The organism is Trueperella bernardiae, assembly GCF_030246965.1.
GTDB lineage: Bacteria > Actinomycetota > Actinomycetes > Actinomycetales > Actinomycetaceae > Trueperella > Trueperella bernardiae.
Map to the genome: position 1 here is coordinate 1,313,584 of NZ_CP127099.1, position 57,671 is coordinate 1,371,254.

At 63.9% G+C, this 57,671-nt stretch carries 46 protein-coding genes, 5 tRNA genes and 2 rRNA genes (2 of these 53 only partly in view); 22 read left to right on the forward strand and 31 right to left on the reverse strand.

The features are described 5' to 3' along the window. From QPC17_RS06135 to QPC17_RS06170, 8 genes are all read left to right on the forward strand, one after another. On the forward strand, positions 1–1,606 hold the 3' portion of the coding sequence (locus QPC17_RS06135) for a phage tail spike protein (protein WP_285347109.1). 1,226 nt of this gene lie to the left of the window's left edge; 1,606 of the gene's 2,832 nt are visible here — the last part of the coding sequence; its start codon lies beyond the left edge, outside the window; the stop codon is at positions 1,604–1,606. Positions 1,607–1,622: 16 nt separating this feature from the next. Further along, a complete protein-coding gene (locus QPC17_RS06140) occupies positions 1,623–2,045 on the forward strand; it encodes a DUF1617 family protein (RefSeq protein ID WP_285347110.1) in 423 nt (140 codons plus the stop codon). Next, positions 2,042–2,260, forward strand: coding sequence for an acetyl-CoA carboxylase (locus QPC17_RS06145; protein WP_278620434.1), 219 nt, complete (start codon positions 2,042–2,044; stop codon positions 2,258–2,260). Before QPC17_RS06140 ends, QPC17_RS06145 begins: the two co-directional genes overlap by 4 nt. An 81-nt stretch (positions 2,261–2,341) precedes the next feature. Continuing rightward, complete coding sequence (locus QPC17_RS06150; RefSeq protein ID WP_285347111.1) at positions 2,342–2,800, forward strand: phage holin family protein; 459 nt, start codon at positions 2,342–2,344, stop codon at positions 2,798–2,800. After that, complete coding sequence (locus QPC17_RS06155; RefSeq protein WP_285347112.1) at positions 2,800–3,612, forward strand: N-acetylmuramoyl-L-alanine amidase; 813 nt, start codon at positions 2,800–2,802, stop codon at positions 3,610–3,612. The genes QPC17_RS06150 and QPC17_RS06155 overlap by 1 nt, the downstream gene beginning before the upstream one ends. Before the next feature lie 511 nt (positions 3,613–4,123). After that, the gene (locus QPC17_RS06160; protein ID WP_285347113.1) at positions 4,124–4,333 is read left to right on the forward strand and encodes a BlaI family transcriptional regulator; all 210 of its coding nucleotides are present in this window, start codon (positions 4,124–4,126) and stop codon (positions 4,331–4,333) included. Between the two features lie 46 nt (positions 4,334–4,379). Beyond that, positions 4,380–5,630 (forward strand): recombinase family protein, encoded by a 1,251-nt coding sequence (locus QPC17_RS06165; protein ID WP_285347114.1) that lies wholly within the window; start codon positions 4,380–4,382, stop codon positions 5,628–5,630. Further along, positions 5,627–7,198, forward strand: a complete 1,572-nt coding sequence (locus QPC17_RS06170) for a recombinase family protein (protein ID WP_285347115.1) — start codon at positions 5,627–5,629, stop codon at positions 7,196–7,198. Before QPC17_RS06165 ends, QPC17_RS06170 begins: the two co-directional genes overlap by 4 nt. A 216-nt stretch (positions 7,199–7,414) precedes the next feature. On the opposite strand, the gene QPC17_RS06175 is transcribed toward QPC17_RS06170, so the two are convergent. Further along, positions 7,415–7,488: transfer RNA gene (locus QPC17_RS06175), tRNA-Gly, on the reverse strand. A 138-nt stretch (positions 7,489–7,626) separates the two neighbouring features. Here QPC17_RS06175 and QPC17_RS06180 point away from each other — a divergent pair. Next, positions 7,627–7,700 (forward strand) — tRNA-Pro (locus tag QPC17_RS06180). A 281-nt stretch (positions 7,701–7,981) separates the two neighbouring features. On the opposite strand, the gene QPC17_RS06185 is transcribed toward QPC17_RS06180, so the two are convergent. The 4 genes from QPC17_RS06185 to rpmF form a co-directional block, all read right to left on the reverse strand. After that, on the reverse strand, positions 7,982–8,584 hold the full coding sequence (locus QPC17_RS06185) for a hypothetical protein (RefSeq protein WP_285347116.1): 603 nt from the start codon (positions 8,582–8,584) through the stop codon (positions 7,982–7,984). A 60-nt stretch (positions 8,585–8,644) separates the two neighbouring features. Further along, a complete protein-coding gene (locus QPC17_RS06190; RefSeq protein ID WP_062614224.1) occupies positions 8,645–9,274 on the reverse strand; it encodes a hypothetical protein in 630 nt (209 codons plus the stop codon). A gap of 8 nt (positions 9,275–9,282) precedes the next feature. After that, a complete protein-coding gene (locus tag QPC17_RS06195) occupies positions 9,283–11,403 on the reverse strand; it encodes a MaoC/PaaZ C-terminal domain-containing protein (protein WP_285347117.1) in 2,121 nt (706 codons plus the stop codon). A gap of 299 nt (positions 11,404–11,702) precedes the next feature. After that, positions 11,703–11,864, reverse strand: a complete 162-nt coding sequence (rpmF, locus tag QPC17_RS06200) for a 50S ribosomal protein L32 (RefSeq protein ID WP_062614222.1) — start codon at positions 11,862–11,864, stop codon at positions 11,703–11,705. A 157-nt stretch (positions 11,865–12,021) separates the two neighbouring features. On the opposite strand from rpmF, the gene QPC17_RS06205 reads away from it, so the two are divergent. The 3 genes from QPC17_RS06205 (at position 12,022) to epsC (ending at position 14,458) form a co-directional block, all read left to right on the forward strand. Next, entirely contained in the window at positions 12,022–12,663 is a 642-nt protein-coding gene (locus tag QPC17_RS06205) for an IMPACT family protein (RefSeq protein WP_068539220.1), read from the forward strand. A gap of 265 nt (positions 12,664–12,928) precedes the next feature. Next, positions 12,929–13,858 carry a cysteine synthase A gene (gene cysK, locus QPC17_RS06210; RefSeq protein WP_062614220.1) on the forward strand — a complete coding sequence of 310 codons (930 nt, stop codon included), beginning with the start codon at positions 12,929–12,931 and terminating at the stop codon, positions 13,856–13,858. 27 nt (positions 13,859–13,885) lie between these two features. Next, positions 13,886–14,458: a serine O-acetyltransferase EpsC gene (gene epsC / locus QPC17_RS06215; RefSeq protein ID WP_070447981.1), complete on the forward strand. Its 573-nt coding sequence runs from the start codon at positions 13,886–13,888 to the stop codon at positions 14,456–14,458. 148 nt (positions 14,459–14,606) lie between these two features. Here epsC and QPC17_RS06220 read toward each other — a convergent pair whose 3' ends face one another. Next, positions 14,607–15,059 carry a ribose-5-phosphate isomerase gene (locus QPC17_RS06220; protein WP_062614218.1) on the reverse strand — a complete coding sequence of 151 codons (453 nt, stop codon included), beginning with the start codon at positions 15,057–15,059 and terminating at the stop codon, positions 14,607–14,609. Positions 15,060–15,149: 90 nt separating this feature from the next. Between QPC17_RS06220 and QPC17_RS06225 the strand changes: the two genes are divergently transcribed. Continuing rightward, positions 15,150–17,147, forward strand: a complete 1,998-nt coding sequence (locus tag QPC17_RS06225; RefSeq protein ID WP_062614217.1) for a M13 family metallopeptidase — start codon at positions 15,150–15,152, stop codon at positions 17,145–17,147. Between the two features lie 117 nt (positions 17,148–17,264). On the opposite strand, the gene QPC17_RS06230 is transcribed toward QPC17_RS06225, so the two are convergent. Then, positions 17,265–17,864 (reverse strand): mycothiol-dependent nitroreductase Rv2466c family protein, encoded by a 600-nt coding sequence (locus tag QPC17_RS06230; protein WP_062614216.1) that lies wholly within the window; start codon positions 17,862–17,864, stop codon positions 17,265–17,267. 129 nt (positions 17,865–17,993) lie between these two features. On the opposite strand from QPC17_RS06230, the gene pepN reads away from it, so the two are divergent. Further along, positions 17,994–20,543: an aminopeptidase N gene (gene pepN, locus QPC17_RS06235; RefSeq protein WP_285347118.1), complete on the forward strand. Its 2,550-nt coding sequence runs from the start codon at positions 17,994–17,996 to the stop codon at positions 20,541–20,543. A gap of 203 nt (positions 20,544–20,746) precedes the next feature. After that, positions 20,747–21,268, forward strand: coding sequence for a DNA-3-methyladenine glycosylase I (locus QPC17_RS06240; protein ID WP_062614214.1), 522 nt, complete (start codon positions 20,747–20,749; stop codon positions 21,266–21,268). Between the two features lie 14 nt (positions 21,269–21,282). Here the strand turns inward: QPC17_RS06240 and QPC17_RS06245 are convergent, their stop codons facing one another. Beyond that, positions 21,283–21,528, reverse strand: a complete 246-nt coding sequence (locus QPC17_RS06245; protein WP_062614213.1) for a PTS sugar transporter subunit IIB — start codon at positions 21,526–21,528, stop codon at positions 21,283–21,285. Continuing rightward, complete coding sequence (gene malQ / locus QPC17_RS06250) at positions 21,528–23,663, reverse strand: 4-alpha-glucanotransferase (RefSeq protein WP_062614212.1); 2,136 nt, start codon at positions 23,661–23,663, stop codon at positions 21,528–21,530. Before malQ ends, QPC17_RS06245 begins: the two co-directional genes overlap by 1 nt. 136 nt (positions 23,664–23,799) lie before the next feature. Between malQ and QPC17_RS06255 the strand changes: the two genes are divergently transcribed. Then, entirely contained in the window at positions 23,800–24,696 is an 897-nt protein-coding gene (locus QPC17_RS06255) for an acyl-CoA thioesterase (protein ID WP_062614211.1), read from the forward strand. Between the two features lie 149 nt (positions 24,697–24,845). On the opposite strand, the gene ettA is transcribed toward QPC17_RS06255, so the two are convergent. The 4 genes from ettA to QPC17_RS06275 form a co-directional block, all read right to left on the reverse strand. Continuing rightward, on the reverse strand, positions 24,846–26,528 hold the full coding sequence (ettA, locus tag QPC17_RS06260) for an energy-dependent translational throttle protein EttA (RefSeq protein ID WP_062614210.1): 1,683 nt from the start codon (positions 26,526–26,528) through the stop codon (positions 24,846–24,848). Positions 26,529–26,635: 107 nt separating this feature from the next. Beyond that, entirely contained in the window at positions 26,636–27,223 is a 588-nt protein-coding gene (locus QPC17_RS06265; protein ID WP_285347119.1) for a single-stranded DNA-binding protein, read from the reverse strand. A 141-nt stretch (positions 27,224–27,364) separates the two neighbouring features. Further along, positions 27,365–28,819, reverse strand: coding sequence for a GTPase (locus tag QPC17_RS06270; protein WP_083297677.1), 1,455 nt, complete (start codon positions 28,817–28,819; stop codon positions 27,365–27,367). Positions 28,820–28,826: 7 nt separating this feature from the next. Then, positions 28,827–30,371, reverse strand: a complete 1,545-nt coding sequence (locus QPC17_RS06275; protein WP_143602134.1) for a dynamin family protein — start codon at positions 30,369–30,371, stop codon at positions 28,827–28,829. 91 nt (positions 30,372–30,462) lie between these two features. Here QPC17_RS06275 and QPC17_RS06280 point away from each other — a divergent pair. Both QPC17_RS06280 and orn read left to right on the forward strand, forming a co-directional pair. Then, positions 30,463–30,535 (forward strand) — tRNA-Arg (locus QPC17_RS06280). A 23-nt stretch (positions 30,536–30,558) separates the two neighbouring features. After that, positions 30,559–31,188, forward strand: coding sequence for an oligoribonuclease (orn, locus tag QPC17_RS06285; protein WP_068539203.1), 630 nt, complete (start codon positions 30,559–30,561; stop codon positions 31,186–31,188). A gap of 296 nt (positions 31,189–31,484) precedes the next feature. Here the strand turns inward: orn and QPC17_RS06290 are convergent. Together QPC17_RS06290 and QPC17_RS06295 are read right to left on the reverse strand one after the other, a co-directional pair. Next, positions 31,485–31,559, reverse strand: a tRNA-His gene (locus tag QPC17_RS06290). A gap of 86 nt (positions 31,560–31,645) precedes the next feature. Further along, positions 31,646–32,575, reverse strand: a complete 930-nt coding sequence (locus QPC17_RS06295) for an ATP-grasp domain-containing protein (RefSeq protein WP_062614205.1) — start codon at positions 32,573–32,575, stop codon at positions 31,646–31,648. A 252-nt stretch (positions 32,576–32,827) separates the two neighbouring features. Between QPC17_RS06295 and QPC17_RS06300 the strand changes: the two genes are divergently transcribed. The 4 genes from QPC17_RS06300 to QPC17_RS06315 all read left to right on the forward strand — a co-directional run bounded on the left by QPC17_RS06300 (position 32,828) and on the right by QPC17_RS06315 (position 36,607). After that, positions 32,828–32,903, forward strand: a tRNA-Lys gene (locus QPC17_RS06300). 71 nt (positions 32,904–32,974) lie between these two features. After that, positions 32,975–33,220 (forward strand): hypothetical protein, encoded by a 246-nt coding sequence (locus tag QPC17_RS06305; RefSeq protein WP_143602133.1) that lies wholly within the window; start codon positions 32,975–32,977, stop codon positions 33,218–33,220. After that, positions 33,217–35,889 (forward strand): DEAD/DEAH box helicase, encoded by a 2,673-nt coding sequence (locus tag QPC17_RS06310; protein ID WP_070447986.1) that lies wholly within the window; start codon positions 33,217–33,219, stop codon positions 35,887–35,889. The genes QPC17_RS06305 and QPC17_RS06310 overlap by 4 nt, the downstream gene beginning before the upstream one ends. 7 nt (positions 35,890–35,896) lie before the next feature. Continuing rightward, positions 35,897–36,607 carry a YggS family pyridoxal phosphate-dependent enzyme gene (locus QPC17_RS06315; RefSeq protein ID WP_168160559.1) on the forward strand — a complete coding sequence of 237 codons (711 nt, stop codon included), beginning with the start codon at positions 35,897–35,899 and terminating at the stop codon, positions 36,605–36,607. A gap of 184 nt (positions 36,608–36,791) precedes the next feature. On the opposite strand, the gene pflA is transcribed toward QPC17_RS06315, so the two are convergent. The 16 genes from pflA to QPC17_RS06395 form a co-directional block, all read right to left on the reverse strand. Beyond that, positions 36,792–37,697 (reverse strand): pyruvate formate-lyase-activating protein, encoded by a 906-nt coding sequence (gene pflA / locus QPC17_RS06320; protein ID WP_062614203.1) that lies wholly within the window; start codon positions 37,695–37,697, stop codon positions 36,792–36,794. Between the two features lie 84 nt (positions 37,698–37,781). After that, positions 37,782–38,030, reverse strand: a complete 249-nt coding sequence (gene grcA2, locus QPC17_RS06325; RefSeq protein ID WP_083200644.1) for an autonomous glycyl radical cofactor GrcA2 — start codon at positions 38,028–38,030, stop codon at positions 37,782–37,784. Positions 38,031–38,056: 26 nt separating this feature from the next. Then, a complete protein-coding gene (gene pflB / locus QPC17_RS06330; protein WP_285347120.1) occupies positions 38,057–40,138 on the reverse strand; it encodes a formate C-acetyltransferase in 2,082 nt (693 codons plus the stop codon). 177 nt (positions 40,139–40,315) lie between these two features. Then, positions 40,316–41,908, reverse strand: a complete 1,593-nt coding sequence (gene cimA / locus QPC17_RS06335; protein ID WP_285347121.1) for a citramalate synthase — start codon at positions 41,906–41,908, stop codon at positions 40,316–40,318. A 3-nt stretch (positions 41,909–41,911) separates the two neighbouring features. Then, a complete protein-coding gene (locus QPC17_RS06340) occupies positions 41,912–43,054 on the reverse strand; it encodes a branched-chain amino acid aminotransferase (RefSeq protein ID WP_062614199.1) in 1,143 nt (380 codons plus the stop codon). A 24-nt stretch (positions 43,055–43,078) separates the two neighbouring features. After that, positions 43,079–44,128: a 3-isopropylmalate dehydrogenase gene (locus tag QPC17_RS06345; RefSeq protein WP_068539187.1), complete on the reverse strand. Its 1,050-nt coding sequence runs from the start codon at positions 44,126–44,128 to the stop codon at positions 43,079–43,081. Positions 44,129–44,560: 432 nt separating this feature from the next. Further along, positions 44,561–45,979, reverse strand: coding sequence for an aspartate ammonia-lyase (aspA, locus tag QPC17_RS06350; RefSeq protein ID WP_070446202.1), 1,419 nt, complete (start codon positions 45,977–45,979; stop codon positions 44,561–44,563). Positions 45,980–46,121: 142 nt separating this feature from the next. Next, complete coding sequence (gene ilvC, locus QPC17_RS06355; RefSeq protein ID WP_062614196.1) at positions 46,122–47,147, reverse strand: ketol-acid reductoisomerase; 1,026 nt, start codon at positions 47,145–47,147, stop codon at positions 46,122–46,124. A 15-nt stretch (positions 47,148–47,162) separates the two neighbouring features. Then, positions 47,163–47,696 carry an acetolactate synthase small subunit gene (gene ilvN, locus QPC17_RS06360; protein ID WP_201783182.1) on the reverse strand — a complete coding sequence of 178 codons (534 nt, stop codon included), beginning with the start codon at positions 47,694–47,696 and terminating at the stop codon, positions 47,163–47,165. Next, positions 47,696–49,495, reverse strand: a complete 1,800-nt coding sequence (locus QPC17_RS06365) for an acetolactate synthase large subunit (protein WP_070446204.1) — start codon at positions 49,493–49,495, stop codon at positions 47,696–47,698. The genes ilvN and QPC17_RS06365 overlap by 1 nt, the downstream gene beginning before the upstream one ends. Positions 49,496–49,903: 408 nt before the next feature. Beyond that, on the reverse strand, positions 49,904–51,508 hold the full coding sequence (locus QPC17_RS06370) for an aspartate:alanine exchanger family transporter (protein WP_062614193.1): 1,605 nt from the start codon (positions 51,506–51,508) through the stop codon (positions 49,904–49,906). Between the two features lie 100 nt (positions 51,509–51,608). After that, entirely contained in the window at positions 51,609–52,913 is a 1,305-nt protein-coding gene (locus QPC17_RS06375; protein ID WP_062614192.1) for a threonine/serine exporter family protein, read from the reverse strand. A gap of 129 nt (positions 52,914–53,042) precedes the next feature. Then, the gene (gene ilvD / locus QPC17_RS06380; protein WP_070448389.1) at positions 53,043–54,827 is read right to left on the reverse strand and encodes a dihydroxy-acid dehydratase; all 1,785 of its coding nucleotides are present in this window, start codon (positions 54,825–54,827) and stop codon (positions 53,043–53,045) included. Between the two features lie 62 nt (positions 54,828–54,889). Further along, positions 54,890–55,690: a class I SAM-dependent methyltransferase gene (locus QPC17_RS06385; RefSeq protein WP_285321710.1), complete on the reverse strand. Its 801-nt coding sequence runs from the start codon at positions 55,688–55,690 to the stop codon at positions 54,890–54,892. 196 nt (positions 55,691–55,886) lie between these two features. Next, a 5S ribosomal RNA gene (rrf, locus tag QPC17_RS06390) occupies positions 55,887–56,003 on the reverse strand. A gap of 104 nt (positions 56,004–56,107) precedes the next feature. Beyond that, positions 56,108–57,671: ribosomal RNA gene (locus QPC17_RS06395) — 23S ribosomal RNA — on the reverse strand (it continues 1,515 nt past the right edge of the window).

The window sequence follows — 57,671 nt, forward strand, 5'->3', positions numbered from 1 at the left end:
TAAAAGCAACGGCGAAACCACCGAAATCTGGATCTACCGTCTCACCGACACCGGGCAGCCCGGCTGGGTCGCTCTCGCTACTGATCTGAACCATGCACAGGTGCAGGCCGAACTCGACGCCGCCCGTGCAGAGGTCGACCAAGCCCTCGCCGCTGCACACGACGCACAAACCGCCGTCAATGCTGTCGTCACTCAGATGGCTTCGGCGCAGGTGGAGATCGACCAGGCCAAGGCTGCTGCCGCTGGTGCTACCCAGTTGGCGCAGGATGCCCACGACGTTGCGGTGACCTCGGATGGGCGGCTCACGGTTGCCGTTGTTGACCCGAGCGTAGCGGACGCGGCTGGCAGGCCAGAAGGTGCGCTGTGGCAAGTGCGTGTAGAAGGCGTGATCGCCCGCCAATATCTCCTCACCAACAACCAATGGGAACCAACACCGGTTGGGGCTGCGATGATCGGGTCGAAAGCGATCAGCCAAGCACACATCGCAGATGTCGCCATCGGCACCGCACAAATCGCTGATGCCGCGATCACCGACGCGAAAATCGCCAACCTGTCAGCGAGCAAGATCACCAGCGGCTACCTGGCAGCGGGGCGCATTCAGGCTGGATCCATCACTTCGGACAAGCTGACGATCGCCAATGGGTTTATTACGAATGCGATGATCTCGAATGCGGCGATCACGGATGCGAAGGTTGGCAGTCTATCCGCGAACAAGATTACGACCGGTACTTTATCGGCTGCACGGATTGCTGCCGGTTCGATTACCTCGGACAAGTTGACCATCGCTAACGGTTTTATCCAGTCCGCGATGATCAAAGATGCTGCGGTCACATCGGCCAAGATTGCTTCGCTGGATGCGGGGAAGATCACCACCGGGACGTTGTCGGCGGCTCGGATTGGGGCGCGCTCAATTACGGCGGACAAGCTCGCCACCAACGCCATCCAAGTAGGCTTAGCTGGCTGGACGCAATCTATCCGAATCACGCCCACGCAGATCGCCTGGTATGACGGGACCACCCTGGAAGGCAAGATCACGAGCGCTGGGATGCAGTTTTGGTACGGCACCCGCTATATCGGTGAGTTCGCGCGGCGGGCTCATAAAGATAAGCCGAATGTGCAAGGCATCGTGAACCAGCTTGCTTACAAAGGCGACTACGTGGCCTGGACCTACCAGAAGGCAGACGGCGGCACCTACTACACGTGTTTGACGTTGGATCCGAAGGGATTGTTTTACGGGCAGGCAGGTATCCACCTCGGCTCCGATCTGCGAACAGGTGGCTACAAGTTCTACACGACGGGCTCACGATATGTGACCTTGCAGGATTGCACGCTGACGGGCATGGGAACCTATTCGGGCTGGGTGGGGCAAAGCGGGCTGTCGAAGATCGTGTTTCACACCTACGACCTGATGGTGGTCACCAATGGGTCGTATTACAACATGACCCGCCTATTCGACCGCACCAAGGATTTGATGTCGCGAATGAACGCGATCCTGAGCTTACTCAATCAAGGCTGGATCACATCCATCTCCGGAACCGGGTCGAACATCACGTGGCGGTACTTCTCCAACACTGGCCTGTCGGCCATGTCCACCAACCTCGCATAAGTAAAAGGAAACACTGATGAAGATCATGATTACCAACCACCATTTGCAACCCATCGCAGACCTACTCACCAATATGCCGTTGAAGGCGGCGCAGTCCCGTGCCCGCTCGAAACTTCTGACGTTGGTGAGGGAGGCGATTGCACGATTCGGGGAAGATGAATACGACCTCGTCGCCCAATTCGCAACACTTGACGATCAGGGTCGCCCAGTGTTCGCCGACGATGGAACGTTTGTCCTCGCCGACCCCGACAAGGCCAGTGAATTCCTCGAAGCCCGTCAAGCCCTGCTCGCGTCGATCGCTGAAGTGTCGGGGCCAACCTACGACGGCCACGACAAGGACGTGAAAGCATTTCTTGATGGCTATGAGGGTGAGCTTTCTGGCGAATCGGCCGAGGCCTATGACGTCCTTTACGACGCGATCACCAAGGACAACCAATGAGCATTGAAAACGAGAAAACAGAGCTGACCCAACGCTCCGCTCATGAATCGTCTTCCGGTGATGAGGTGCAACTTCCCATCGTCCCAGTCGAGTCCGATGCCACGCCCTCACCACCAGCAGAGGCTATCGAAGCCCAAGAACTCCCAGCACCACAGGTAGCTTCGTTCGACTTGAGCCTGCCAATTCTTGAGGTCTTGACTGACCCGACCATGTAGCCCAGTGCTACACCAATTTTTGATGCCTTCACCCCAGATGGGTGTGGGCAATTTTTTATGCCCACGAAAGGAATCATTCTCATGTCTCTACACGCCATCTGGCACGCCATCCAAACCGGGATCGCTGGTATTGGTGCGTGGCTCGCCGCTTATCTTGGAGGGCTCGACGGTTTGGTTTACGCGTTGATTGTCTTCGCAATAGCCGACTACATCACCGGGGTGCTCGCCGCCATCAACGAACGCCGCCTCAGCTCCTCGGTTGGTTTCCGAGGAATCAGCCGCAAAATCCTCATCTTCACCCTCGTCGGCCTCGCCCACCTGATCGACGTCCATATTCTCGGAGCGCCCGGCGTGCTGCGTGCGGCGGTCATTTTCTTCTACCTGTCCAACGAAGGCATCTCGCTGGTGGAGAACGCCACCCGCTTGGGTCTGCCTGTGCCTGCCCAGATGCGTGGAGCTTTGGATGCGATCGCGAACCGCGCCGAAACCAGGCCCTCACTGACCGAAACGACCACTGAAAACACAAAGGAGATTCACTGATGAAGAATTGGCTCGCGCTTGAGGCTGACATCGACCTCATCATGAACAAGCACTACACACCCGGCAGGAACGGTAGACGGATCGATAAGGTCATCATTCACCACAACGCCGGAAACCTTACCATCAAGGGATGTTACGACGTCTGGCAAACCCGCCCAGCTTCCGCCCACTACCAAGTCCAATCCGACGGACGCATAGGTCAGTTGGTGTGGGATCGCGACACCGCCTGGCACGCAGGAAACTGGGTAGCCAACACCACCAGTATTGGCATCGAACACGCCGACATGACCAGTGATCCATGGACTGTATCCGAGGCGTGCCTTGATAACGGAGCACACCTCGTGGCCGCAATCTGTAAATTCTACGGTCTCGGCCGACCGGTCTGGGGGAAGAACGTGTTCGGTCACAAGAACTTCTCCTCGACCGAATGCCCAGCCTCGCTGGCAGGCAGTCAGCATGCCGCCTATATGGCTCGCGCACAGTCTTGGTATGACCAGATGACCGGCAACACCCCAGCACCAGCACCAGCCACACCGGACATCGACGCTCTCGCCGATGCCGTGATCCGTGGCGACTACGGCAACGGTGAAGAACGTAAGCGTCGCCTCGGAGCCAACTACGCGGCTGTCCAGCAGCGAGTGAACGAGAAGCTCTCTGGCAACACGCCGACGAAGCCAGCAGGGCCCAACATCGATGCGCTGGCTGACGCCGTGATCCGTGGCGAGTACGGCAATGGTGAGGAGCGTAAGCGCCGCTTGGGCAACCTCTACGCCGCTGTTCAGGCGCGCGTGAATGCCAAGCTCGGCTACTAAACATCCGCGCCACTGTGCAACTTAGCCCCGCTGCTACCCGTCATGGGTGGTGGCGGGGCTTTTCGTCATTTTACGGGCGGATTTAACACATACGGGTTTGTCGGCAGTGGGGTGAAGGGAGTGACCCCACTGTGAAGAACATTGAAGAAGAACGTATCCGTAACCTGCGCACGGCGGGCTGGGGGTATAAAGCGATTGCCGAGTTTTGCGCCTTGACCCGTGACCAGGTCCGTTCATACTGCACCAGCCGAAATCTCGAGGCCGGTTCAGTGGTGGCTCAGCGGGTGTGCCGCTGGTGTGCCAGCCCTATTCGGGGAGGTGCTCGGGCTCGGTTTTGCTCGCCCGCCTGCAGGCATAAAGCTTGGCGGGAACGGCAGAAAACCGAGCCAGTGCGCGAGCAGACCTGTGCGCACTGCGGGCACCGCTTCGTGATCGTGGACAAGCCAGGTCAAAAGTATTGCTGTCACGCCTGTTATGTGCGTGCTCGCTTTGGCACCCGAGGTGGGCGCTCATGAACACGCTCGCCGCTCCTGTTGATCAACTGGCCCAACCTGACGTGTTCGCCCGAGAACTCGCCTTCATTACTGACGCTCACACGTTGAGCATGCTGGCAGGTCGAGGAGTGCTAACCCCCGCAGAGTATCGGCGTGTCTATCGGTTGTTGTTCCAGGCGTGGAGCCCGATCTATCAGTCACAGATTGTGGGCGAAACGACTGGATAAACACCTGGTTTAGAGCGTGTATAGACCTAACACGAAAGGAGAAAACGTGGCACAAGTTAGTGTGGTGACACCAGTTCGGCCGCCGACCCCGAAACTGGTCAACGTAGCAGCATACGCTAGGGTCTCGACCAACGGTGCGGAGCAATTAGCGTCATTGTCGGCGCAGGTTTCGTATTATTCGCGCCTGATCCAATCCACGCCCGGATGGGCCTATGCGGGTGTATTCACTGACGAAGGGGTTACTGGCACTTCGATGAAATCCCGGCAAGGCCTGGCAGACCTGATGAACGCTGCCAGAGCAGGAAAGATCGATCTTGTGTTGTGTAAATCGATCTCGCGCCTGGCCCGCAACACTGTCGACCTTCTCGCTACGGTTCGTGAGCTGAAAGACCTTGGTGTGGCTGTGCGCTTCGAACGCGAACGCATCGACACTCTCAGCGCTGACGGAGAACTCCTGCTGACCTTGTTGGCGTCGTTTGCTCAAGAAGAATCCCGTTCCCTGTCCCAGAACGTCAAATGGGCAATACGTAACCGGTACAAGAACGGTGGAACAAACTCCTTCGTCGTCTACGGCTATAGCTGGGCAGACGGCGAGTTCACCATCATTGACGATGAAGCTGAGATTGTGCGCCTCCTGTTCTCCAACTTCCTCGAGGGTATTAGCCCTGAAAAGACAGCCGCGATCCTCAATGGTCAAGGGGTGCGTTCGCGCGGTGGGGGACGGTTCTACGGGTCAGTGTTTCGTCGCATGCTCGAAAATGAGCGCTACAAGGGCTGCCAGATGCTGCAGAAAATGTACCGCCCTGCGATCCAAGCACCCAACCGTGCTCTCAATGACGGGGAGCTGCCGCGATACTGGGTTGAGCAAGCCCTCCCACCCATCATCGATAAGTCTGTGTTTGACGCGGTGCAAGCAGAAATCGCCTATCGGCGTGAGATTGGTCCTGCTGCGACCCCATCGAAGAACACGGGCGTGTTCACTGGACGGATCTGCTGTGGCGCGTGTGGGAAGAACTATCAACGCAAAACCCGCACCTACAAGTCTGGAACCTCGTATAAGTTTTGGCGGTGCTGGAGTGCCTGCACCGGGAACGGCAACCCCTGTAGGGGGCACAACCTACGCGAAACACTCCTCGAACACGCCTGCGCAGACATGCTCGGCACCCAAAGTTTCGACCCCGTCCAGGTTGGCGAGCAGATCGTGATGATTGAAGCCTTTCCGCACCAGCTCACATTCCACCTCGCGGATGGAACTATGACGCCGGTGGGCTTAACCAGTGAGGGGAGGTTGGCATGAGTCGCACCGTCACAGCGATACCCGCAACAAAGAAGCTTCGATCTGCCACAGCCTCATCTGGCGCACCGGCACGCAGACGGGTCGCTGCCTACGCTCGCGTCTCTACCGAGATGGAAGAACAAACCTCCTCGTATGAGGCGCAGATCGACTACTACACCACCTACATTCATTCCCGTAATGATTGGCAGTTCGCGGGAATGTATTCCGATGAGGGCATCTCTGGCACTTCTATGAAGCGCCGTGAGGGATTCCAAACCATGATCGATGACGCCCTGGCAGGCAAAATCGATCTCATCCTCACCAAATCCGTGTCCCGGTTTGCACGCAACACCGTCGACTCGCTCACTACCGTGCGCAAGCTCAAGGATGCAGGCGTTGAGGTTTATTTTGAGAAGGAGAATATTTACACCTTTGACGCCAAAGGCGAGCTATTGATCACGATCATGAGTTCACTGGCGCAAGAAGAATCCCGCTCCATCTCTGAGAACGTCACCTGGGGACACAGGAAACGTTTTGCCGATGGGAAGATTATGGTTCCCTACGCATCACTACTCGGATATAAGAAAGGCGAGGAGGGCAGTCTCGTCATCGACGAAACCCAGGCACCGACCGTCAGGCTGATCTACCAGCTCTTCCTTGACGGGATGGCTATCAGCGAGATCAAAACCGAACTCGCTGCCCGCAAGATTCTCACCCCGCGCGGGAAAGAAGTATGGTCAACGTCGACAGTGCGCTCCATTCTATCCAACGAAAAATACAAAGGCGACGCTCTTCTCCAAAAGACGTTCACCACCGATTTCCTTACTAAAAAGATGAAGGTCAACGAAGGCGAAGTACCCCAATACTACGTAACAGGCAATCACGAGCCGATTATTGCTCCGCATATCTGGGATCAGGTGCAATACGAACTCACCACCAGACATGGCAACATATCATCAGCGAAAGTCGGGTTGTTCTCCACCCGGCTCAAATGCTTTCAGTGTGGTGCGTGGTATGGGCGTAAAACGTGGGCATCGAACACGAAATACAAATGCACAGTCTGGCAATGCAACCACAAATACGCAGGGCAGCACCCTTGCAGCAGCGCGACAGTGAAAGACGAGCAGATCAAGGATTCTTTCGTGCAAGCGCTCAACCAACTGATCGCCCGCCACCGGTACGAAAGCCACCTACCGCAGGTGCTTGGCGACATGTTCGATACGAGCCGTTTGGAAGAACAAGCCGCCGCCTGCCAGGCGAAAATCGTGGAGCTGACCGAGCAGATCGAAGCGCTGATTGCGGAAAACCAGCGGTGTGCGCTCGACCAAGACGCCTACCAAGCCCACTACACAGAGCTCGATACTGCCTACCGTAAGACGCTCGCACGCAAAGCGAGCCTAGAGGCAGATATCGCAGCGAACACCGCCAAGCACGCCGCCATCACCACAACCCTGAATGATCTGACAGGGGAACCGGTGAGCGAGTTTCACCCCGCACAATGGAGCGCACTCATCGACCACGCCATCGTAGGCGAAGATACGATCCGGTTCGTATTCCGAGTTGGTGAGGTAGTGAGGGTTCAGCTTTAGATTTGAGATGAAGATTCTGGCCCGTTCGTGCATGAGCGCGGACGGGCTTTTCTCATGCCCAGAAATCATGGCAACAGGGGAAGCGATAGTGCTCAGGAAGCATTTCCGCAGGTCAGGGCAAACGCGCTACACACTCGCTAACGCAAGCGATTTTCTTGACCCCCTTGGGGCGTACGCGCTAACGCAAACGCCTACTTATCATTTTCGACGTCCAAGTGGAGCGAGTGACGGGAATCGAACCCGCGTCATCTGCTTGGAAGGCAGAGGCTTTACCATTAAGCTACACTCGCGTATCACCATAAGTGACCCGTTGATCTTAGCAAGCCCGCCAAGTTTCTCAAAAGCTTCACCCCGTGAGATGATGCTCATCGGGGCTGATTCGTCTAACACGGCCAGCTCCTTTAAGATTGACGAAGGCCATTCGGCTACGGGCTATAGCGCAGGTTGGTAGCGCGTCCGCTTTGGGAGCGGAAGGTCGTGGGTTCAAATCCCGCTAGCCCGACTACCAGAAAACCGTGGCACATCAACGAAAAGTGAGCGTCGGCGTTGTGAACGATCCAGGCGCTGCCCATTCGGTTGTCCCTCATTGGTCATTCATTGGCCATTCATTTGTCGCGTAATATAAAGTCTCCCCGCCAAAAACGCGAGCAAACGACTGCGCCCAATTTCCACCCACTCCTCCACCCATTCGCCCCGCGCCAGCACAAATGTCCGGGACGTTTTCGGCCTCATCTGCGTATATGTGTAGATGAGGCCGAAAACGTCCCGCAAATCTTTAGTGGCCTACGAGATCTCTACCGACGCCGCGATACCCAGCGCCTGCTGTAGCGCCGCGTCGTCGGCGCCGCGAATGCTCACCTCGTACAGGGTGCCGTTGAGCGTGGCCAGGTACACGCGGGCAACGTACCCCTCGCCTACCACCTGGAACGCGGGGACCAGCTCCACTCCCAGGTAGTCCTGCCCTAGGTAGACCACCTGTTCGGTGTCCAGCCCGAGCCGCTCTGCCAGTAGGCCCGCGTAGGCCTCCATGCTAGGCGCCAGGTCCGCGGGCCCGATCTCGCCCACGACCACCCGCTCGCTACCATCCTCACTGGCCAGTGCCACGGGGAACGCCCGCGAGCTTTCCACCACCGGCGTCCAATTGGTCGGCGCCACGAGCGAGAACTTTCCCTCCGCGAAGCGGTAGATGATGTTCTCCCCCTCCCGCTGCGTGCTCAGGTCCGAGGGCTCGTCCGTTGTCTCGGTGGGTTCGGGCGCGCTCCCCGGCGTCGTCGGGCTTGCATCCACAGACGACGAGGGCCCCGCCGACGACGCCGCCTCACTCGCTTGCCCCGCCCCGCACCCGGCCAGGAGGAAGACGAGGGCGGTGGTGGCAAGCTTGCGCATGGGCGGACCTTTCGTGAGACAGCGCCCGCAAGGGCGCGGGCTGTCTACCAGCTTATTCGATTACTTGATGAGGACCGAGTCGAGAATCGCCTTCAGGCTCCCCGCCTCGGCGTCGGTGCCCATGAGCGTGATCTCATACGCAACGCCGTCCACCTGGACCGCGTAAATCTGGGCGCCCAAACCGGACACCGTCATATCGTAGCGGTGAGCCGAGCCCCCATTGAGCTGGACCTCACCCTTGTCCTCCACCTCACCCTTTTCCAAGCCGAGGTTGTTCTCAAGCGCCTCGATGTAGGCCTCTTCGTCCGGCACGAGGGCCGCTGGGCCGATCTCGGTCACGGCCGCGAAGGCGGTGGTGTCCTCGTTGAAGATCGACACGGGCGCTTCCTCGGTCGATTCCTCCGGCTCGCCCCAGGCCGCAGGGACCGCAATGGAGATGCGGCCGTTGGCCAGCGTGTGGCGGATCATGTCACCTTCAGCTTCGGTGGTGACTGGCGTGTTGGCGTCGGCATTGGTCGCGTCGTCTGTCGTGGTGTCGTCGGTGGCCTCGGCGTCATCGGTCGTGGTGTTGTCGGTGGCCGTGGCCTCGGCGCTCGACTCGGAAGTGTTTGCATACGGGGTGTCGTCGGACTGCGAGCAGCCCACGAGCGCAAGCATGAGCGCTGCGGCAGTAGCAATGGTCTTGGACATGTCACTCCTTACTCTTGAGGCACTTCCGATTTTACCGCTTTGGACACAAATGCATCGGCGCCGCGTAGCACCGCACGCTTCATCAGCTCGTTTGGTGGGCGTTTCTGGCTCCAGATTCCCGACGGCGCCGCCGCCTCCGTGAGGAAGTTTTCCGAGGTCACGGGGGTGTTTCGGGCATCCCAGACGAGGAGGGCGCCCATGATCGCCGACGTCGTGTTCGCTGGTAGCGACGAAAGTCCCATACGCGCCATTCCGCGGTAGGCGGCGCGCAGCGTGGCCGAGCTCAGCACCGAGGCGGTTTCGGCCATTGGGGCCACGTTGTAGGACACGCGATGCCCGCGCGCGGCAAGGTCCGTGGCGCGCCAGCGGCCGATGCGCTTGGCCAGGATGTAGTTCGGCCCCTGCAGGTCGATGATCCCGTTGAAGACCTCTCCCCCGAGCACGTACGCGTCCGACGGCGAGCCATACCACGCCATCAGCGCCGGGCTACGTTCGGCGATCATGCGCTCCACCGCGTCCGCCGCGAGCGCCAGCAGCAGGAAGTCCGCCCCAGGCGCGTACAGTGTTTCGACGACGACGTCCGGGCGCTCGCCCAGCATCCAGCCTGCGACCGCGACCGGGTCGGCGACGATGTCGGACGCCTCGGGCGGCGACAGCGTGAGGGCGCCGGGCAGGGCGCGGGCGTCGGCTTCGAGCTTGGTGCGGCGCGGGCCCGGGCGCACGACCCCGGCCACGTTCGCGCCGTGCTTGAGGAGGAAGCGTGTGGGGGCGAGCTCGGCGCCGGCGCCGAGGACGGCGAAGGTGAGGTCGGACAGGTCGAGCCAATCGGGGTTATCGGCGACGGCAAGGATGCGAGCCGCCGCGGTGTCGGTCAGCACGCCGGCCAAACGCCAGGACTCGATCTGGGCGCGGAGGGCCGGGCCCGTGAGGCGGGCGCCGCGGAGTGGGATGGTGAGGGCGGGGTTGTCGGCCGCGGTGGACTGGCCGGGTTCAGCGGCTGGACCGGGTTCGGTGGTCGGGGCGGTGGTCGGCTCAAGGTCCGCGAGCGCGGTTCCGCCCACGGTACTGACCGCGCAGCCGAGGTAGACGAGGGCACGGCGGGCGGCGTCGGGGCCGAGGGCGGGGTTGTCGAGGGCAGTTACCCGGACGACCGCCGCCGCGTAGCCCTTGCGCCAGTTCTTGACCGAGTCGATGGCGGCGACGGCCTCGGGGTCAGCGGCCGCCGCGGCGGCGAAGGCACGCCGGCCGAGCGCGGTGGTGCTCACCTTGGAGTCAAGGCGTGGTAGGAAGACGCGGCTGGGTGGGATCTCGGGTGGAGCGGCCGGGCGGGCGGCGAGGTGGACGAGGTCGCGGCCGGTGCGCTGCTCAACCAGCGCCCACGACTCCCCCACCGCCAAGAGCTCAATCTTATTGGGGAGGGTGGTGGGCGCGCGGAAGCGGCTCGCGCCAGAAGCGGGCGCCGTGCCGTCAAGCCCGAGGGCCGCATGAGCGAGTGCCTCCAGGGCGGCGCCGTGAGCGATCGCGGCCGAGAAGCCAAAAGGGGCGGCTGTGACCCACGAGAGGTGGATGGGGTTAGCATCGCCGGAGATGCGGGCCCAGCGCCGGCCCGTCGGGGCGGGGAGCGTGAAGGTGGCCAGCGTCGGGCCGTCCACAGGCAGCACGCCGGCGCGGGTGCCGTGCTCGGCGCGCAGGTCGGGCACGGCGGGGGCTTCCCAATCGGCGAGCTGGCCGCCCACGGATTCTGCCGCGCTCTTCTTGGGGTTGCGCGAAAGGTAGCGCGCACGCTCGACATAATGAACAGTCGGGCCGATCGCCACCATGGACGTCACCTCCACCGCGAGACCCGCCTCCACCAGCTCCATGCCCGTTACCTGCGACGAGACTCGCGCCCGCTCCCCCACCTGCAACGGGCGGAGGACCTCCCACGCCAGCGACTCATGGACCATTCCAAGTAGCGGCGCCGGCACAGACCGCGCACGTAGGGTGCGGACCGTGGTGGGAAAGCACAGGTTGTGGAAGGCCATGGGCGGCAAGTGGGTGAGCTCGGCTCCTACGAATTGCCCGTAGGCGCGGGCGGTCGCGGGCGTCATGGTCGCCTCTCGGCTGAATGGGACGTGGGCTGTGGACATCTCGCCTCCCTGGCTGCTGGTGCCGGTCGCACCGGCACCAGCAGCCTACCGGACCGTAACAAACTCCGCCTGCTACCACGCCAGCGGCCGCCACCCCTGCCGCCGAGTCGGCTGACATCCATGACAACCGACACTTCGCGGCCCAAATCGTCCCGGCAAGAGCGGGCTACAAGGTGAGACCTCACCCAGCTGCCAGTCGGAGCTGGGACGAGTGTAACAATTGAGAACATTGGGAGTAATGTGACCGCCCCCCGGCGGGCACAAAAATGGGGCCCCGGAGGGCCCCATTTTGTTAAGCCTTAGTCCACAAGACCCTTCTGCGCGGCCTTCGCCAGACGACGGGGGATGCGCTTCTCAACGCCACCAACGCGAACGGGCTGGAGCTCGGTCAGCTCAGCCTTCCACTGGGAGCGGCGAGAGCGGGTGTTGCTACGGGACATCTTTCGCTTGGGAACTGCCATGTCCTTCCGCTCCTTTCAATACTCATGTGGCCGCGTGGCCACCCCTTCATTCGGAGGCGCGCCTCCGAGCAGACAACGTTCGATATTACCCACCCCAGGCGCCGAAAGCTACATAGGGTGGGGCAACTGTGCTACGAAACACTGCAATAATAGCGTCATGACCGAACTTCGCCTGACCCGCCCCGGCCGCGCTGAAATTGAGATCAAGCGCTCCCGGTTCATCGCGCTCTCCCGCCCAGCCGCCTCGGTCGAGGAGGCTCGCGCCCTGCTTGCGGACGCCCGCGCCGAGTTCCCCGACGCCCGCCACCATTGCTCGGCTTACGTGGTGTCGGTGCCGAGCGCCCAGCCGATCCTTCATTCTTCCGACGACGGCGAACCGTCCGGCACCGCGGGCCGGCCGATGCTTGACGTTCTCACGGGTAATGAGTTGATGGACGTTGCAGTGGTTGTGGTGCGTTACTTCGGCGGCACGCTGCTGGGCACGGGTGGGTTGGTGCGGGCGTATTCGGATGCGGTGCGAGAGGTGCTGTCGGGCGAGCCGGTCACCCGCCGGATCACGCGCCCGCTCATGCGGGTGACTGCCATGCACGCTACGGCGGGCAAGTTGGAGGCGGACCTGCGCGGGCGCGGCTTCGACGTGGTGGGCACGGAGTACGGCCCCACCCGCGCGCACATTGACGTGGCGGCCGGCCAGGGTTTCGCCGAGGACGTGGCGGAACTGAGCGCGGGGGCGGCGCAGGTGGAGGTGGTCGGCGTCGTCGTGAGGGATGTGCCGGCTGGGACGTTGCCCACATGGTGAACCCCACGTTGACTGTCGGCCCGAAAAAAGTAAACTGAAACCGTTGAACTTTCACTTACATGACGTGTGCATGGCAACCTCGGAAAGGACGGTCCTGATGATGATGACCGCACCGATGTGTTGCTGCGACTGTCTGTAAGGTGGCATGCCGTAGTTTGGTGCCCTTCTTTTTCGGGCATGTGTGCCACCTCGGGTAGCTCCCCTCAAGAGCTTCTAACAGAACACCAAAACATGTGTGAGCGCCGCGCGCTCGTGAAGGAAGACAATGATTTACAACAACGCAACTGAACTGGTCGGCAACACTCCCCTCGTCCGTATGAACCGTATCGTCTCCGACGATCAAGCTCGCGTCCTGGCCAAGCTCGAGTTCTACAACCCGGCGAACTCGGTCAAGGACCGCATTGGCGTGGCGATTGTTGACGCGGCGGAGGCGTCGGGCCAGCTTAAGCCGGGCGGCACGATTGTGGAGGCGACGTCGGGCAATACGGGTATTGCGCTGGCCTGGGTGGGCGCGGCGCGTGGCTACAAGGTGGTGCTGACGATGCCGGCGTCGATGTCGAAGGAGCGCCGGGCCCTGCTGCGCGGCTTTGGTGCGGAGCTGGAGCTGACCGAGCCGGCGAAGGGCATGCAGGGCGCGGTGGATCGCGCGAAGGAGATCGCAGCGCAGCGCCCGGGTTCGATCCTGGCCTCGCAGTTCGCCAACCCGGCCAACCCGGCTAAGCACAAGGCGACCACGGGCCCGGAGATCTGGGAGGCCACCGAGGGCAAGGTTGACATCTTTGTGGCGGGCATCGGCACGGGCGGCACACTGACGGGCACGGGCGCCTACCTGCGCGAGCAAAACCCGGACATCAAGATCGTGGCGGTGGAGCCGGCCGAGTCCCCGCTCCTGTCCGAGGGCAAGGCCGGCCCGCACGGCATCCAGGGCATCGGCGCGAATTTCGTGCCCGACGTGCTCGACACGGAGATTTACGACGAGGTGCTGCCGGTTGCGTCCGCGGATGCGGTAGCGATGGCGCGCCGGGTTGCCCACGAGGAGGGCCTGCTGGTTGGTATTTCTTCGGGCGCGGCGCTCAAGGCTGCGGCGGAGCTGGCGGCCCGCCCGGAGAATGCGGGTAAGACGATCGTGGCGATTGTGCCGGACTTCGGCGAGCGCTACCTGTCCACCCCACTGTTCGAGGGCCTGGTCGACTAGCAGCCCGCCACCTGAGACGAGACGACGATGACGAACCCCAGCCTGTGGAAGAAGATGCGCGAGGACCTGCGCGCCGCGGTGGATAACGACCCGGCGGCCCGCTCCGAGCTCGAGGTTTTCCTGACCTACCCGGGCGTGCATGCAGTGTGGGCATACCGCATCGCGCACGCCATGTGGAACAAGGACGACCGCCTCAAGCTCCCGGCCCGCCTGCTCGCGCAGGCGGCGCGTGCGATCACGGGCATTGAGATTCACCCGGGCGCGAAGCTGGGCCGGCGGCTGTTTATCGACCACGGCATGGGGGTTGTCATCGGTGAGACGGCTAAGGTGGGCGAGGACGTGGTGATTTTCCACGGCACCACGCTCGGCGGCACGTCGATGCGCCCGGGCAAGCGCCACCCCACGGTGGGCAACCGGGTGACGATCGGTTCGGGCGCGAAGGTGCTCGGCCCAATTGAGATTGGCGACGACGCCGCTGTCGGGGCTAACGCCGTGGTGGTGCGGGACGTGCCGGCGGGCAACGTCGCGGTGGGGATCCCCGCCAAGACCCGCAAGAAGTCCGACGTCGAGCACCTGATCGACCCGACCATCTACATCTAACGTGCTCGGGCGCGGTCAAATGGCTGTGATCCCATGTGAGTGTGGCCCGAGCAAGCTGAAGGCCCCCGGACATCGGGGGCCTTCAGCATAGACGGGCGGCGTCGCGAAGCGCCGGCGGAAAGCCGGCCGGGCGGCGTCGTGAAGCGCGCTAGCGCTCGCCGGCCTCGTAGGCGCTCATCATCTCAATGCGGGACTGGTGGCGCGAGGCCGGGTCGTAGCCGGTGGAAACGAAGATGTCGACGAAGCGGGTGGCCTCTTCCAACGTGTGCTGGCGGGCTCCGAGGGAGATGACGTTGGCGTTGTTATGTTCGCGGGCGAGTTCGGCGGTGGATTCGTTCCATACGAGCGCCGCGCGCACACCGCTCACCTTGTTGGCTGCCATCTGTTCGCCGTTACCGGAGCCTCCGATGACGATGCCGAGCGAGCCGGGCTCGGCTACCACGGCCTCGCCGGCCGCGAAGCAGACGGGCGGGTAGGCGTCCAGTTTGTCGTATTCCTTGTAGCCGTGGTCGACGACGTCGTGCCCCGCGGCACTCAGGTGCTCGATGAGATGTTCTCTTAGTTCAAAACCCGCATGATCAGCGGCAATGTGTATACGCATGTCCCAAGTATACCGGCACGGTTTCGCCGTGAGGCGGCTTTAGTTTGCGCAGGTGTGCTTTCGGCCCGGCCCGCCGCATACACTGGTGGGATGGATAACACGACGAAAAACATCATCGACGGCCTGGATCATGCCGTTCGCCCGCAGGATGACCTGTTCCGTTTTGTGAATGGTACGTGGTTGGCGAGCGCGGAGATCCCGGCGGATCAGTCGCAGACGGGCGGGTTCATGGACCTGCGCCTGGAGGCGGAGGCGAACGTGCGGGAGATCATCCAGGACGCGGTCGCTCACGCGGAGGCCGGCGAGGCCGGGGATGAGGAGCGCAAGGTCGCGGTCTTGTACGACTCGTTTATGGACGAGGGCCGCATCAACGGCCTGGGCGCGTCCCCGCTGGCGGACGATTTCGCGCTCATCGACTCGGCTGCCACCAAGGAGGAGCTGGAGCTCGCGGCTGGGCGCCTGTACCAGGTGGGCGTGCCGATGCCGTTCGGCCTGGAGGTCTCGGCGGACCGCAACAATCCGTCGGAGTACATCTGCTGGCTCTACCAGTCGGGGCTGAGCCTGCCGGACGAGGCGTTCTACCGCGAGGAGCAGTACGAGCAGTTCCGCGAGCAGTTTAGGGCCTTCATCCCCACTCTTTACGCGCTTGGCACGGGTGCGAACGACGCCGAGGCGAAGGCTGCGGCCGAGGTGATTTACGGCGTCGAAGCCCGGCTTGCGTCCCATCATATGAGCGCGGTGGATTCGCGTGACACGGATAAGACGAACAACGTGCTGACCTGGGATGAGTTGCTTGAGGCGGCGCCGGGATTTGGGTGGACGACGGCGTTTTCTGGGCTTGGCCTGACCCGCGAGGCGGCTCCGACCCTTCTGGTGATGATGCCCGACGCCCTGGCTGGCTTTGCGCGCGAGTGGGCGGCGGCCGACATGGAGCAGCTGAAGACGTACCTGCGGTGGAACGTCGTCCGGGCGCGCGCCCCGTACCTGAGCCAGGACATCGCGCAGGCGAACTTCAACTTCTTCGGCAAGGTGCTCCACGGTGCTGAGGAGATGCGGGACCGCTGGAAGCGCGCAGTCGCGCTCATTGACGGCACGCTGGGCGAGGCCGTGGGCAAGCTGTACGTGGAGCGCCACTTCCCGCCCCACCACAAGGCGCTCATGGAGCAGCTGGTCGATGATCTGCTGGCCGCCTACCACTATTCGATCTCCACGCTCGACTGGATGACGGAGGAGACGCGCGAGCGGGCGCTGGCCAAGCTCGCCACCACCGTCACCAAGATCGGCTACCCGGACAAGTGGCGCGACTACTCCGCGCTCGAGATCACGGATTCCCTGGTGGGGAACGTGCGCGCGGCGGAGAAGTTCGATTCGGACTGGCAGCTGGGCAAGCTCGGCACGCCGGTGGACCGCGACGAGTGGTTCATGAACCCGCAGACCGTCAACGCCTACTACAACCCGGTGGCGAACGAGATCGTGTTCCCCGCGGCCATCCTCCAGCCCCCATTCTTCGACGCCGAGGCGGACGCGGCCTACAACTACGGCGGAATCGGCGCCGTGATTGGCCACGAGATCGGGCACGCGTTCGACGACCAGGGTTCGAAGTACGACGGCGAGGGCCGCCTGCAGAACTGGTGGACGGACGAGGACCGGGCGGAGTTCGAGAAACGGACGGCGTCGCTCGTGGGCCAGTACGACGTGTACGTGCCCGCCCAGCTGGTCGGCACCCCGCACCATGTGAGCGGCGCACTCACGCTGGGTGAGAACATTGGCGACCTTGGTGGCCTGTCGATTGCGCTCAAGGCCTACGACATCGCGATGAAGCGCGAGGGTCACGCCTCCTCCGCGCACGCCCCGGTGATCGAGGGCTTCACGGGCCGCCAGCGCGTGTTCCTCAACTGGGCGCGGATCTGGAAGAACAAGCGCCGGGACGAGATCGCCATCAACTACCTGGCGATTGACCCGCACTCCCCTTCCGAGTTCCGTTGCAACGGCGTGGTGAAGAACGTGGACGCGTTCGCCGAGGAGTTCGGCGTGGTCGAGGGCGATGAGCTGTACCTGGCTCCCGAGGAACGGGTGCGGATCTGGTAGCGCTTGGCCGGCGGGCGAAAGGCAGATTCGTACGCCGCCGATAGCGGAGGGGGTTGGCCCGCGGGCCAACCCCCTCCTTCATATTCACTTCCGTCCAACACGCCTTCGGGCGCGGGGCTAGTCGAAGATCGGCCCCACATCCCGCGAGCGCTTGAGCTCGAAGAAGCCCGGGGTTTTAGCGAGCGCCAGGGTGCCGTCCCAGGCGCGGGCGGCTTCCTCCCCGTGTGGGGCGGGCGACATGACTGGCCCGAAGAAGGCCGTGTCGCCAACCGCGATGATGGGTACGCCGACGTCGTCGCCCACCTTCTCCAGGGCCGCGCGGGTGGAGGCGGCGAGCGCCTCGTCGTATTCCCCGGCGTTGGCCCGCTCGAGAATGGAGGCATCGAGGCCGGAGGCGGCGAGCGCGGCGGCAAGGGCGGCGTCGTTCTTGTCGGCACCCTCATTGTGGATGGCCGCGCCCAGCACGGTGTAAAACTGCGCGAGCCGCTCGGGCGCCTCGATCTCCACGCCCATCGTGACGCGGCCGAAGCCGCGCAGCTCGTCAATGTGTGCGCGGTAGCCGGGGTCGAGCTCGCGGCCGCGGTTGAGCTCCCACAGGGAGAAGGAGTGCCAGGTGATGTTGAGGTCGCGAAGCTCGGAAACCTCCACGAGCCACCGGGAGGTGATCCAAGTCCACGGGCAGGACGGGTCAAACCAGAAATCTACGTTGTCGCTCATGGCCCCATTCTTCCCCTCTGCGCCCACGCTTTCCACAGCTACGCCAGCGGCGAATTAACGCGTTGGGCCGCGGCGGCCCGCCTGAGTATCCTTGGATATCAGGCCAACACCGGCAAGAGAAAGGACACCATGCCCGGCACCAACTTGACCCGCGCCGAAGCGAGCGAGCGCGCGGACCTCATCCAGACCGAGACCTACCGGGTCGAACTCGACCTCACCGGAGAGGAGACGTTCCGCTCGGCCACCACCGTGCGTTTCGCGGCAACCCCGGGCGCGTCGTCGTTCATCGACCTCATCGCGGACGAGGTCCTGGCGATCCGCCTCAACGGCGAGGAACTGCCCGTCGATTCATACGCCGATTCGCGCATCCCGTTGCCGAACCTGGCGGCGGACAACGAGCTGTACGTGGAAGCGATTTGCCCCTTCTCGCACACGGGCGAGGGCCTGCACCGCGCCGTCGACCCGGCCGACGGCCAGGTCTACCTGTACTCGCAGTTTGAGGTGCCCGACGCGCGGCGCATGTATGCCAACTTCGAGCAGCCCGACCTCAAGGCCCAGTTCACGTTCGTGGTGGACGCGCCGGAAAGCTGGAAAATCTTCTCGGTATCTCCGACACCGGAGCCCACCCCGCTCGGAGGCGGCGTGGCGCGCTGGGAGTTCACCCCCACCGAGCGCATCTCCACCTACCTCACCGCGATCGTGGCCGGCCCGTACGTAGGTGGCACGGGCAGCTACACGTCCACCGACGGGCGCGTCATCCCCATGGGCGTCTACGCCCGTGCCTCGCTCGGCGAGTACTTGGACGCCCAGGAGTGCATTGACATCACGATCCAGGGCATGGAGGTGTTCGAAAACGAGTTCGACGTGCCCTACCCGTTCCGCAAGTACGACCAGATTTTCGTGCCCGAGTTCAACGCGGGCGCCATGGAGCACCCGGGCTGCGTGACCATCCTCGATGACTACGTCTTCCGCTCCCGCCCCACCGCCGCCCTGGTGGAGCGTCGGGCGATCACGATTATCCACGAGCTGGCCCACATGTGGTTCGGCGACCTGGTGACGATGAAGTGGTGGAATGACCTGTGGCTGAACGAATCGTTCGCCGAGTTCATGAGCCACGTGGCCACCGCAAAGAACACGCGCTGGACGGACGCATGGGTAACGTTTAACGCCTCGGAGAAGGTGTGGGCGCAGGCCCAGGACCAGCTGCCCTCCACGCATCCGATCGCGGCCGAGATCCGCGACCTGGAGGACGTAATGGTCAACTTTGACGGCATCACGTACGGCAAGGGCGCCTCCGTGTTCCAGCAGCTCGTGGCCTACGTGGGCTACAACGAGTTCATGACCGGCGTCTCACGCTACCTGAAGAAGAAGGCGTGGGGCAACGCCACGTTGGAGGATCTGTTGGTGGAACTCGAGGCCGCCTCCGGGCGCGACCTCAAGGCCTGGTCGAAGCTGTGGCTCGAGGAGGCCGGTATCAACACGCTCACCCCGGTGATCGAGGCCGACGGGGAGACGATCACGCGGTTCGCTATCCGCCAGACATGCGACGAGCACGCCTCGCTGCGCCCGCACCGCATCGGGGTCGGCGGGTATGCCCTGGAGGGCGGTAAGCTCGAGCGCGTGGTGAACGTTGAGCTCGACATCGACGGGGAGCTGACCGAGGTGGCCGAGCTGGCGGGCACCCGCCGCCCCGACCTCTTCCTTATCAACGACGGCGACCTCGCCTACGCCAAGGTGCGCCTCGACGAGCGGTCGGCCGCCACGGCGCGCGATCACATCAACGCCTTCACCGATCGCCTCCCGCGCACGCTCGTGCTCGCTTCCATGTGGGACATGTGCCGCGACGCCGAGCTGCCCGCCACCGACTACGTGGAGCTCGCCCTGCGTGCTCTCGAGACCGAGGACCACGGCACGGTGCTGCGCTACCTGCTCTCCCAGCTGCAGACCGCCACTGAGCTATACTCCGCGCCGGCGAACCGACCGGCGCTCAAGGAAAAGGTGGCCGCGCGCCTATTCGAGATCCTCGCCACCACCGAGCCTGCCTCCGATCGCCAGCTTCAGATCGCGATGGCCGCCGTCACTATGATTGGGGACAGCCAGCTCGACCTCGTGGCCGGGTGGCTGTCTGACGACAACGTCCCGGCCGGGCTGGCCGTGGATGCCAACTTCCGCTGGGTCATTTTGCGCCGCCTGGCCGCGGCTGGGCGCGTGGATGAGGCAACCATCGCCGCCGAGCTGGCCGAGCGTGACAACACGGCGTCGGGAGCGGCGGGGGCGGCCCGTGCCCGGGCGTCGATCTCGGACGCGGGCGCCAAGGAGCGCGCATGGGAGGACATCGTGGGCGGCAAGACCTCGAACTCCGTGCAGCGCGCGCTGGGATGGGGCTTCACCGAGGGCAATCCGGAGCTGCTCGTGCCGTACGTGGAGCGCTTCTTCGGTGAGATCCTCAACCAGTGGGAGAACCGGACGCTTGAGTTCTCGCAGAACTTCGTCAACCTCGTCTACCCCGCCCCGCTCAACGGGCTGGACCTCGGGGTGGACCTCGTGGCGCGCACCCAGCAGTGGCTGGACGAGAACGCGGAGGCGGCCCCGGCGCTGCGCCGCATGGTCTTAGAGCGGCTGAGCAACGCCCAGCGGGCCGCGGCGGCCCAGGCCCGCGACGCCGCGCGTTCGGCCTAGCTGACACGGGCCCGGCCGGCGCACGACTTGAGCACCGAAGCTGGTGGCACGGTACCGAAGCGCGCGGGTGCGGCGATTCACACCCGCGCGTTTTTGCTACCCTCACGCCAGGAAGTTGTCCGTGGATTGTGGATGCGGGGCCCGCATCCACAATCCACGCATTATCGGCGGGTTAGGCTTGCGGGTTTTCGTAGGATGTCACCATGAACCAGATACGACCCTCATGGGCTAACACATCCGACCTCCTGCGCGACTACTACGACCAGGAGTGGGGCTTTCCCGTCACCGACTCTGCCGAGATATTCGAGCGCATCGTGCTCGAGGGCTTCCAGTCGGGACTCTCGTGGGAGACCGTGTTGCGCAAGCGCCCGGCCTTCCGACAGGCCTTTGCCGGCTTCGACCCCGGCGTCGTGGCCGCTTTCACCGAGGACGACGTCGAGCGCCTCCTCGCCGACCCGGCCATCATCCGCAACGAGCGCAAGATCCGGGCAGCGATCACGAACGCGAAGGCCACCGTGGCGTTGGAGGAGGCAGGCCAGTCGCTCGCCGAGCTCGTGTGGTCTTTCGCGCCAGACGACCCGTATGGGGAGGGGCCGGATGCGGGCCGATCGCCGAAGTCAGCCGAGCTCGCCAAGGAACTCAAGCGGCTGGGCTTCACGTTCGTCGGCCCCGTGACCATGTTCGCCCTCATGCAGGCGATCGGCATGTACGACCACCGCCTCTGACCCCGGCCGGGCCGCTACTCCTCGGGCTCGCCGAAGAGGCGCCGGGCCAGGTCCATGCCGATCTGCTCGGCCTCCGGGCCGAAGATGAGCTGCACGGCTCGCCGTTGGACCACCACGCCGATCGCGCCCATCCGCTCCAGGCGTGGCTTGTCCACCAGGTCCTTGTCCACTACGCCCACGCGGATGCGGGCCAGGGCCATATCCACCTTGCGTACGTTCTCAGCCCCGCCCACCGCGGCGAGGAGCTCATCTAGGTCCACTAGCGAGTGCTCTCCAGTTCCTGGTTGAGCCTGGCGACGAGCGACTGCAGGCGCGGGTTCGTGGCCAGCTCCTCCACGAGCACCACCTGCTCGGTTCCGTCCGCAAGCGGCAGGCGCCAGTTGGGATACTCCTGGTCGGTGCCCGGCTGGTTCTGGGCCCGGCGCTCGCCCACGGCATTGACCAGCGACACCTGCAGGATCGGGGCGGGCGTGCGCACGATGTACGCGTGCAGGGCCTCCACCACCTCGCGCTCCGAGGGGTCCTCCCCGATCAGGCCGTGTTCGCGCAGGCGGGCCATGACCCGATCTCGCTCCTCGCGCGCCTCGGCGCGCATCTCCTCCACAGGCTTGACGAGCAGGCCGAGGCTCTCGCGCAGGTCCACGTGCTCGCCGGCCAGGTAGCTGGCGGCCGGTGGCAGGTCGTGCGTGTCCACCGACACCATCGCGTCCGAGCGGAAGTCCTGCGGGTGGATCGGCCAGCCGCCCTCGTCCTTTTCAAACCAAAACACGGACGTGCCGAAGATCCCGCGCTCGCGCAGGTACTCGCGCACCCACGGCTCCACGGTGCCAAGGTCCTCGCCCACCACGACCACACCGGCACGGTGCGCCTCGAGCAGCAGCACGCCCACCATCGCCTCATGATTGAAGCGCACGTACGTGCCCTCGGTGGGCGCCGAGCCCTCGGGGATCCACCACAACCGGAACAGGCCCATGATGTGATCCACGCGCAGCAGCCCGGCGTGGCGCATGACCGTGCGGGCCATGTCGCGCAGCGGGGCGTAGCTCATCTCCTCGAGCGAGTCGGGGCGCCACGGTGGCTGGGACCAGTTCTGGCCCTGCTGGTTGTACATGTCCGGCGGGGCACCAACCCCGATCCCCCTGGCGAAGGCGTCCGGGAGCATCCACACGTCGGCGCCCTTGGGGTGAACGCCCACGGCCAAGTCATGCGAGACGCCGATCCGCATGCCGGCCGCTCGCGATTCGTTTTGCGCTCGGCTCAGCTGCTCGTCCATCACCCACTGCAGCCACGCCCAAAAGTCCACGCGGTCCGCAAGCTCGCGGCGCTCGCGCGCCACGTGCGGGGAGTTGATGTCGCGCAGCTGGTCGGGGAACTCATCCCCGTACTTCTCCACCAGTGCACACCACAGCGCAAAGTCCTCCAGGCCTTGGCCCTCCATCTCGCGGAAGCGGTCGAAGTCGCGCTGGCGGGCCTGGGAGCGCCCGGCTGCGAAGATCACGTCGAGCGCCTCACGCTTGGCCTTCCAGGCGGCGTCGCGCTCGATGAGCTCGTTCTCCAGCGACATCTTCTTCACGTTCTCACTCGCCCACGTCACCAGCGACCGCTCGGGGCCAGACAGGTAGGCGACCTCGCGGATGTCCTCGGGCCGGATGTAGACGGGGTTGAAGAAGCGCCTGGTCACCGGCAGGTAGGGCGAGGGTGACATCGGCTCGATCGGCTCGGCCGCGTGCAGGGGGTTGACCAGCAGGAAGTCGGCGCCGAGCTCGCCAAACAGCGAGCCCATCTCGGCCAAGTCCGCCGCGTCCCCAATGCCCCACGACTGGCGCGAACGCGTGGAGTACAGCTGGGCCATCATGCCCCAGGCGCGCCCGCGAAGCCGGGATTCGACGTCGAGACGGGTGGGGGTAACGATGAGGCTCGCCTCCTCCACGCGCTCTTCCCCACCGTCCATCACCCGCGCGCGTAGCTTGTGATAACCCAGCGGCGTACCCACGGGCACCACGAAGGAGGCCTGGCCGGTCAGGACACCGTCGATGTCGCGAGGCAGCTCCCAGTCATCGATCTGGCGGGCACCGATCGTGCCGCCGCCCTCCACAATGATCTCCACCTGCACCGAGCACCCGTGGGGCACGTGGACCTGGAAGGTGGTTTCCCGGTCATCGCGCGCGATCGTGCAGTGCGGCAGAACCCGCCGCCACGGCCGCTCGTCGCGTGCCTTGAGCTCAGCGCGGATCGACTCGTCGCTCGAGGCATCCACGCCCATCGCGGCGAGGACAGAGATCAAGGTCGAGGTAGACACTTCCCGGAAGTTACCATCGAAATCCCAAAAATCGAGCGCCACCCCGTAGCCCTCAGCCAGGGCCTTCAGCAGGTCTCGGTTTACCTCATGCGACATTGCATCTCCTTCTTTGTGCTAGGCCCAAGTTTAGCCAGATCACAATTCTTTGACGAAAGCGTAAAAGTAGTTTGCAAAGTTACCGAAGAGTAGGATGGGTACATGACCGCGTCCGCCACTGCGAAAGCGAGGAAAAATGCCATATCTGCCCGTGCCTGAGACCAACGACGAGCCGCTGTCCTCCGTGCTTCGCACGCTGAAGATGAAAGAACGCGAACCCGGCTCCTACGAGGGGACGAACCTCAACCAGGTCTCCGGGCGCGTGTACGGCGGGCAGGTCTTCGCCCAGGCAGTTGTGGCCGCGCATGCCACCGTGGCCGACGAGTACCTCGGCCGCCAAATCCATTCCATCACCGCGGCCTTCCTCCGCCCCGGAAAGCTCGATGTTCCCACCCAGCTCGACGTGGAAGAGGTCCTCGACGGCCGCTCATTTTCCACGCGCCGCGTCCACGCCTCCCAAAACGGCAAGACGATCCTCACGGCCCGCGCGTCGTTCCAAGAGGTCCAGGACGGCATGGAACACGAAACGCCCATGCCCGACGCGCCCGCCCCCGAATCCCTACCCTCCTCCGCCGACTACTTCGCCAACATGGACAACCCCGTGGGCCGGATCATGAACTCCACCAACGCCACCGACCTCCGCCATGTCGACGGCCCGATCTGGGTCAAGCCCGCGAGCGCGCGCACCGACCGCACCCTCATCTGGTTCCGCCTGCGCAACCCGATGCCCGAGGCATCCCAGTTCATGCACCGGGCCCTGCTGGCCTACTCCACCGACCAGTTCATGCTCGAACCCGTCCTGCGCCGCCATGGCCTGTTCTGGATGAGCCCCAACCTGTCGCTCGCCACGCTCGACCACTCGATCTGGTGGCACCGCGACGTCAACATGTCGAACTGGATCCTCGCCGAACTCACCTCGCCCTCCGCCCAGGGCGGGCGCGGCCTGAGCCTCGCGCGCTTCTTCCAAGACGGCAAGCACGTGGCCACGATGTCCCAGGAGGGTATGGTCCGCTCCCGCAGCGCAGCCGCGTAGGGCCGCGCTCCTAGCGTGCGCGCTTCTGACGCTATGTGCTCCCGCCGCGTTCGTGGCGCATAGCCAACGACGCCGTCAGCCCGGCTCACGTCGAAACCGGTGCTGACGGCGTCGTAGGCGCACCCTGCGGAAAACCGCAGGAGCAAAGGCTAGTCGCGCTTGAACTTGCGGTAGGTCGAGGACGCGGGGCGCGAGGCGTCGATCCCCAGGCGCTCGACCTTGTTCTTCTCATAGGATTCGAAGTTGCCCTCGAACCAGTACCAGTTGTAGGGCTCCTCCTCCGTGCCCTCCCAGGCCAGGATGTGGGTGGCCACGCGGTCGAGGAACCAGCGGTCGTGGGTGATGACCACGGCACAGCCCGGGAAGTCGAGTAGCGCGTTTTCGAGCGAGCCAAGAGTTTCGACGTCGAGGTCGTTGGTCGGCTCGTCGAGCAGGATCACGTTGCCGCCCTGCTTGAGGGTGAGGGCCAGGTTGAGGCGGTTGCGCTCGCCACCGGAGAGGATGCCGGCCTTCTTCTGCTGGTCGGCACCCTTGAAACCGAACGCCGAGACGTAGGCGCGCGAGGGCATCTCCACGTTGCCCACCTGGATGTAGTCCAGCCCGTCAGAGACGACCTCCCACAGCGTCTTGTCCGGGTCAATGCCGGCGCGCGTCTGATCGACGTACGACAGCTTGACCGTTTCGCCGATGCGCAGCTCTCCCTCGTCCAGTGGCTCGAGGCCCACGATGGTCTTGAACAGGGTGGTCTTACCCACGCCGTTCGGGCCAATGATGCCCACGATCCCGTTACGCGGCAGGTTGAAGGACAGGTCCTGGATGAGCACGCGCTCCCCGAAGCCCTTCTTCAGCTTCTTCGCGTCGATCACTAGGTTGCCCAGGCGCGGCCCCGGCGGGATCTGGATCTCCTCGAAGTCGAGTTTGCGCGTGCGCTCGGCCTCGGCAGCCATCTCCTCGTAGCGCTGCAGACGCGCCTTCGACTTCGCCTGGCGGCCCTTCGCCGAGGAGCGCACCCACTCCAGTTCCTCCTTCAGGCGCTTTTGAAGCTTGGCATCCTTCTGGCCCTGGACTTTGATGCGCTGGGCCTTCGTTTCCAGGTAGGTAGAGTAGTTGCCCTCGTACGGGTAGAGCTTGCCGCGGTCCACCTCCGCGATCCACTCGGCCATGTTGTCCAGGAAGTAGCGGTCGTGTGTAATGGCGATGACCGCACCGGGGTACTTCACCAGGTGCTGTTCGAGCCAGAGCACCGACTCGGCGTCCAGGTGGTTGGTCGGCTCGTCGAGCAGCAGCAGGTCCGGCGCCTCGAGCAGGAGCTTGCACAGCGCCACGCGGCGGCGCTCGCCACCCGAGAGCACGTTGACCGGCGTGTCCGGCGGCGGGCAGCGTAGCGCGTCCATCGACTGCTGCAACTGGGCGTCAATATCCCAGCCGTTCGCCGCGTCGATCTCCTGCTGGAGCTTGCCCATCTCATCCATGAGCGCGTCAAAGTCCGCGTCCGGCTCGGCCATCTCCATGCCGATCGCATTGAAGCGTTCGACCTTGGCCAGGATGTCAGCCACGCCCTCCTGGACGTTCTCGAGCACCGTCTTATCCTCGGTCAGCGGCGGCTCCTGCAGGAGGATTCCCACCGTGTAGCCGGGCGAGAGCCGGGCCTCACCGTTGGAAGGCTGGTCGAGTCCGGCCATGATCTTCAAAATCGTGGACTTACCTGCACCGTTGGGGCCCACCATGCCGATCTTCGCACCGGGGTAGAACGCCATCGTCACGTCGTCCAGGATGACCTTGTCGCCCACCGTCTTGCGGGCCTTGATCATCTGATAAATAAACTCAGCCACAGTACTCCCATAGTCGTCTTGGATACTAGCTCAAGCCTAATTTATCCTCCCCGGGCGGCAAAAGCCCGCGCCTGGGCTTTTGATCACCCGGCGCGAGCCCGCCGCGTCTACACCAGCTCGTCCTCCTCCAGCTCGGCCTCGAGGGCGGCGTCGTCTGCGTCGACATCGTCCGCCTCGAACGCGTCTTGGTCGAGCCCGGCGATGTCGACGACGTCAGCGCCCGGCTCACTGCCGCCCATTTCGCCATCGGCGCCCGCCTCGCCCTCGGCACCCTCGCCCTCCGGCTCGGTCCGCCATCGATCGTCTCGCATGTCGCCCGGCGGGTTCTTCAGCACCTTGACGTAGTTAGCAACACCGGTGGAGATCTCCACCCCGATCGAGTCGGCATTCACGTCGAACGATGAGTGGACCACCCCGCTGGCGTCAACCCATTCGCGCTGGCTCAGCCTGCCGCGCACGAGCACCGGCGTTCCCTTGCTCAGGCAGCCGGCGGCGTTCTTCGCCAGGCGCCCATAGCACCGCACGGAATACCAGGTGGTCACACCCTCCTTGTATTCGCTGTGGACGCGAGAATAGTAGCGTGGGGTCACGCCCACGTTGAGGAAGGTCACGGGCATAGCCTCGTTTCCTTCTGGGTCATAGTGGCGTGGCACGCCTCCCACCCATCCGCGGATGGTGACAATGGTGTCGTTCATCAGTTCTCCTTCATTGCTGGAAAGTGGCACTTCCGACTTTGCCAATTTCCGCGACGCCGCGTTTTCGGACTACCCCGAAAATGGGGTCACGCAGCCACGAACGCCACCTGTGGAGAACTTTTTTCGCGTAATCCCGCGCTTTTACGCCGTGCCCGCGAACACCTCGGAGTCAAGTGCCTCGCGCGTTTGCCGGTGCTGGGAGAGAATCTCGCGCGGGCCGGCAACCAAATGCTCCTCGGTTGCCTCGCCCACGGCCTCACGCACGTTGCGCTCGTAGGCCGCGGCCGCGCGCGCCGCGCTCCGCACCACCGCGCTCTTGCCCAGCCACGCCACCAGCAAGCCCAGCACCACACCGCCCGCCACGACGCCGATCGTCACCCCAGTGCCCATCGCGCCAAGCACCGCAAACACCACGGCCCCCACCGCGAGAGCCACTCCCCCAACGAGCCCAGCGAAAGCCGGGGTGCGGGAGATGTCCGGCAACGGCGTCGTGCGAATAGCCGCACCCAGCGCGCGGCGGAAGCGATCAGCGGGCGACACCGCGCTCGTCACGGCCTCCTGCCACACGGGTGGCAGGCCGGTACGCACGTGCGCCACCCACGCGTCGCGTATTGCGTGCACCATCGTATTCGCCGGCTGCTCAGGCACCACCAGCGCGGACGCCTGGTAAGACTGGCCCGACACCCGGATCGACTCCACCACCGACGGGATGCCCGAAGAACGCACGATCCTGTCATTGATATCGGCCACGGCCTGCCCGTCCACGTCCGGCTCCTCCCGGCCCACGTTGGCCCGCAGGCGGCCCGCGATTGCGTCGAGCTCAGCGGCGGCCGTGCGCGCGTTGAAGGACTGGCCAGCCACGGCCCGGGCCAGCAGGTCACGCACCGCGTCCACGCCCTCCCCCGTCAGCGCCGACGCCCCAAGGATCGGCACCTCGGTCAGGCCGTCACGGTCGAGCAGGGAACGCAGGTCGCCGAGCAGGGTAGCGCGCTGGTCAGCCGGCACGCGGTCGATCTGGTTCATCACCACGACCATCGCCTCCTGCCGTCCACCCAGCGTCTCGAAGAAGCCCTTGTGCAGCACCTCGTCCGCGTACTTTTGCGGATCCACAATCCAGATCAGCAGGTCCGCCATCGGCAGCAGGCGATCCACCTGCGCCGAGTGCGCGAGCGCCACCGAATCATGGTCCGGCAAATCGAGCAGCACCAGCCCGTCCAGCCGGTCATTGCCCACCGTCAAGATCGACGAATGCTCAATCCGGCGGTCCGGATCCACCTGAAGGTAGTCGAGCAACTCGCTCGCGTCCACGTCGAACGTGCAGGCGGCCGCCCGCTCCGTCGTCGGACGAATATCACCCGAGTCCGCGAAATCCAGCTCCGTGATCGCGTTAAACATGGTCGACTTGCCCGAACCCGTGCCACCCACCAGCACCGCCACCGTGGTGTCCAGCCCGAGCCGCATCCGCTCCTGGGCGCGGCGCAGATCGTCCTGGGCGCGGCTGGCCACAAACTGGTCGAAGTAGGGCCCGCCCGCACCCACCGCGCGTTGCAATGCCTTCAGCCGCCCAATGACCTCTTCATCTGCCTGGCGATCCATACATCCCCTATCGGTGTAAAAACTCGGTGGCGCGCAACCGCAGCGAGGCCGCGTCCCCCACATCTATCTCGTTCACGACGCCGGTATAGGCGGCTACCAGCTCATCCATCGCGCCCCGCACCCGGGCCGACAGGTCCTCACGCGCCTCCCGCACCTCAGCCTTCGCCCCAAGATTCTCCGCCGCTTTGCGCGCACCCGAAATGCCGGCGGCCGCCGCACCCAGCAGCGCCGCCTGCCCCGACTTGCCCAGCCACGGGTTATCCGGCACGTACTTGGCCAGCAGGTCAGCCTTCCATGCGTCCACCGCGCGCTGCGCGATCGCATCCAGGTCCAGCCGCTCGTTCGCGCGCTGACGCAGGTCGGAGGTGTTGACGACGTCGAACGCCCACGCCTGATCCACGTTCGCCCGCGCGGCCGTCAAACCTTGCGTGAGCGCCACGCCCACCGAGGTGGCCACCGCGTCAAAAACCGTGGTCATCGCCCGGTCGCGCGTTCCACTACGACGGCCGAACACATTCGGCTTGCGGCCCGCCACCATGCCCGCCAGCGGCCCGCCCGTCGACGCCAGCGACAGCCATGACGTGGTCGGCGCTCCCTGCCCAAACCGGCCATGCTCGATGTTCGTGGCCAGCTTCTCCAGCGGGGCGTGGGCGCCCTCAACCGCCTTATCTTTGAGGTCAGTCAGCGCGTGCTCCTGGGCCTCCACCGCGTCGGCCAACACGAGCAGATCGCGGCGCAACTGCGGCAGGGTCGCGGCCGTGGTTCGAGCCACCAACGAATCGGCTGCCTTCGTACGAGCCACCACCTCCAGCCACTGACGCAAATCCGCCACGTACTCCTCGGGCAGCAGGCCTTCGTGCGCCCCGGCGTCGGGAACAATAAACAGCGGGCTCTCTGCCAAGCCCATCCGGCCCATGCGCTCGGCCAGGTCGCGCCGCACCACCGACAGCGCCGACGCCGGCACCCGGTCCAGCACCACCGCACACGTCACCCCGCGCGCATTAGCTACCTGGAGCGTGTCCCATGCCACGGCGTCGCCGTAACGGGAGGCTGTGGTGACGAATACCCACAGGTCTGCCGCGTCGATGAGGCGCGAAGATAGGGCGCGGTTGGCGTCGTCCACCGAATCGAGGTCCGGCGCGTCCACGATCACGATGCCCTCAATGCCCGAGTCCACCGGCTCATACTTGCCCATCTTGGCAAGCGCGTGGCTCTCCATCTTCGGAAAATCGCTGGGGTGCATAATCATGACGGGCGTGCGCGTCGTGGGGCGCAGCACCGACGCTGGCGACACCTCCCGGCCGATCAACGAATTGACCAGCGTGGACTTACCCGCCCCCGACGAACCGCCAAACACGATCACCGCCGGGAGCTCATCCGAATGCAGATGCGGCAAGATCCGGCTCTCCAGCTGGGTCAGCAACTGCTGACGCGACTCCATCAACTCCCGCGCCCCCGGCATCTCCAACGGCAGCTCGACCTTGCGAAGCTCGTCGATCGTGCGCGTGACGAGGCCAGCCAAACTGGCACGGGAAAATGCTGGAGTACTCACACCTCTATTGTGTCCCAAAAGGACCTAAATATCGATTGGGCTCCCCGCCATTTGACCCGCTCGCCGGCGCCGGCGGTATCATAAACTGATTGCCTCCATAGCTCAGCGGATAGAGCAGTGGCCTTCTAAGCCATGTGTCGCAGGTTCGAGTCCTGCTGGGGGCGCTTGCTAGAATGGGTGCGTGAGCATGAATAACGACACGCCAATTGTCTGGATTGACTGTGAAATGACGGGCCTCGATCTCGAGGTCGACTCGCTGGTAGAAATCGCCGTGGTTGTCACGGACGCCCAGCTCAACCCGCTCGACGCCGGCCTTCGCCTGGTGATGAAACCCTCCGAGCAGGCCGTAGCCCAAATGGATCCCTTCGTCCGCAACATGCACACTGTCACCGGCCTCATCGACGAGTGGGACGGCGGGCTCAATATGGCCGACGCCGAAGAGCAGGTGTTGGCCTACGTCAAGCGCTTCGTACCCGAAGGGCGCAAGGCCCCGCTCGGCGGGAACTCGGTTGGCACCGACCGCACCTTCCTCGCCCGCGACATGCCCCTGCTGGTCGACCACCTGCACTACCGGGTGATCGACGTGTCCTCCATCAAGGAGCTCGCCAAGCGCTGGTTCCCGCGCGTGTACTTCGCCTCCCCCGAGAAGACCGGCAACCACACCGCGCTCGGCGACATCTACGACTCCATCGACGAACTGCGCTACTACCGGGCCATCCTCATGCCCGCCGGCGAAGGGCCGAGCACCGAGGAGTCCCGGGCCGCCGCCAAGGAAATCCTGGCGGACCTGACTCGGGACCGGGCCGCCGATAAGTAGCCACTCCGGCCCCGGATTAGAATATTTTGGACGTTTTCGGGCCGATCTTCTTATATGAGGAGATCGCCCCGAAAACGTCCAGTTTTCTTTAATCCGCCGCTGTCGTCGTCGGTGAGTTCGTCGATGCCGCCCCGGCTTGGAATGTAGGGCGCCTAGGCTCTACCGGCGGTGCCGAGCACGACCATGAGGGCATCACTAAAGGCGGCACACGTGTTTTCTTATTCCACGCCTATTCCACGGCGGGGAAAGAAAGAACCCCGGTTTCTCGGTTTTCGTTGAGATTCCGGGGTTTTGTGTGGGGTGGCTGACGGGGATTGAACCCGCGACCCCCTGGACCACAACCAGGTGCTCTACCACTGAGCTACAGCCACCATGCGCGTTGGCTTTCGCCGCGGCAACGAATTGAAACTATATCAAGCCAGGCCCCACCCCGCCTAAACGGCGGCGGTGAAGCACATCACCAGAAGGCGCGCATTTGGATGGCGTCGGCGAAGCGGGTGAGGTGGTCCTCGTCCTGGGACAGGTAGAGCTGGCCGTCGATGAGCGAGACTTCCATGACGTAGAACTCTTCCTCGGAGTCCGGCGCACCGCGCACCAGGTCCACCCGGTTGAACAGGAGGAGTTCGTCGCGGCCGGACATGTTCTTGATGTGGGCGTGCAGGGCGCGGCGGATTCGTTCGCCCCAGCGCCAAGTCTCCTCGGAGGCCTCAGTGGCGCGCACGACTTCCTCCACCACCCCGGCCTCACTGGTGTTGCGGTAGCGCGGGTGGAGCATCGGATCCTTTTCCACCTGGTAGGAGGCCAGCCCGTTGAGGTACACAAGCGAGGTCTCTCCGGCCACGTCGATGTCCTCCAGGTAGCGCTGGACCATGACGGAGCGTCCGGCGTTGAGCTCGTACTGGGCGTGGAGGATGGCTTCGCCGCGGGAGGTGGCGTCAGTGGCGGTGTAGCGCCCGGTGCCTCGCCCGCCCGATGACACCGCGGGCTTGATGACGAAGTCACCGTAGGAGGGGAAGCGGGAGTGGATCTGCTGCTTGGACAGGCGCTGCTCGGGCTCGAGCCAGACGGTGGGGATGACGGGCAACCCCAGCTTCTCCAGTGCCTGCATGTAGTGCTTGTCCATGTTCCATTCCATGGTCTTCGCCGAGTTAGCGATGCGCGGCACCGAGTAGGCCCACTTCATGAACTGCTTGGGCGCCTTGGCGTAGTCGCGCACGGAGCGTACCACGGTGAGGTCGGATTGCCCCCAGTTGACCGACGGGTCGGACCAGACGGCCACCACGGGTTCAATCCCGCGATCGCGCAAGGCATCGGGAAGGCCCTGCTCGTCCTCGGACAGGTTGGGCAGATTCTCGGAGGTCGCTAGAAAAACTTTTGGTTGAGCCACGCCTGCGATTCTAATGGATTTGCCGCTCCGGCGCGCGACAACGGGGTAAGTCCGCGTCACATGACGCCGTCACACGATTCGCGACGCCACCCCTCGCCTCGCGTCCACCCCGGCGCCTCGCGGCCCTCCCACACCGGCGCCCCAGCCCGCACCGCAACCCACACCCACCAGTGGTGCCCCAGTTCACAGCGGAAATGTGCCCGATCAATTTGCGCGAAGTGCCTGTGCGGGACTACAGTAAAACATCGTTGCGCACCGCTAGCTCAACTGGCAGAGCATCTGACTCTTAATCAGAGGGTTCTGGGTTCGAGTCCCAGGCGGTGTACCAAGGAAAGGCGATCAGCTCAGGCTGGTCGCCTTTCGTATATGATAACCCGGTAGCCAACTGGGAGGATAGCCGTGGGAACCTTGCAACGCTTGTTTTGGCGCTCCACGTTTAACCCGCTCATCGTGTTCGGCGCGATTTTGTTGGCGTTCTTCGCCTTCCGGGCCAACTCCACCGAGCGCGCGATCCTCATTGTGCTCGCACTGGCCCTGCTTGCCGCCGAGTCCTGGCGCGCCGTCGCCCGAGCCCGCCGCACGAACGACGCCACTGGCGCCGCACCCGCCGACTCGCCAACCATCGACCCCGAGACTCTCCCATGATCCTTAACCACGCCCTTGACCGTCTGGAAGATGACCACGGCCTTGACCCCTCCCCCGACTCGATCCTGGAGGCCTTCACGGACGCCTTCGAGTCCTCGGGCAAGCGGATGTACCCGCATCAGGAGGAGGCCCTCCTGCACATCGTTGCCGGCGACCACGTCATCGTCGCCACACCCACCGGCTCGGGCAAGTCGCTGATTGCCGCGCAGGCGCTTTTCGCGGGCCTGGCCACCGGCCGCACGGCCTACTACACGGCCCCACTCAAGGCGCTCGTGTCGGAGAAGTTCTTTGACCTCATCGGCCAGTTCGGCGCTCATAACGTCGGCATGATCACGGGCGATTCCTCGATCAACCCCGGCGCCCCGATCATCTGCGCCACGGCGGAGATCCTGGCCAACATCGCGTTGCGCGAGGGCGAGGAGGCGGATGTCGGCGTCGTCGTCATGGACGAATTCCACTTCTACGGCGACCCGCAGCGTGGCTGGGCCTGGCAGGTGCCGCTGCTGGAGTTGCCGCAGGCGCAGCAGATTCTGCTTTCGGCCACCTTGGGCGACACTTCGTTCTTTGTCGAGGACCTTGAGCGACGCACGGGCCGCCCAGTTTCGATCGTCGACGACGCCGTCCGCCCGGTCCCCCTGCACTTCACCTACTCCACGGAGCCGGTGAGCGAGGTGATCGAGGAGCTGGTGGCCACGCACATGGCCCCGGTGTACGTGGTGCATTTCTCGCAACGGGAGGCGGTGGCGCAGGCCCAGGCGCTGATGTCCACCTCGCTCATCTCGAGCGATCAGCGTGAACGCATCCGCGCGGCGCTCGGCAATTTCAAGTTCAGCCCGGGCTTTGGCCAGACCCTGTCGAAGATGCTGCGCAACGGCGTGGGCGTCCACCATGCCGGTCTGCTCCCCCGCTACCGCCGTCTGGTGGAAAAGCTCACCCAGGCGGGCCTGCTAGTGGTCATTTGCGGCACGGACACGCTGGGCGTGGGCATTAACGTGCCGATCCGCACGGTGCTCATCACGTCGCTGGTGAAGTTCGACGGCGCGAAGATGCGCAATCTCGGCGCGCGCGAGTTCCACCAGATCGCCGGGCGCGCGGGCCGGGCGGGATACGACACGGTGGGCTACGTCGTCGTGCAAGCGCCGGAGCACGACGTCGAAAACGCGCGGCGCCTGCGCAAGGCCGGGGATGACCCGGCGCGGATCAAGCGGGTGCAGAAGGTCAAGCCGCCGGACGGGGAGGTGTCGTGGTCGCAGAAGACGTTCGAGCGGCTGCGGGAGGCCCAGCCGGAGAAGCTGACGTCGCATTTCCGGGTCGATCACGCGATGATCCTCAACTTGCTCCAGCGCCCGGACCCGGTGCCGGCGATCGCGAAGATCCTCACCGATAATCATGAGCCGGCTACGCCGCGCAATAAGTTCGTGCGTCAGGCGCTGGATATCTACGCCTCGCTTCGCACGGCCGAGGTGATTACGCACGAGGACCGCGCCTGGCGTGCCGAGCACCCCGGCCGCCCGGCGATTCACTTTTCGAAGGACGTGCCGGACGACTTCGCCCTCAACTCCCCGCTGGCACCATTTGCGCTGGCAGCGCTCGACCTGCTCGACCCGGAGGATGCGGACTTCGCGCTCGACGTCGTCTCGGTGATGGAGGCCGTGCAGGAAAACCCCACCCCGGTGCTTGTTGCCCAGCGCAAAACCGCGCGCGGGGAGCTGATCGGCAAGCTCAAGGCCGAGGGCGTGGATTACAACGAGCGGATGGCGCTGGCTGATGAGGTCACGTGGCCGCGCCCGCTGGCGGAGCTGCTTGAGCCCGCCTTGCAGATGTATGCGAAGACGAACCCGTGGGTAGCTGGCCACGAGCTGGAGCCGAAGTCGGTGGTACGGCAGATGATCGAAGAGGGCATGACCTTCACCGAGCTCATCTCGCGCTATGACCTGGCGCGCTCGGAGGGCGTGGTGCTGCGCTACCTCACGGACACTTACCGGGCATTGCGCCAGAGCGTGCCGCACGAGTACCGCAACGACGAGGTAGAGGAGATCATCGGCTGGCTGGGGCGGCTGGTGCGCTCGATTGATTCCTCGTTGCTGGACGAGTGGGAGGCGATCGCCGACGGGCGGCTGACCCTGGACGAGATCACGGGTCTGGCGGGCGATGGCACGACTGGCGAGGAGGCCGCTTTCGGCGCGGATACGGACGGCAACATCACCTTCACGCGCAACAAGCACGCCCTGCGCACGGCCGTCCGCAACGCCATGTTCGCCCGGGTCGAGGCGCTCGACCGCGACGACTTCGGCTACCTGGCTCGGCTCGACCCCGCGTGGGACGCCGACCGCTGGGCCGACGCGATCGACCCGTACTGGGACGTCTACGCCCGGCTCGGCACCACCGCCGATTCACGCTCGGAGCGCTTCTTCTCCATCCTCGAGGACCCCTCGTATGCGGACCTGCTCCAGGCCGGCATGGGCGAAGACGAGGCCTCAGATTGGCTCGAGGGCCACAAGCCGGGCCGCCTGTGGCTGGTCATGCAGATCCTCGACGATGAGGGCTCGGCAGAGCCGGAGACCGGCGAAGCGGAGATGACGTGGGCGATGTGGGCGCTCGTGGACTTGGACGCCTCCGACGACACCGGGGTTCTGGTTCTTCACATGATTCGGTTAGATGAGCGCTAGGAGGACCATGATCAGCGCGAACATCGATTCCGTGCGCGAGGCCATTGCCCGCGCCGAGCAGGCCGCCGGCCGAGCACCCGGCTCGGTGACTTTGCAGGTGGCGGCCAAGCATCAGCCACTGGAAAACCTGCTGGAGGCGGCCGCGTGCGGGATCACCACGTTCGGCCACAACCTGGTCCCCCAGCTCGTGGAGTCCACGGCCAAGCTCGCGGGCGCGGGCGTGCTCGCCACGCACACGGTGATCGGGCCGGTGCAGTCGAATAAGCTGCGCACGGCGATGGATCATGCGGACCGCATCGACACCGTGGACTCGGTCAAGCAGGCCGTGCGGATCGCCCGCCGCCAGGAGGCGCGCATCGATGAGGGCCTCGCCGAGGGCCCCTACCCCGTCCTCATCCAGGTCAACTCCGCGGGCGCGGACACGCAGTCGGGATGCGCGCCCGAAGAGCTCATCGACATCGCGGGGCGCATCGCCGAGCTTGGCCTCATCCGCATCGACGGGCTCATGACCATCGGCGCCCACACCACCAACGCAGCCGACATCCACGCCTCGTTCGCCCTCACGCGCGAACTGTCTGAGCAGATGCGCAAGCTGCCGGGGCTGGAGGGCGCGGCCGAGCTGTCGATGGGTATGACCCACGATCTTCAGATCGCGGTAGCCGAGGGCTCCACGCTGGTGCGGGTGGGCACGGCCATCTTCGGCCCGCGCCCGGCCTGAGCCAGGCCCTGAGACCGGCTCTTGCGGGTCACCCCGTCACAAGTCGTGAACCTCGGGCCGACCAGGCGCCTATAGCAATCGTCAGCCGGTATATTCACGAGTTCTGTCGGGCACCCAGCCGGGCCTGGCGCGAGCGGGGACAAAAATGCGCCGGGCGAGGTAGCCCGGCGCATCCTTATGAGCGTCAGAATGTGGTCAGCCCATGGGAGCGGAAGATCTCGCGGACCAGGTCCGTGTGCTCCTTCGCGGGCGGTTGGACGTCCCTGAGCTGGTATTCCATGCCGAGCGACTCCCACTTGTCGCGCGCCATCTGATGGAAGGGCAACACCTCCACGCGGGTGAGCGTGCTGAACTCCTTCATGATTTCGGCGGCGGCCTCGATGTTGTCGACGTCGTCGGTCAGGCCCGGCACCAGCACGAAGCGGGCCCAAATCTCCTTGCCGGCGTCCGAGAGGCGGTGGCCGAAGTCGATGGTGGGCTGGAGCGCGCGGCCGGTGGTGCGCTCGTAGTAGTCGGGCAGGCCGGACTTGATGTCGAGGAGCACCAGATCGGTGTCGGCCATCATCTCGTCACTGAGATTGCGCCCTAGAAAGCCGGAGGTATCGATCGCGGTATGGATCCCCATCTCCTTCGCCCCACGCAACAGCTTGGCAAGGAAGGCCGGCTGCATGAGCGGCTCACCGCCGGAGAATGTCACGCCGCCGTTGGTCACCTTGAACACGGCCTTGTATCGCCCCATGCGATCCAGGATCGCCTCCGGGGTGGCGACGGTGCCCTCGCGGGCGTGGAGCGTGTCGGGATTGTGGCAGTACAGGCAGCGCAGCGGGCAGCCGGCGAAGAAGACGGTCATGCGCGTGCCCGGGCCGTCCATCGCGGTCACGAGCTCCCACGAATGCAACGAACCCAAGTCTCCGTTACGGATCGCCATGATGTGCTCATGCCGATCCATCTCCGGGGCGCGAGCGATGCCATCCAGGCCCTTGCCCGCGGCGCGCGGGATCTCCTCCTCGAGCGGGGCGGGGGCGTACTCGCCGGTGGATCCCTCTCCCACCTCAAAGTACTTGCGTGCATCAAGCTGGTGATTCGCCAATCAGTCTCCCTAAAAAGTGTGGTCGCCACGAAATGAGGGCGGGCGCGCGGGAAGGCTCCCGCGCGCCCGCCTCAACGACTCACCTTACATCTGGTCGTGGAACGTGCGCGACAGGACGTCGAGCTGCTGCTCGCGGGTCAGGCGCACGAAGTTCACCGCGTAGCCGGACACGCGCACGGTCAGCTGCGGGTACTTCTCCGGGTTCTCCATCGCGTCCTCGAGAGTCTCACGGTTGAGGACGTTGACGTTGGCATGGTACAGACCCTGGACGCCACCGTTCGTCTCACGCTGAGCCTTCATCGAAGCCAGGCGCTCATCGTATGTCATAGCCATGATTAATCTCCTTGTGTGTATCTCTATTAACCCTTGTGCACCATGCCGGCATCCATGATGCCAACAAGGTTGGTGACCTGCTCGTCGCGGTCACGGCCGAGCGAGCTGGGAACAATGGTGTTGGTCAGCGAGATGCCGTCGAGGGCATCCGTGTAGTCAAGCTTGCCCACCGAAAGCATGGAGGCAAGCATGCCGTGCGTGTCAGCACCGTTTTCCGGGTTGGCACCCGGGGCGAACGGCGTGCCGGCGCGGTGGCCGGAGGGGAAGTTGCCGGTGTTCTTGCCGTAGACCACGTTGGAGGTGATCGTCAGCACCGACTGGGTGGGCACCGCGTTGCGGTACATCGGGATTGCTTTGATCTTGCTCATCACCGTGTGAACGATGGTGGCTGCGATCTCATCCGCGCGATCGTCGTCGTTACCGTAACGCGGGAAGTTACCCTCGGTGTGGTAGTCAACAATGAGACCGGTTTCGTCGCGGATCGGGTAGACCTTGGCGTACTTGATCGCGGCGAGCGAGTCGGCCACGATCGACAGACCGGCGATGCCGCAGCCCATCGTGCGCAGGATATCCGTGTCGTGGAGCGCCATCTCGAGCGCCTCGTAGGCGTACTTGTCGTGGCTCCAGTGGATGATGTTGAGGGCCTCCACGTAGGTTTCGACAACCCACGTGAGCATGTCCTCGTACTTCTCCCACACCTCGTCGAAGTCGAGCGGGCCGTCGCCCTCGATGGGCGCGTGACCTTCCACGACCTGCTTGCCGGTCATCTCGTCACGGCCTCCGTTGATCGCGTAGAGCAGCGACTTGGCCGCGTTTACGCGGGCACCGAAGAACTGCATCTGCTTGCCCACCTGCATCGGGGACACACAGCAGGCGATCGCCGCGTCGTCGCCCCAGTGGCCGCAGATCTGGCGGTCGGCCTCGTACTGGATGGACGACGTTTCGATCGAGACCTCGGCGCAAAAGCGCTTGTAGCCGTCGGGCAGGCGCTCGGACCAGAAAATCGTGATGTTCGGCTCCGGGGCCGGGCCCAGGTTCATGAGGGTCTGGAGCAGACGGAAGGAGGTCTTGGTGACGAGCGTGCGCCCGTCCAGACCGAAGCCCGCGTCAGACCAGGTGGCCCAGTACGGATCGCCCGAGAAGATCTGGTCGTAGGCCTCGGTGCGCAGGAAGCGCACGATGCGCAGCTTGATCACCAGCGAGTCAATGATCTCCTGGGCCTCGGACTCGGTGAGGATGCCGCGGGCGAAGTCGCGCTCGAAGTAGATGTCAAAGAACGCCGACACGCGACCGAACGACATCGCGGCGCCGTCCTGGGACTTGATCGCGCCGAGGTAGCCAAAGTACGTCCACTGCACGGCCTCCTTGGCCGTCCCAGCCGGGCGGGAGATGTCGAAGCCGTAGCCCTCAGCCATCTTCTTCAGCTTCTTCAGGGCCGCGATCTGCTCGGAGATCTCCTCCATGTCGCGGGCCCAATCCTGGGAGAACGGCAGGTCGGCGCGCGCGAGCTTGTCGGCCTGCTTCTCCTCGATCAGGCGGTCGACGCCGTAGAGCGCCACGCGGCGGTAGTCGCCGATGATGCGGCCGCGGCCGTAAGCGTCGGGCAGGCCGGTGATGATGTGCGAGGAGCGGGCCGCGCGGATGCGCGGGGTGTAGACGTCGAACACGCCCTGGTTGTGGGTCTTGCGGTAGCGAGTGAAGATCTCCTTGACCTCCGGGTTCGCCTCCAGGCCCGCCTCGTGGATCGCGGTTTCGACCATGCGCCAGCCGCCGAACGGCATCATGGCGCGCTTGAGCGGCACGTCGGTCTGCAGGCCGACGATCACGTCGTCGTTGTCGGAGATGTAGCCCGGGCCGAAGGCATCGATGTCAGCCGGGACATCGATGTCGACGTCGTAGACGCGCTTCTCACGCTCGACCGACAGGTACTTTTCGTCAAGCTCCTTCCACAGCTCCAACGTCTTCTCGGTCGGACCCTCGAGGAAGCTCTTGTCGCCTTCGTAGGGGGTGTAGTTCTTCTGGATGAAGTCGCGCACGTCGATCGTAGACTGCCACGCGCCTTCCGTGAATCCTTGCCACTGCTGGATTGTCGTTACCTCGTCGGTCACGTTACTCCTTAGGTCGTTCTAAGTTCGACTCCAATTCTAAGGATACTCCTCCCCTCGTGCTCTTATGGGGAGCTAACTCACAGGGGCTAAATCCGACAAATCGGGCACCGCCCCGCGCACCCTGAATGGAGTTATTCCAGCATGGGACTAAAGGACCGACCCGCGTCCGCTATCAGGCTAAACGGCCTGGTGCCCCGAGCGGATGAGCCCGTAATGATACCCGCCCGTCAGCGCCTCCCACGCCGCCTCGATCACGTCCGCGCCCACACCCACCGTGGTCCACGTGCCCGCCGCGTCGTTCATCGTCAGCAGCACGCGCGTCACGGCGCTCGTGCCGTCGGCCGAGTCAAGGATGCGCACCTTGAAGTCCGTCAGCCGCATGCCCCTCAGCTCGGCATACACGGGCGTCAGCGCCGCGCGCAACGCCTGGTCGAGCGCGTGCACCGGGCCCACGCCCTCCCCCATACGCATGATCCGCTGGCCGCCAGCGTGCAGCTTGACGCGCGCCTCGCTCACGGTTTCCGACGGCGACGCCGCCGAGCGCACGTCCGCTGCCCACTGCTCCACCTCGAAGTAGCTCACCAGCTCCCCGAGCACCTCGCGCACGAGCAACTCAAAGGAGGCGTCCGCCGCGTCGTAGGTGTAGCCCATCGCCTCGGCGGCCTTGACCCGCTCCGTGATGAGGCGCAACTCCTCCTTGCGGCCCGCCAGGTCCACCCCGAACTCGCGGCATTTGAGCTCCACGGACGACCGGCCAGCCATGTCCGAGACCAACATCCGCATGTCATTACCCACCGCCGCCGGGTCAGTGTGCTGGTAGAGGTTGGGATCCACCCGGATCGCCGAGGCGTGCAGGCCGGCCTTGTGCGCGAAGGAGGAGCGCCCCACGTAGGGCTGGCGCAGCTGCGGGGCCATGTTCGTCAACTCCGCGATCGCGTGGGAGACGGAGGTGAAGTCGGCCAGCTGGGCCTCCGTCACCACCTCCAGATCAGTCTTCAGCGCCAGGTTCGCCGCCACCGTCAAAAGGTTCGCGTTCCCCGTGCGTTCGCCATATCCGTTGATGGTGCCCTGCACCTGCCGGCATCCGGCTTCCACCGCCGCGATCGAGTTCGCCACGGCGCATCCGGCGTCGTCGTGCGTGTGAATGCCCAGCCTGGGCACGACTCCGTCCGCCTCGAGCCGTGCCGTGAGCTCACGGACCGTCGCGGAGACCCGGCTGGGCAGCGAGCCACCGTTGGTGTCGCACAGGATGGCCCAGCTGGCCCCTGCCGCGAGCGCCTCGGCGACGACGGCGGTGGCGTAGTCGGAGTCGGCGGAAAAGCCGTCGAAGAAGTGTTCCATGTCCACCATGACCTCGCGCCCGCACGAGCGCAGGTAGGTGACCGTGTCGCGGACCATGCGCAGGTTTTCCTCGGCGGTGGTGCGTAGCGCGCCGAGCACGTGGCGGATGTCGGACTTGGCGACCAGGCAGATGACCGGCGCACCCGAGTCCACGAGCGCCGCCACTTGCGGGTCCTCCGCGGCGGCCACCTCGGCCTTGGCGGTGGCGCCAAATGCGGTGAGCGTGGCGGACCTCAGCGGGTTACGCGCCTTGAGCGCCTCGAAGAACTCCGTGTCACGCGGGATCGCGCCCGGCCAGCCACCCTCGATGTAGTCCGCGCCCATCGCCTCGATGTGCGGGAGCATCGCGATTTTGTCCGCCACGGACAGGCTGATGCCCTCCATCTGGGCGCCGTCACGCAAGGTTGTGTCGTAGATGAAGACCTTCATTGGCTAGGCGTCAGCGATCTTGTACAGCCAGCCGAAGCGGTCCTCGCGGTGGCCGAGCTGGATGGCGGTCAGTTCGTCGTAGATCGCGGCGGTCTTCTCCCCCACCGGCACCTCCACGTCGAAGTCCCCGGAGGCCAAGCGCCCGATCGGGGTGACAACGGCGGCCGTGCCGCACGCGAACATCTCCGCCACATCGCCCGACTGAATGCCGTCCACCACCGACGCCAGCGAGATGGTCTCCTCGCTCACGGCCGCGCCCTCGGACTCGAGGAACTGCAGGATCGAGGAGCGTGTGCCGCCGGGCAGGATGTTGCCCGTCAGCTTCGGGGTCTTGACCGAGCCGTCAGCCATGACCACGAACACGTTCATGCCGCCCAGCTCGTCGATGTTGGTGTTGGTGGCCGCGTCCATGAAGAGCACCTCGTCGAAGCCGGCGTCGTGCGCCGTGACCTTGGGAAGGAGCGAGGCGGCGTAGTTCCCGCCGGTCTTGACGTCGCCCATGCCGCCGGGGCCGGCGCGGTGGTAGTCGCGGTCCACGAAGACATTAATCGGCTTGAGCCCATTCGGGAAGTAGGCGCCCGACGGCGAGGCAATCACCAAGTACTCGTACCGCGTGGCGGCCCGCACACCCAGGAAGGCCTCGGAAGCGAAGACGAAGGGGCGCAGGTATAGCGAGCTACCCGGCGCGGAGGGCACCCAGCGCGCGTCCGCACGCACGAGGTCCACGATCGAGCCCATAAAATCAGCCAACGGGATCTCCGGGATCGCGAGCCGCCTGCACGACATGTTGATGCGCGCCGCGTTGTAGGTGGGGCGGAAGGTCCAGATCGAGCCGTCATCGTGACGGTAGGCCTTCATTCCTTCGAAGGCCTCCTGGCCATAGTGGAGGATCGCGCCGGCCGGGTCCAGGCTGAGCGGGCCGTAGGGAGCGATTTCCTTGTTGTGCCAGCCGTTCTCCGCGGTCCAGGTGGCGTGGGCCATGTAGTCAGAAAAGTCGGTGCCGAAGCCCAAGTTGGCCATGATCCGGCCGTACTCGGCCTCCGACTTCAGGACCTTGTTCGGCTGGAGCGCGAACGTGCCGGCAAAGCTATCGGCGCTTTGAACCGGCTGGGCCGACAGTTTCTCGAGTTCCGTGTGCTGACGCATGAGAGTCCTTCCTTCTCCCCAATTCTACCGCTCGAGCAGGGCCACGATCGCATCGCCAATCTGGGCGGTGGTGCGGACCAGGGGCCGGCCTGAGGCCGCCGCCTCGGCGCGAGTTGCCATGTCGGCGTCGACGGCAGCGCGCACCCTCTCCCCCAGCTCCGGATAGCCCAGGAAGTCCAGCATGAGCGCCACCGAGGAGATCGTGGCAATCGGGTCCGCGATGCCCTTGCCCGCGATGTCCGGGGCCGAACCGTGGACGGGTTCGAACATCGAGGGGAACGTGCGGTCCGGGTTGATGTTTCCCGACGCCGCCAGCCCGATTCCGCCCGTGACCGCGCCAGCTTCGTCCGTGAGGATGTCACCGAAAAGGTTGTCGGTGACGATCACGTCGAAGCGGCCCGGGTCCGTGACCAGGAAGATCGTGGCGGCGTCCACGTGCAGGTAGTCGGTGGTGACGTCCGGGTACTCGGCGCCGACCTCCTCCACCGTGCGGCGCCACAGGTGGCCGGCGTGAACGAGGACGTTGTGCTTGTGGACGAGCGTAAGCTTCTTGCGGCGCGCACGCGCCTGCTCGAATGCGAAGCGCACCACGCGCTCCGCTCCGAAGCGGGTGTTGATCGAGACCTCCGTGGCGATCTCCTGGTCCGTGCCCTCGCGCAGGTTGCCACCATTGCCGGCATACAGCCCCTCGGTGCCCTCGCGGACCACGACGAAGTCGATGTTGCCGGGGTTGGCTAGGGGCGTGGGCACGCCCGGGTAGTACTTGGAGGGGCGCAGGTTGACGTACTGGTCCAGGTCAAAGCGCAGCTTGAGCAGCAGGCCGCGCTCGAGCACGCCCGACGGCATCGACGGATCGCCCACCGCGCCCAACAGGATCGCGTCCTTGCCCTTGATCTCCTCGAGCTCGGCGTCCGTGAGGACCTCGCCCGTGCGGTGGTAGCGGCCCGCGCCGAGGTCATAGTGGGTGAGGGCAAAATCAACATCACCAGCCACGGCGGAAAGCACCTTCAGGCCCTCGGCCACAACTTCGGGGCCAATGCCATCACCAGGGATAACTGCAAGTTCAATAGCCATGGGGCAAGTCTAGGCAATGTCCGCGCCTCGGGATTGGCGGACCACGATCCGGACGTTGGGCTGGGGCTGGCCGGTGGGGCGGCCGATTATCCTGCGACTCGGGGCCTAGCCGACAGAACTCGTGAAAATACCGGCTACCGATGCTATATCGACCTGGCGGACCCCAGATTCACGACTTCTGACGGAACTGCCGGGTGCAACCTGCCGCCGACCGTGACAGGTGTGGCAAACGAGATAATTGTGCAGGATGCGCACACCCGGAAGCAGGCCCAGCACGCCGGCAGACCCGGTACGCGAGAAGGAATCCCATCACACAAAGAAGTGATCCCATCACGGAAACAGGCGCGGCACCAATTCGCTGAAAACTGGTGCCGCGCCTGTTGAGGAACGGTTGAAGATTCGCGGGCGGCCGCGAACAGGGCGACGGCGTCGTTAATCGTAGACTTCACCCATATAGACCGGATTAATAAGGTTTTCCACCGATAACGCGCGGTCGAGCTCCTCCTCCGACAGCAGCCCCGCCTCCAGCACGAGCTCCCGAATCCCCCGCCCGGTCTGGGCGGCCTCACGGCCGATGGCATCGCCGTGTTTGTGGCCAATAAGCTCGTTCAGATACGTAATAATGCCGATGGAATTCATCACATAGGCCTTGCAGATTTCCTCATTGACCGTGATCCCGTCAATGCACCGCACGCGCAACGTGGCGAGCGCGTTCGTCAAAAGCTCGATGTCCTCGAACAGGCACTGCCCGATCACCGGCTCCATCACATTCAGCTGCAACTGGCCCGCCTCGGAGGCCATCGTCACCGTCAAATCGTTGCCGATCACCTTGAAGCACACCTGGTTCACCACCTCCGGGATCACCGGGTTCACCTTCGCCGGCATGATCGACGAACCGGCCTGCATCTGCGGCAAATTGATCTCATTCAAACCCGCGCGCGGGCCCGACGACAGCAGGCGCAGGTCATTACAAATCATCGACACCTTCGTAGCAATTCGCTTAAACGCGCTAGACATCGCCACGTAAGCGCCCGTGTCCGAGGTGGCCTCAATGAGGTTCGGCGCCGACTGCACCGCCAGCCCCGTCACCTCCGCCAGGCGCGCCACCACGGCCTCCTGGAACCCATCCGGGGTGTTGAGCTTCGTACCAATCGCGGTGGCGCCCAAGTTCACCTCGAGCAGCAGCTCCATCTGCCGGCGCACATTCCGCGCCTCCTCCTCCATCAGCACCGAGTAGGCCGCGAACTCCTGCCCCACCGTCATCGGCACGGCATCCTGCAGCTGCGTGCGGCCCATCTTCAACACGTGCATGTTCGCCTGCGCGATCCGATCAAACGACGTGCGCAGCGCATCCAGCTCCCCAATAAAAGCCTCGCACATCTTGTACAGTGCCACGCGGAACCCCGTCGGGTAGGCGTCATTCGTGGACTGGGACTTGTTTACGTGATCATTGGGATGAACGACGTCGTAATCGCCCTTTTCCTTACCCAGCAGCTCAAGAGCGAGGTTGGCCACCACCTCGTTCGTATTCATGTTCACCGACGTGCCTGCCCCGCCCTGGAACGCGTCCACCGGGAACTGGTCCATGCACCGACCCTCATTCAAGATGAGGTCACAGGCTGCCACAATCGCTTTCGCCAGATCCTCCGGCAACACCCGCTTGTCCCGATTCGCGAGCGCCTCCGCCTTCTTCACCATCACCATCGCCCGGATGAATTCCGGGGTGTCGTTGATCGTGCGGCCCGAGATCGGGAAATTCTCCTTCGCGCGCAGGGTATGCACGCCGTAGTAGACATCGTTCGGGATCTGACGCGGCCCAAGCAGGTCTTCTTCGATGCGGAAAGCGGACACGTAATGCTCCTCGAGTGTTCGGCACTGAACTTCACATTCATCGTAGCCGCTGGCTCCGACACTTACCCGGCAAAAGGCGAAATATCCAAAAACAGGTGCAAAAGTGGGGGCGACCCGCGGCCGCCCCCACCCCCGGTTTCCCTTAGCGGGCCGCCGAGCCGTCCGTGTAGTCGGCGTCGATTGTGCCCCAGGCAAACATCTTGCGCAGCTCCACGCCCACCTTCTCAATCGGGTGGCCCTCGCCCTTGGCGCGTAGCTCCTTGAACTCGGCCGCGCCGTTGTCCTGATCCGCGATGAAGCGCTCCGCGAAGGTGCCGTCCTGAATGTCGGCCAGGACCTCCTTCATGTTCTCCTTGACCTGCGGGGTGATGACGCGCGGGCCAGAGACGTAGTCGCCGTACTCGGCCGTGTCCGAAATCGACCAGCGCTGCTTGGTCAGGCCTCCCTCATTAATGAGGTCAACGATGAGCTTCATCTCGTGCAGCACCTCAAAGTAGGCGATCTCCGGCTGGTAGCCCGCCTCCGTCAGCACCTCAAAACCGTACTGGATGAGCTGGGACACGCCGCCACACAGCACCGCCTGCTCGCCGAACAGGTCCGTCTCGGTTTCCTCAGTGAACGTGGTCTTGATGACGCCAGCGCGCGTGCCGCCGATCGCCTTCGCGTACGACAGCGCCAGATCCCACGCCTGGCCCGACGCGTCCTGCTCCACTGCCACGATATCCGGCACGCCACGCCCGTCCTCGAACTGGCGACGAACCGTGTGACCCGGGCCCTTCGGGGCCACCATGCAAATGTCGTGGCCGGCGTCGGGCTTAATGTAGCCGAAGCGGATGTTGAAGCCGTGGGCGAAGAACAGTGCCGCGTCGTCCAACAGATGCGGGGCGATCTGCTCGGCATACACCTTGCGCTGGTGCTGGTCCGGGGTGAGGATCATGACGACGTCGGCCTGCGCCACCGCCTCCTCAATCGTGGCTACCTTCAGCCCCTGGTCCTCGGCCTTCGCGATCGAGGTCGAACCCGGACGAAGGCCAACGACGACGTCGACCCCCGAGTCGCGCAAGTTCAGCGCGTGAGCATGCCCCTGCGAACCGTAACCAATGACGGCCACCTTCTTAGACTGGATGAGGGACAGATCCGCATCGTCGTCGTAAAAAATCTCTGCCATATCTACTCCTTCGATTTATGCTCCGCGCAACTGCTTGCGCTCGGCCTTGACAACTTCGGTCATGGAACGTGACCCGCGTGAAATCGCGACGGATCCCGACTGGACGATCTCCTTCACACCATACGGCTCCAGGGCGGACAGGAGGGCGTTAATCTTGTCATCTGAGCCGGTGGCCTCGATCGTGACCGCGTCCGGGACAACGTCGACAATCTTCGCCCGGAACAGCTCAACCACCTGGATGACGTTCGTGCGCGACGAATCGTCGGCACGGACCTTGATGAGGACCAGCTTGCGCTGAACCGACAGGTCGCGCTCCAGCTCGGAGATCTTGATGACGTTGATGAGCTTGTTCAGCTGCTTCGTGATCTGGTCGAAAGACACCTCGGAGGTGTCGACCACCAGGGTGATACGCGACAGCTCCGGGTCCTCCGTGGGCCCCACCGCGAGTGAGTGAATGTTGAACGCGCGGCGGGCAAAGAGGCCAGAGACGCGAGCAAGCACGCCCGGCTTGTTCTCCACCAGAACGGACAGGGTGCGGCGGTGGCTGATCATGCTTGTTCCTCCTCATGCTTGGGTCGCATATCGCGCGCGTACAGGATGTCATCGTTGGAGACGCCCGAGGGCACCATCGGCCACACCATCGAATCCGGGGAGACCACGAACTCCACGACGACCGGACGGTCATTAATGCTCATCGCCTCGGTGATCGCTGCGTCTACGTCCTCCGGGCGCTCCACACGGATCCCGTGGCAATCGTAGGCGTCGGCCATCTTGACGAAGTCCGGGATGCGGCGCGTGCCGTGGCCCGTGTTGAGGTCCGTGTGGGAGAAACGCCCGTCGTAGAACAGGTTCTGCCACTGGCGCACCATGCCCAGCGACGAGTTATTGATGAGGGCGACCTTAATCGGGATGTCGTTGAGGCGGCAGGTGGCGAGCTCCTGGTTGGTCATCTGGAACGAGCCATCGCCGTCGATACACCACACCGTCTTGTCCGGGTTGCCCACCTTCGCGCCCATCGCGGCCGGCACGCCGTAGCCCATCGTGCCCGCGCCACACGAGGTGACGAGCTGGCCCGGGAACTGGAGCGGGATGAACTGCTGGGCCCACATCTGATGCTGGCCCACTCCCGTGGAGAAGATCGAGTCTCCCGCGAGCGCACCCAGGCGCGACAGGACATACTGCGGGCTCATCAGCCCGTCCTCCGGCTCCTCGTAGCCCACCGGGTAGGTCTCGCTCATGCGGTCGAGGAACGCCCACCATGCCGCCAGGTCCGGGGTGCCGTACTGCTCGAAGGCGTCCGGGATCTCGTCGATCAGTGCCTCGATCGTGAGACGCAGGTCGCCCTGCAGCGCGACGTCGACCGCCCGGTTCTTGCCGAACTCCGCCGGGTCGATGTCCGCGTGGATGACCTTCGCCTCCGGCGCGAACTCGTCCAGCTTGCCCGTGACCCGGTCATCGAAGCGGGCGCCGAGCGTGATGAGCAGGTCCGACTTTTGCAGGGCGACGACGGCCGGGACCGCCCCGTGCATGCCCGGCATGCCCAGGTGGTGGCGATCCGAATCGGGGAAGGCGCCGCGAGCGTTGAGGGTGGTGACCACCGGGATGCCTGTCATCTCCACTAGCTGGGCCAGCTCCTCATGAGCGCGGGAGCGGATCGCGCCGCCGCCCACATAGAATACCGGCTTGGAGGCGGCCGCGATCATGCGCGCCGCCTCACGCACCTGGCGCAGGCTCGGCCTGGTCTGCGGGCTGTAGCCGGGCAGCTCCATCTTCGGCGGCCACACGAACTCGCACTCCTCGTTCTGCGCCGACTTCGTGACGTCCACCAGCACCGGGCCCGGGCGGCCCGAGCGGGCCAGGTGGTAGGCCTCCGCGATGCGGGCCGGGATCTCGTTCGCATCCGTGATAAGGAAAGAGTGCTTGGCCAGCGGGTAGGTGGCCCCGATGATGTCCGCCTCCTGGAAGGCGTCCGTGCCGATCAGGCTAGCGCCCACCTGGCCCGTGATTGCCACCAGCGGCACCGAGTCAAGGTTCGCATCCAGCAGCGCTGTCACCAGGTTCGAGGCGCCTGGGCCCGAGGTGGCCATGCACACCCCGACCTCGCCCGTGGACACCGCCAGGCCCTCCGCCGCGTGCCCCGCGCCCTGCTCGTGGCGGACCAAGATGTGGCGAATGGACGACTCAAAGATCGCGTCATACAGAGGCAACGCGGCACCACCTGGCAGACCAAAAATGGTCTTGACGCCCAGCTCCTCAAGCGAGCGAATAACCGCTCGCGCACCCGTGGTTTTCTCACGGATAGTCGTCGGCTCTTCCTTAGCCTTCGGTGGCGTTGGCCCTAGTGCCATGGTTCCTCCTTGAAATTTCAGTGCCGGTCATTCACGCATGAAAAAACCCCCCGAGTTTCGAGGGGCGCACCGCAGGACAGCGTTACCTGCAGGTGCGCTGAACTACTACGAGAATAATCGACATATGCCGATCGTAGACTGCCGCCAAAGAGCCGGCCAAATCTTTCCCGAAAGATCTCACATGCTGGATCATGGTCTTCGCTGCCGGCCTGCTGGCGGGATGACGGGGGCTCGTTCCGTGAGGCCGCAGGCTGGACGCCGGGAAGCCGAGGGGCCCGGAACCGCGCGGTTCCGGGCCCCTCATCGGCCGGTATCAGATGGCGCGACGGCGTCGTGCAGTCAAGCCGCGCCGCTCCGGCGTCGTGCCAATGCTGCCCGAACGCCAAACCGAGCCGCCGGGCGGGATCGCTACGGCATCGAGCCGAGGATGGTCGCCACCAGGATCTTGCCGATCATCGCAATCGGGTAAACCAAGGCATATCCGAGCGCGACGCGCGGATCGGAGTTCGTTCGCCCATTGGCGAAAGCGAGGACCGCCGGCTGTGTCTGCGCTCCGCCGAGCAGGCCGGACAGCTGCGTGCCGCCCATCTTGAACACGTAGCGCATCGTAAGGTACAAGCTGATGGCCAAGGTCGAGGTGAAGAGAACACCGAGCAGAAGGATCTGGATCCACGTACCGGATTCGAAGGCCAGAGCGATCTGGCCACCCGCAGTGGTTCCCGCCTGCGCGAGGAAGATCAGCAGGCCCAACTCAGACAGGACAGCACACGTCGTATTCGGCAGCGCCGTAATCTGCTTACCGATACGGCCGACGCGGCCAAAGACCAAGCCGACCAGCAGCGTACCCGCCGCCGCACCGATGGCGAACGTGCTGCCACCCGGCAACGGGAAACGGATGACACCGAACGCTATGCCGAGCGCCATCCCAAGCCCCAGAGCCACCGGGTTCAGATCCGAAAAACCGCGCGCCGAATCGCCAAAGAACTTGGAGATAAGCTTCATGTTCGACGTCGGGCCAATCACGCGCACGCGATCACCCATTTCAATCATGAATTCGGGAACGGCAAGCATGTCAGAATCCCCGCGGCGAACACGCGAAACCGTGGCGCCGAACTTGTTAAACAGGATCTCGTCAAGCTCCGCGATCGTCTTGCCCGCGATCTTCGGCTCAGACACCGTGATGCGCCGGAAATCGAGATAACGCCGGTCCGCACGCAACGAATGCGACGACTGGTGACCCACCATCGTCTTCAGCTCTTCCAGCTCATGCACGGGCCCAACGACCGTCAGCAGGTCACCCTTCTCCAGGACGTCATGCTTCGTGGGGATCCAGATCGGCCCCTCCTCACCGCGCCGCATACGCGAGATTTCCGGCGGGTTCTTAAACAGGCCAAGGATCGCCCCCACACGGGGGTTGTCGTCACGGTCCACGCGCAGATTCATGTGCGTGATCGGCGTCGGTTTGTCGGTATCCGCTGCGGAATTACGCAACGCGATCGCAGCAGCAATCATCATTCCGATCACGCCGAACAGGTAAGAAATCGAGTAACCGACAGTCGCCTGCGCCTCAAATCCCGACGCCTCCGCGGCAGCCGCCAACGCCGGAGTGTTCGTCAACGCACCCGCGAACGTTCCTGCAACCAGCGCGGTGTCCATCCCGAGCACAAAGCGCCCAACAACGTATCCAACCCCGCCCGTCAGGAAGTAAATGACAACGAGCGCGGCCATCGGCCCGAGCGCCCTCCGGACGTTTTCAAAGAACGACGGGCCAGAGTTATTGCCGATCGCAAAGGTGAACAGGGCCAACCCGAGATGGCCAATCTTCGCGCTAATCGCAATGTCGATTCCGTGAGACTTCGCAAAAGCAGAAAACGCAATCGCCGCAAACAGCACCGCCGCCGCACCAAGGGACACTCCCTTCACCTTGATGTGGCCAAAAATCATGCCTATGCCGATAAGCAAGAACGCAAGCAACACTGGTTCTTCAGCGAAGAACTCCAGAAACCCCGTCATCCTCTACCTTTCCTAAGAACGAGACCTTCATCCATTATCCCCGGAAAGCCGCGTTATTCCCACCGAAAGCAGCAAGACAGAGTACGTTCAGACCCGGGCGCTAGTTTGCACGATCCTCCAGATAGCTATCGGCCAGCTTGGTCGTGTCACGATCGTGCAACCAGCCTCGATCCGTGACCGCACGGGAGAACGCCAAGCCGAATCCGATCGCCATGATCACGAAGAAGACCTCCGCGATCGTCGTCAACGCAATCGACAAGTTGCCCTCGTTGATCGCCACCAACGCGCGGTAGAACGGCACGCCCGGAATCATGATCACCACAGACGGTACGGAGAGAGAAACACGGGAATGGGTGGTCCGCCATGCCACGAACGTCGCACACAAACCAGCAACGAAGGCCGCCAATCCCACCGCGATCTGCCACGGAATGCCCGAATAGTTCTGGAGGATCAGGCGGGTCGGGTTGGTCAGCGCGGCCACGCCAGCTGCCAGAAGCGCCACCTTCCACGCGGCATTAAAAAGGATGGCAAAGCCACCCGCCGCAACGAAGGAACACAGGATCTGCAAGGACAGGTTCAGCGCGAACGGCAACGCCATGGGAGCGGCACCCACCACGTCCCAATTCGTGGCGTGGGTCACGGCCCATAAAGGCAACCCCGCCGATCCAAGTACCATCACACAATAGGAGAACCGTGCCAACGCGGACTGAAAATCGGAACGCACGAAGTCAAGCATCGCGGTGGTTAACGGGAATCCCGGAATGAGGAACAAGATCGCCGAGATCAGACCCGCCTGGTGGCTCAGCTGCAGGACGTGGCCAAAGGAGGCCAACATGGACAAGATCCCCATGTACACCAGCGGGGAGACCATGCCACACACGACCCAAATGAAGAAGTGGGCATAATTGCGCTTAAGCATCAGCTTACGGACAAGCTGGCCAATGCCGGCCGCGAAAAACACCGTGGTACATTCGACGACGCGCCCACCATTGAGGAAGCAGAATGCTGCACACGCGAACGCCGCCGCGAACACGGTGGTCCACATCCCCCAGTGCCGATCCTGCTTGACCGTCTGCTCCAAGAGCGAGCGCAGGTGGGACACGCTACGTACCTTAAGGTCCTGGGTGCCGATCTCGGACAAGACATCAAGGCGTCGAGAGTTCACTCCCACGTGACGCTGCTCAGTAAAGTCCGTCTGTGAGCGCCCGTTCTCCCACGCGGTTACGGTGATATCCGTCATTGTGACGGACGCTTCAAGCCTGCTAATTCCGAGCTGATGGGCAGCGCGCGCCATCGAGTACTTCACACGATACGCACCCGCGCCAGAAGCCAGCAGTAGTCTGCCGTATGCGAGAATCGCCCGCGCCTTTTCCTCAAGAGTGTCAGGGTATTTCTCGTCTCCCATAACCAATCCATTCAGATCGTTAACAAACCCGCCGATACTATACCCATTGCAAGCGCGAGCAATGATCGACGCAAGTCCTACGTCTCGCTTTCACACCTGGCGGACCACTGCCCACCAACACGTCCAGGCCTAGATTTGGCGGACCGCGCCCGAGGACGCCGACGTCGCCATCGCCGCATACGCGCGCAGGGCCTTGGAGACCGTGCGGTCGCGGTTCGGCGCCCAGGGCGCCTCGCCCTTCTCCGCCCGACGCCGCGCCAGCTCTTCGTCCGACACGTCCAGCTTGAGCAGACGCGTAGGGACGTCAATCACGATCCGGTCCCCCTCCTCGATGAGCCCGATCATGCCGCCCGAGGCCGCCTCCGGCGAAATGTGCCCGATCGACAGGCCCGACGTTCCACCCGAGAACCGCCCGTCCGTAATCAGCGCACACGTCTTCCCCAGGCCCAGGCCCTTAAGGAACGACGTGGGGTACAGCATCTCCTGCATTCCCGGCCCGCCCTTGGGGCCCTCGTACCGGATCACGACGACGTCGCCCGGCACCACCTGCTTCGACAAAATCAGCTCGATCGCTGCCTCCTGCGATTCGACCACGCGGGCCGGCCCCTCGAAGTGGAAAAGCGATTCGTCAATGCCAGCCGTCTTGATGACTGCCCCGTCCTTCGCCAGGTTGCCGAACAGGACGCACAGGCCGCCGTCGGCAGTGTAGGCGTGGCCAAGGTCGCGGATGCAGCCGACCGCCGCGTCGTCGTCAATCGACTCATAGCGCCGATCCTGCGAGAACGCCTGCGTGGTGCGGATCCCGCCCGGGGCCACCGTGAACAGGTCCTTCGCAGCCGCCGAGGCGCTGCCGCCGCGGACGTCCCACTCCCCCAGCCAGTCCTCGAGCGAGGGGGCGTGGATGGCGTGAACGCTGCGGTCGAGCAGGCCGCCCCGGTCGAGTTCGCCGAGGATCGCGGGGATGCCGCCCGCCCGGTGGAAATCCTCCATGTGGTAGCGCGTGGAATTCGGGGCCACCTTCGCCAGGCAGGGCGTGCGGCGAGAGAGCGCGTCGATGTCCGCGATCGAGAAGTCCACCTCGCCCTCATGGGCCGCGGCCAGGATGTGCAGCACCGTGTTCGTGGACCCGCCCATCGCGATGTCCATCGTCATCGCGTTGCGGAACGCGCCCGGGGTGGCGATCGAGCGCGGGAGGACCGACTCGTCGCCGTCGTCGTAATAGCGGTGGCACAGCTCCACGATCAGCTCACCCGCCCGCTCAAACAGGTCCCGGCGCCGCGCAGCCGTGGCCAGCGTGGACCCATTACCCGGCAGCGACAGGCCAAGCGCCTCCGTGAGGCAGTTCATCGAATTCGCCGTGAACATCCCCGAGCACGATCCACACGTGGGGCACGCGTTCTCTTCAATCGCGAGCAGCTGGGCGTCACTCACCGCATCATTCACCGACTGCGCCATCGCGTCAATGAGGTCAATGTTGTGATCCGCCACGCCCTGCACCGGCTTGCCCGACTCCATCGGCCCTCCCGAGACGAACACCACCGGGATGTTAAGCCGCATCGCGGCCATCAGCATGCCCGGCGTGATCTTGTCACAGTTCGAGATGCACACCAGCGCGTCCGCGCAGTGGGCGTTGACCATGTACTCCACCGAGTCCGCGATAATCTCCCGGCTCGGCAGAGAGTAGAGCATCCCATCGTGCCCCATCGCGATACCGTCATCCACCGCGATCGTGTTAAACTCCTTGCCCACGCCGCCTGCAGCCTCAATAGCCTTGATAACCAGCTGGCCCATGTCTTTGAGGTGCACGTGGCCCGGAACGAACTGAGTGAATGAGTTGGCCACCGCGATGATCGGCTTACCGAAATCCTCTGCCCCCATACCGGTTGCCCGCCAAAGCGCGCGAGCACCCGCCATGTTGCGTCCCGTGGTTGACGTCGCTGAACGAAGCTGTGGCACGATCTCCTCTTTTCTCTCTACTAAGCGCTATCGTAGCGGCCCGCTCCGACAAAACGTGTGGCGGTCCATACCTGCAACTGGTACGGCACCCCCACCACGGCGTCGTCACGCCAGCTCAAGTGCTTGAACATGTACCACTCGAGGTTGGCGCGCATCCGTGCCCGACCCGCAGGCGAAGCCTGTAACCACGACGACCGCGTCGTCCCCAGCCGCGCAATCTGCTCCGGGAGCAGCGGGTCGAGCCAGGTGTTGGCGTGCAACTCTGGCTCCGTGAACGGACGCTCCATGTGGCCGTGATGGCCGGGGATGCGCAGGTCCGGGACGCGATCGATCCGGTGCACGTCCCCCGAGCGCATGATCCGCGCCAGTCTGTGCACCCAAGCCTGACGCACGTCAAACTGGTTGTAGAGGATGAGCACGCGCCCGCCGGGCTTGACCACGCGCGCGGACTCACGTGCCGCCGCCCGCTCGTCAAGCCAGTGCCAGCATTGCCCGAAAGCAAGCACGTCCACGGAGGCATCGGCGAACGGGAGGTGTTCGGCCGTTGCGTCGAGTAGCCGCTCGGTCGGGAAGTTAGGCAGGGCCCGCGTGAAACCGACACGCATATCCCCCGACGGCTCAACCGCCCACACCTCCCCCGCCAGGCTCGCGAGCGTCGCGGTCAGCTTCCCCGTCCCGGCTCCCACATCAACGACGACGTCGGAGTCGAACACCAGCCCTTCCAGCGCGGAGGTGGGGTAGCCGGGCCGAACGTCCACGTACGTGGAGACGGAGCTACCTGCACGCGCGAACGGGTTATACGAATCGGGCGCTTGCGGCATGCCAATTCTCCTCTTCCTAACTCGTCCGTTACGTACGTACTTGTGCGTTGGTTGTGCGGTGTGTGGTCGTGGTGCTGCGCAGGGATAAAGCCTGACCACCCGAAGCTACGGCCATGATCACACACCGCCATAAGCCGTGACTGGGTATAGTAGTGAGCCCCGACCACACAGGGCCGGGGCTCACGATCAAGTTTGGTGACGGCGGTGTCCTACTCTCCCACACCCTCTCAAGTGCAGTACCATCGGCGCTGGTAGGCTTAGCTTCCGGGTTCGGAATGGGACCGGGCGTTACCCTACCGCTATTGCCACCGTCAAAATAACGGGGCCAACCATAACGGTTGGTTTATTCAGTTATCTGGGCCGGTTAGTGTGGTGGCCCAGAATTGTATAGCGGATGCGAACAACAAGTTATAAAAGTTTTTTAAGTGGTCGGCCAATTAGTACCAGTCAGCTCCACCCATTACTAGGCTTCCACGTCTGGCCTATCAACCCCATGGTCTATAGGGGGCCTCACAACACTTAATGTGTCTGGGAAACGTTATCTTGAAGCAGGCTTCCCGCTTAGATGCTTTCAGCGGTTATCCCTTCCGAACGTAGCCAACCAGCCATGCACCTGGCGGTACAACTGGCACACCAGAGGTTCGTCCGTCCCGGTCCTCTCGTACTAGGGACAGCCCTTCTCACGTTTCCAACGCGCGCAGCGGATAGCGACCGAACTGTCTCACGACGTTCTGAACCCAGCTCGCGTACCGCTTTAATGGGCGAACAGCCCAACCCTTGGGACCTACTCCAGCCCCAGGATGCGACGAGCCGACATCGAGGTGCCAAACCATGCCGTCGATATGAACTCTTGGGCAGGATCAGCCTGTTATCCCCGGGGTACCTTTTATCCGTTGAGCGACGGCGCTTCCACAAGCCACCGCCGGATCACTAGTTCCTACTTTCGTACCTGCTCGACTTGTCAGTCTCACAGTCAAGCTCCCTTGTGCACTTACACTCAACACCTGATTACCAACCAGGCTGAGGGAACCTTTGAGCGCCTCCGTTACCATTTAGGAGGCAACCGCCCCAGTTAAACTACCCACCAGGCACTGTCCCTGAACCAGATCATGGTCCAAGGTTAGACATCCAGCACGATCAGAGTGGTATTTCAACAATGACTCCACCATCACTAGCGTGACAGCTTCACAGTCTCCCACCTATCCTACACAAACCGTACCAAACACCAATACCAAGCTATAGTAAAGGTCCCGGGGTCTTTCCGTCCTGCTGCGCGAAACGAGCATCTTTACTCGTAATGCAATTTCACCGAGTTCGCGGTTGAGACAGCGGAGAAGTCGTTACGCCATTCGTGCAGGTCGGAACTTACCCGACAAGGAATTTCGCTACCTTAGGATGGTTATAGTTACCACCGCCGTTTACTGGGGCTTAAATTCTCAGCTTCGACCCAAAAGAGTCTAACCGATCCTCTTAACCTTCCAGCACCGGGCAGGCGTCAGTCCGTATACATCCACTTACGTGTTCGCACGGACCTGTGTTTTTGATAAACAGTCGCTTCTCCCTGGTTTCTGCGGCCATCACCCCTAGCACGTAAAGTGCTTCAAGGATCAGGCCCCCCTTCTCCCGAAGTTACGGGGGCATTTTGCCGAGTTCCTTAACCACGATTCACTCGAACTCCTTAGTATACTCTACCTAACCACCTGTGTCGGTTTAGGGTACGGGCGGCTAGAACCTCACGTCGAGGCTTTTCTTGGCAGCACAGGATCACTCTACTTCGACCATTCGGTCTCATCATCCAGCCTCACTTTATACGTTCCCCGGATTTGCCAAAGGAACAAGCTGCGCTGTTAAACGTGGCAAGCCATAAGCCACGCGGAAGCTACCACTCTGCGTCACCCCTGTTAACACGCTTGCCTACAACAAGATCAGGTCCCACGCCCACCACACCACCAACCCCCGAAAGGGCTAGCAATGGGCAGGG

What these genes read in the sequence shown, in the direction of transcription:
- cimA (WP_285347121.1), bottom strand. Translation starts at nt 41,908, where the DNA reads ATGAAGGTCTTCATCTACGACACAACCTTGCGTGACGGCGCCCAGATG.
- grcA2 (WP_083200644.1), bottom strand. Translation starts at nt 38,030, where the DNA reads ATGGCTATGACATACGATGAGCGCCTGGCTTCGATGAAGGCTCAGCGT.
- QPC17_RS06185 (WP_285347116.1), bottom strand. Translation starts at nt 8,584, where the DNA reads ATGCGCAAGCTTGCCACCACCGCCCTCGTCTTCCTCCTGGCCGGGTGC.
- QPC17_RS06345 (WP_068539187.1), bottom strand. Translation starts at nt 44,128, where the DNA reads ATGGCTATTGAACTTGCAGTTATCCCTGGTGATGGCATTGGCCCCGAA.
- cysK (WP_062614220.1), top strand. Translation starts at nt 12,929, where the DNA reads ATGATTTACAACAACGCAACTGAACTGGTCGGCAACACTCCCCTCGTC.
- QPC17_RS06365 (WP_070446204.1), bottom strand. Translation starts at nt 49,495, where the DNA reads ATGGCACTAGGGCCAACGCCACCGAAGGCTAAGGAAGAGCCGACGACT.
- rpmF (WP_062614222.1), bottom strand. Translation starts at nt 11,864, where the DNA reads ATGGCAGTTCCCAAGCGAAAGATGTCCCGTAGCAACACCCGCTCTCGC.
- QPC17_RS06270 (WP_083297677.1), bottom strand. Translation starts at nt 28,819, where the DNA reads ATGGATCGCCAGGCAGATGAAGAGGTCATTGGGCGGCTGAAGGCATTG.
- epsC (WP_070447981.1), top strand. Translation starts at nt 13,886, where the DNA reads ATGACGAACCCCAGCCTGTGGAAGAAGATGCGCGAGGACCTGCGCGCC.
- pepN (WP_285347118.1), top strand. Translation starts at nt 17,994, where the DNA reads ATGCCCGGCACCAACTTGACCCGCGCCGAAGCGAGCGAGCGCGCGGAC.
- QPC17_RS06340 (WP_062614199.1), bottom strand. Translation starts at nt 43,054, where the DNA reads ATGCGTCAGCACACGGAACTCGAGAAACTGTCGGCCCAGCCGGTTCAA.
- QPC17_RS06150 (WP_285347111.1), top strand. Translation starts at nt 2,342, where the DNA reads ATGTCTCTACACGCCATCTGGCACGCCATCCAAACCGGGATCGCTGGT.
- QPC17_RS06155 (WP_285347112.1), top strand. Translation starts at nt 2,800, where the DNA reads ATGAAGAATTGGCTCGCGCTTGAGGCTGACATCGACCTCATCATGAAC.
- QPC17_RS06205 (WP_068539220.1), top strand. Translation starts at nt 12,022, where the DNA reads ATGACCGAACTTCGCCTGACCCGCCCCGGCCGCGCTGAAATTGAGATC.
- QPC17_RS06160 (WP_285347113.1), top strand. Translation starts at nt 4,124, where the DNA reads ATGAACACGCTCGCCGCTCCTGTTGATCAACTGGCCCAACCTGACGTG.
- QPC17_RS06145 (WP_278620434.1), top strand. Translation starts at nt 2,042, where the DNA reads ATGAGCATTGAAAACGAGAAAACAGAGCTGACCCAACGCTCCGCTCAT.
- QPC17_RS06310 (WP_070447986.1), top strand. Translation starts at nt 33,217, where the DNA reads ATGATCCTTAACCACGCCCTTGACCGTCTGGAAGATGACCACGGCCTT.
- QPC17_RS06230 (WP_062614216.1), bottom strand. Translation starts at nt 17,864, where the DNA reads ATGAGCGACAACGTAGATTTCTGGTTTGACCCGTCCTGCCCGTGGACT.
- orn (WP_068539203.1), top strand. Translation starts at nt 30,559, where the DNA reads ATGAATAACGACACGCCAATTGTCTGGATTGACTGTGAAATGACGGGC.
- ilvC (WP_062614196.1), bottom strand. Translation starts at nt 47,147, where the DNA reads ATGGCAGAGATTTTTTACGACGACGATGCGGATCTGTCCCTCATCCAG.
- QPC17_RS06170 (WP_285347115.1), top strand. Translation starts at nt 5,627, where the DNA reads ATGAGTCGCACCGTCACAGCGATACCCGCAACAAAGAAGCTTCGATCT.
- QPC17_RS06190 (WP_062614224.1), bottom strand. Translation starts at nt 9,274, where the DNA reads ATGTCCAAGACCATTGCTACTGCCGCAGCGCTCATGCTTGCGCTCGTG.
- QPC17_RS06140 (WP_285347110.1), top strand. Translation starts at nt 1,623, where the DNA reads ATGAAGATCATGATTACCAACCACCATTTGCAACCCATCGCAGACCTA.
- QPC17_RS06240 (WP_062614214.1), top strand. Translation starts at nt 20,747, where the DNA reads ATGAACCAGATACGACCCTCATGGGCTAACACATCCGACCTCCTGCGC.
- QPC17_RS06255 (WP_062614211.1), top strand. Translation starts at nt 23,800, where the DNA reads ATGCCATATCTGCCCGTGCCTGAGACCAACGACGAGCCGCTGTCCTCC.
- ilvD (WP_070448389.1), bottom strand. Translation starts at nt 54,827, where the DNA reads ATGGCGGGTGCTCGCGCGCTTTGGCGGGCAACCGGTATGGGGGCAGAG.
- QPC17_RS06375 (WP_062614192.1), bottom strand. Translation starts at nt 52,913, where the DNA reads ATGGGAGACGAGAAATACCCTGACACTCTTGAGGAAAAGGCGCGGGCG.
- QPC17_RS06195 (WP_285347117.1), bottom strand. Translation starts at nt 11,403, where the DNA reads ATGTCCACAGCCCACGTCCCATTCAGCCGAGAGGCGACCATGACGCCC.
- malQ (WP_062614212.1), bottom strand. Translation starts at nt 23,663, where the DNA reads ATGTCGCATGAGGTAAACCGAGACCTGCTGAAGGCCCTGGCTGAGGGC.
- QPC17_RS06315 (WP_168160559.1), top strand. Translation starts at nt 35,897, where the DNA reads ATGATCAGCGCGAACATCGATTCCGTGCGCGAGGCCATTGCCCGCGCC.
- QPC17_RS06220 (WP_062614218.1), bottom strand. Translation starts at nt 15,059, where the DNA reads ATGCGTATACACATTGCCGCTGATCATGCGGGTTTTGAACTAAGAGAA.
- QPC17_RS06225 (WP_062614217.1), top strand. Translation starts at nt 15,150, where the DNA reads ATGGATAACACGACGAAAAACATCATCGACGGCCTGGATCATGCCGTT.
- QPC17_RS06385 (WP_285321710.1), bottom strand. Translation starts at nt 55,690, where the DNA reads ATGCCGCAAGCGCCCGATTCGTATAACCCGTTCGCGCGTGCAGGTAGC.
- QPC17_RS06370 (WP_062614193.1), bottom strand. Translation starts at nt 51,508, where the DNA reads ATGACGGGGTTTCTGGAGTTCTTCGCTGAAGAACCAGTGTTGCTTGCG.
- QPC17_RS06265 (WP_285347119.1), bottom strand. Translation starts at nt 27,223, where the DNA reads ATGAACGACACCATTGTCACCATCCGCGGATGGGTGGGAGGCGTGCCA.